At 42.4% G+C, this 57,671-nt stretch carries 63 protein-coding genes and 1 other annotated feature (1 of these 64 running past the window's edge); of the genes, 27 read left to right on the top strand and 36 right to left on the bottom strand.

From position 1 onward, the window contains the following. Positions 1-147 precede the first annotated feature (147 nt). Together BM195_RS08160 and BM195_RS08165 are read left to right on the top strand one after the other, a co-directional pair. Positions 148-1,053: a DMT family transporter gene (locus BM195_RS08160; protein ID WP_090236375.1), complete on the top strand. Its 906-nt coding sequence runs from the start codon at positions 148-150 to the stop codon at positions 1,051-1,053. A 168-nt stretch (positions 1,054-1,221) separates the two neighbouring features. Continuing rightward, the gene (locus tag BM195_RS08165) at positions 1,222-2,076 is read left to right on the top strand and encodes a DegV family protein (protein WP_090236376.1); all 855 of its coding nucleotides are present in this window, start codon (positions 1,222-1,224) and stop codon (positions 2,074-2,076) included. A gap of 14 nt (positions 2,077-2,090) precedes the next feature. Here the strand turns inward: BM195_RS08165 and BM195_RS08170 are convergent, their stop codons facing one another. From BM195_RS08170 to BM195_RS08195, 6 genes are all read right to left on the bottom strand, one after another. Continuing rightward, positions 2,091-2,801 carry an alpha/beta hydrolase gene (locus BM195_RS08170; protein ID WP_090236378.1) on the bottom strand — a complete coding sequence of 237 codons (711 nt, stop codon included), beginning with the start codon at positions 2,799-2,801 and terminating at the stop codon, positions 2,091-2,093. A 98-nt stretch (positions 2,802-2,899) separates the two neighbouring features. Next, positions 2,900-3,247, bottom strand: coding sequence for a YppG family protein (locus tag BM195_RS08175; RefSeq protein WP_090236381.1), 348 nt, complete (start codon positions 3,245-3,247; stop codon positions 2,900-2,902). A 93-nt stretch (positions 3,248-3,340) separates the two neighbouring features. Beyond that, positions 3,341-3,616, bottom strand: coding sequence for a glutaredoxin family protein (locus BM195_RS08180; RefSeq protein WP_090236385.1), 276 nt, complete (start codon positions 3,614-3,616; stop codon positions 3,341-3,343). Between the two features lie 578 nt (positions 3,617-4,194). After that, positions 4,195-4,920 (bottom strand): PepSY domain-containing protein, encoded by a 726-nt coding sequence (locus tag BM195_RS08185; protein ID WP_090236388.1) that lies wholly within the window; start codon positions 4,918-4,920, stop codon positions 4,195-4,197. 93 nt (positions 4,921-5,013) lie between these two features. After that, the gene (locus tag BM195_RS08190) at positions 5,014-6,360 is read right to left on the bottom strand and encodes a HAMP domain-containing sensor histidine kinase (protein WP_090236393.1); all 1,347 of its coding nucleotides are present in this window, start codon (positions 6,358-6,360) and stop codon (positions 5,014-5,016) included. Beyond that, positions 6,357-7,046 (bottom strand): response regulator transcription factor, encoded by a 690-nt coding sequence (locus BM195_RS08195; protein WP_090236397.1) that lies wholly within the window; start codon positions 7,044-7,046, stop codon positions 6,357-6,359. The genes BM195_RS08190 and BM195_RS08195 overlap by 4 nt, the downstream gene beginning before the upstream one ends. 234 nt (positions 7,047-7,280) lie before the next feature. Between BM195_RS08195 and BM195_RS08200 the strand changes: the two genes are divergently transcribed. From BM195_RS08200 to BM195_RS08210, 3 genes are all read left to right on the top strand, one after another. Then, positions 7,281-7,916: a VOC family protein gene (locus tag BM195_RS08200; protein ID WP_090236400.1), complete on the top strand. Its 636-nt coding sequence runs from the start codon at positions 7,281-7,283 to the stop codon at positions 7,914-7,916. Between the two features lie 243 nt (positions 7,917-8,159). Then, entirely contained in the window at positions 8,160-8,528 is a 369-nt protein-coding gene (locus tag BM195_RS08205) for an ArsR/SmtB family transcription factor (protein WP_090236403.1), read from the top strand. Continuing rightward, positions 8,518-10,590 carry a heavy metal translocating P-type ATPase gene (locus BM195_RS08210; RefSeq protein WP_090236406.1) on the top strand — a complete coding sequence of 691 codons (2,073 nt, stop codon included), beginning with the start codon at positions 8,518-8,520 and terminating at the stop codon, positions 10,588-10,590. Before BM195_RS08205 ends, BM195_RS08210 begins: the two co-directional genes overlap by 11 nt. Before the next feature lie 128 nt (positions 10,591-10,718). Here the strand turns inward: BM195_RS08210 and BM195_RS08215 are convergent, their stop codons facing one another. Together BM195_RS08215 and BM195_RS08220 are read right to left on the bottom strand one after the other, a co-directional pair. After that, positions 10,719-11,039, bottom strand: coding sequence for a thioredoxin family protein (locus tag BM195_RS08215; RefSeq protein WP_090236409.1), 321 nt, complete (start codon positions 11,037-11,039; stop codon positions 10,719-10,721). A gap of 69 nt (positions 11,040-11,108) precedes the next feature. Beyond that, entirely contained in the window at positions 11,109-11,924 is an 816-nt protein-coding gene (locus BM195_RS08220; RefSeq protein WP_090236412.1) for a DUF368 domain-containing protein, read from the bottom strand. A 170-nt stretch (positions 11,925-12,094) separates the two neighbouring features. On the opposite strand from BM195_RS08220, the gene BM195_RS08225 reads away from it, so the two are divergent. Both BM195_RS08225 and BM195_RS08230 read left to right on the top strand, forming a co-directional pair. Beyond that, on the top strand, positions 12,095-12,430 hold the full coding sequence (locus tag BM195_RS08225) for a PadR family transcriptional regulator (RefSeq protein ID WP_090236416.1): 336 nt from the start codon (positions 12,095-12,097) through the stop codon (positions 12,428-12,430). Next, positions 12,427-13,119 (top strand): DUF1129 family protein, encoded by a 693-nt coding sequence (locus BM195_RS08230; RefSeq protein ID WP_090236420.1) that lies wholly within the window; start codon positions 12,427-12,429, stop codon positions 13,117-13,119. The genes BM195_RS08225 and BM195_RS08230 overlap by 4 nt, the downstream gene beginning before the upstream one ends. A 54-nt stretch (positions 13,120-13,173) precedes the next feature. On the opposite strand, the gene BM195_RS08235 is transcribed toward BM195_RS08230, so the two are convergent. Further along, on the bottom strand, positions 13,174-14,322 hold the full coding sequence (locus BM195_RS08235; protein WP_090236423.1) for a thiolase family protein: 1,149 nt from the start codon (positions 14,320-14,322) through the stop codon (positions 13,174-13,176). Between the two features lie 255 nt (positions 14,323-14,577). Here BM195_RS08235 and BM195_RS08240 point away from each other — a divergent pair, with 255 nt between their 5' ends. The 6 genes from BM195_RS08240 (at position 14,578) to BM195_RS08265 (ending at position 18,184) form a co-directional block, all read left to right on the top strand. Beyond that, positions 14,578-14,730 (top strand): YfhE family protein, encoded by a 153-nt coding sequence (locus tag BM195_RS08240; RefSeq protein ID WP_090236428.1) that lies wholly within the window; start codon positions 14,578-14,580, stop codon positions 14,728-14,730. A 354-nt stretch (positions 14,731-15,084) separates the two neighbouring features. Continuing rightward, on the top strand, positions 15,085-15,657 hold the full coding sequence (locus BM195_RS08245) for a DUF2975 domain-containing protein (RefSeq protein ID WP_090236430.1): 573 nt from the start codon (positions 15,085-15,087) through the stop codon (positions 15,655-15,657). An 18-nt stretch (positions 15,658-15,675) separates the two neighbouring features. Next, the gene (locus tag BM195_RS08250) at positions 15,676-15,894 is read left to right on the top strand and encodes a helix-turn-helix domain-containing protein (protein ID WP_090236433.1); all 219 of its coding nucleotides are present in this window, start codon (positions 15,676-15,678) and stop codon (positions 15,892-15,894) included. A gap of 167 nt (positions 15,895-16,061) precedes the next feature. After that, positions 16,062-16,982, top strand: a complete 921-nt coding sequence (locus BM195_RS08255) for an ABC transporter ATP-binding protein (protein ID WP_090236435.1) — start codon at positions 16,062-16,064, stop codon at positions 16,980-16,982. After that, positions 16,975-17,925 (top strand): ABC transporter permease, encoded by a 951-nt coding sequence (locus BM195_RS08260; RefSeq protein ID WP_090236437.1) that lies wholly within the window; start codon positions 16,975-16,977, stop codon positions 17,923-17,925. The genes BM195_RS08255 and BM195_RS08260 overlap by 8 nt, the downstream gene beginning before the upstream one ends. Before the next feature lie 79 nt (positions 17,926-18,004). Further along, positions 18,005-18,184 (top strand): hypothetical protein, encoded by a 180-nt coding sequence (locus tag BM195_RS08265; protein WP_090236440.1) that lies wholly within the window; start codon positions 18,005-18,007, stop codon positions 18,182-18,184. A gap of 38 nt (positions 18,185-18,222) precedes the next feature. Here the strand turns inward: BM195_RS08265 and arsC are convergent, their stop codons facing one another. From arsC to BM195_RS08285, 4 genes are all read right to left on the bottom strand, one after another. Further along, positions 18,223-18,642, bottom strand: a complete 420-nt coding sequence (gene arsC / locus BM195_RS08270) for an arsenate reductase (thioredoxin) (RefSeq protein WP_090236444.1) — start codon at positions 18,640-18,642, stop codon at positions 18,223-18,225. A gap of 40 nt (positions 18,643-18,682) precedes the next feature. Next, positions 18,683-19,981, bottom strand: coding sequence for an arsenic transporter (locus BM195_RS08275; RefSeq protein WP_090236447.1), 1,299 nt, complete (start codon positions 19,979-19,981; stop codon positions 18,683-18,685). A gap of 25 nt (positions 19,982-20,006) precedes the next feature. Continuing rightward, entirely contained in the window at positions 20,007-20,348 is a 342-nt protein-coding gene (locus tag BM195_RS08280; RefSeq protein WP_090236451.1) for an ArsR/SmtB family transcription factor, read from the bottom strand. A gap of 68 nt (positions 20,349-20,416) precedes the next feature. Then, on the bottom strand, positions 20,417-20,692 hold the full coding sequence (locus BM195_RS08285; RefSeq protein WP_090236454.1) for a YkvA family protein: 276 nt from the start codon (positions 20,690-20,692) through the stop codon (positions 20,417-20,419). 83 nt (positions 20,693-20,775) lie between these two features. Here BM195_RS08285 and BM195_RS08290 point away from each other — a divergent pair, with 83 nt between their 5' ends. Next, entirely contained in the window at positions 20,776-21,639 is an 864-nt protein-coding gene (locus tag BM195_RS08290) for a manganese catalase (protein WP_090236458.1), read from the top strand. A gap of 93 nt (positions 21,640-21,732) precedes the next feature. On the opposite strand, the gene treR is transcribed toward BM195_RS08290, so the two are convergent. The 7 genes from treR to BM195_RS08330 all read right to left on the bottom strand — a co-directional run bounded on the left by treR (position 21,733) and on the right by BM195_RS08330 (position 32,065). Next, the gene (gene treR / locus BM195_RS08295; RefSeq protein ID WP_090236461.1) at positions 21,733-22,446 is read right to left on the bottom strand and encodes a trehalose operon repressor; all 714 of its coding nucleotides are present in this window, start codon (positions 22,444-22,446) and stop codon (positions 21,733-21,735) included. 12 nt (positions 22,447-22,458) lie between these two features. Beyond that, positions 22,459-24,120, bottom strand: a complete 1,662-nt coding sequence (treC, locus tag BM195_RS08300; RefSeq protein ID WP_090236464.1) for an alpha,alpha-phosphotrehalase — start codon at positions 24,118-24,120, stop codon at positions 22,459-22,461. A 20-nt stretch (positions 24,121-24,140) separates the two neighbouring features. Next, positions 24,141-26,054 (bottom strand): PTS system trehalose-specific EIIBC component, encoded by a 1,914-nt coding sequence (gene treP / locus BM195_RS08305; protein WP_090236467.1) that lies wholly within the window; start codon positions 26,052-26,054, stop codon positions 24,141-24,143. A 369-nt stretch (positions 26,055-26,423) separates the two neighbouring features. After that, on the bottom strand, positions 26,424-27,527 hold the full coding sequence (locus BM195_RS08315) for a PQQ-dependent sugar dehydrogenase (RefSeq protein WP_090236471.1): 1,104 nt from the start codon (positions 27,525-27,527) through the stop codon (positions 26,424-26,426). Between the two features lie 178 nt (positions 27,528-27,705). Further along, positions 27,706-29,535 (bottom strand): translational GTPase TypA, encoded by a 1,830-nt coding sequence (gene typA / locus BM195_RS08320; protein ID WP_090236475.1) that lies wholly within the window; start codon positions 29,533-29,535, stop codon positions 27,706-27,708. Positions 29,536-30,059: 524 nt separating this feature from the next. Further along, positions 30,060-31,379 (bottom strand): sensor histidine kinase, encoded by a 1,320-nt coding sequence (locus tag BM195_RS08325; protein WP_090236478.1) that lies wholly within the window; start codon positions 31,377-31,379, stop codon positions 30,060-30,062. Between the two features lie 2 nt (positions 31,380-31,381). Continuing rightward, on the bottom strand, positions 31,382-32,065 hold the full coding sequence (locus tag BM195_RS08330; RefSeq protein ID WP_090236482.1) for a response regulator transcription factor: 684 nt from the start codon (positions 32,063-32,065) through the stop codon (positions 31,382-31,384). A 171-nt stretch (positions 32,066-32,236) separates the two neighbouring features. Between BM195_RS08330 and BM195_RS08335 the strand changes: the two genes are divergently transcribed. Together BM195_RS08335 and BM195_RS08340 are read left to right on the top strand one after the other, a co-directional pair. Continuing rightward, positions 32,237-33,568: a S1C family serine protease gene (locus BM195_RS08335; protein WP_090236485.1), complete on the top strand. Its 1,332-nt coding sequence runs from the start codon at positions 32,237-32,239 to the stop codon at positions 33,566-33,568. Positions 33,569-33,723: 155 nt separating this feature from the next. Then, entirely contained in the window at positions 33,724-34,500 is a 777-nt protein-coding gene (locus tag BM195_RS08340) for a zinc ribbon domain-containing protein (RefSeq protein WP_090236488.1), read from the top strand. Positions 34,501-34,696: 196 nt separating this feature from the next. On the opposite strand, the gene BM195_RS08345 is transcribed toward BM195_RS08340, so the two are convergent. The 3 genes from BM195_RS08345 to BM195_RS08355 form a co-directional block, all read right to left on the bottom strand. Next, a complete protein-coding gene (locus BM195_RS08345; RefSeq protein WP_090236491.1) occupies positions 34,697-34,906 on the bottom strand; it encodes a zinc ribbon domain-containing protein in 210 nt (69 codons plus the stop codon). Positions 34,907-34,998: 92 nt separating this feature from the next. Next, positions 34,999-35,664 carry a TraR/DksA C4-type zinc finger protein gene (locus BM195_RS08350; protein ID WP_090236496.1) on the bottom strand — a complete coding sequence of 222 codons (666 nt, stop codon included), beginning with the start codon at positions 35,662-35,664 and terminating at the stop codon, positions 34,999-35,001. A gap of 315 nt (positions 35,665-35,979) precedes the next feature. After that, the gene (locus tag BM195_RS08355; RefSeq protein WP_090236499.1) at positions 35,980-36,891 is read right to left on the bottom strand and encodes an endonuclease I family protein; all 912 of its coding nucleotides are present in this window, start codon (positions 36,889-36,891) and stop codon (positions 35,980-35,982) included. A 509-nt stretch (positions 36,892-37,400) separates the two neighbouring features. Between BM195_RS08355 and BM195_RS08360 the strand changes: the two genes are divergently transcribed. After that, on the top strand, positions 37,401-38,687 hold the full coding sequence (locus BM195_RS08360) for a S8 family peptidase (RefSeq protein WP_090236502.1): 1,287 nt from the start codon (positions 37,401-37,403) through the stop codon (positions 38,685-38,687). A gap of 270 nt (positions 38,688-38,957) precedes the next feature. Here BM195_RS08360 and BM195_RS08365 read toward each other — a convergent pair whose 3' ends face one another. The 4 genes from BM195_RS08365 to BM195_RS08380 form a co-directional block, all read right to left on the bottom strand. Beyond that, positions 38,958-39,401, bottom strand: a complete 444-nt coding sequence (locus BM195_RS08365) for a GNAT family N-acetyltransferase (protein ID WP_090236506.1) — start codon at positions 39,399-39,401, stop codon at positions 38,958-38,960. Between the two features lie 91 nt (positions 39,402-39,492). Continuing rightward, positions 39,493-39,801, bottom strand: a complete 309-nt coding sequence (locus BM195_RS08370) for a hypothetical protein (protein ID WP_090236509.1) — start codon at positions 39,799-39,801, stop codon at positions 39,493-39,495. Positions 39,802-39,805: 4 nt separating this feature from the next. Further along, positions 39,806-40,492 carry a class I SAM-dependent methyltransferase gene (locus BM195_RS08375; protein ID WP_090236512.1) on the bottom strand — a complete coding sequence of 229 codons (687 nt, stop codon included), beginning with the start codon at positions 40,490-40,492 and terminating at the stop codon, positions 39,806-39,808. A gap of 122 nt (positions 40,493-40,614) precedes the next feature. Next, complete coding sequence (locus BM195_RS08380; RefSeq protein WP_211772918.1) at positions 40,615-40,815, bottom strand: cold shock domain-containing protein; 201 nt, start codon at positions 40,813-40,815, stop codon at positions 40,615-40,617. Between the two features lie 281 nt (positions 40,816-41,096). On the opposite strand from BM195_RS08380, the gene trhO reads away from it, so the two are divergent. Beyond that, complete coding sequence (gene trhO / locus BM195_RS08385; RefSeq protein ID WP_090236514.1) at positions 41,097-42,071, top strand: oxygen-dependent tRNA uridine(34) hydroxylase TrhO; 975 nt, start codon at positions 41,097-41,099, stop codon at positions 42,069-42,071. A 121-nt stretch (positions 42,072-42,192) separates the two neighbouring features. Continuing rightward, positions 42,193-42,672 (top strand): glutathione peroxidase, encoded by a 480-nt coding sequence (locus tag BM195_RS08390; RefSeq protein WP_090236516.1) that lies wholly within the window; start codon positions 42,193-42,195, stop codon positions 42,670-42,672. A gap of 98 nt (positions 42,673-42,770) precedes the next feature. Here the strand turns inward: BM195_RS08390 and proS are convergent, their stop codons facing one another. From proS to BM195_RS08420, 6 genes are all read right to left on the bottom strand, one after another. Next, the gene (gene proS, locus BM195_RS08395) at positions 42,771-44,168 is read right to left on the bottom strand and encodes a proline--tRNA ligase (RefSeq protein WP_425283906.1); all 1,398 of its coding nucleotides are present in this window, start codon (positions 44,166-44,168) and stop codon (positions 42,771-42,773) included. Between the two features lie 113 nt (positions 44,169-44,281). Then, positions 44,282-44,506, bottom strand: a binding site (T-box leader). A 38-nt stretch (positions 44,507-44,544) separates the two neighbouring features. Beyond that, complete coding sequence (locus BM195_RS08400) at positions 44,545-45,084, bottom strand: GNAT family N-acetyltransferase (RefSeq protein ID WP_170848199.1); 540 nt, start codon at positions 45,082-45,084, stop codon at positions 44,545-44,547. A 100-nt stretch (positions 45,085-45,184) separates the two neighbouring features. Further along, positions 45,185-45,739: a cysteine hydrolase family protein gene (locus tag BM195_RS08405; RefSeq protein ID WP_090236522.1), complete on the bottom strand. Its 555-nt coding sequence runs from the start codon at positions 45,737-45,739 to the stop codon at positions 45,185-45,187. 220 nt (positions 45,740-45,959) lie between these two features. After that, positions 45,960-46,793, bottom strand: a complete 834-nt coding sequence (thiD, locus tag BM195_RS08410; RefSeq protein WP_090236526.1) for a bifunctional hydroxymethylpyrimidine kinase/phosphomethylpyrimidine kinase — start codon at positions 46,791-46,793, stop codon at positions 45,960-45,962. Positions 46,794-46,851: 58 nt separating this feature from the next. After that, positions 46,852-47,337, bottom strand: a complete 486-nt coding sequence (locus BM195_RS08415; protein ID WP_090236530.1) for a DUF456 domain-containing protein — start codon at positions 47,335-47,337, stop codon at positions 46,852-46,854. Positions 47,338-47,358: 21 nt separating this feature from the next. Then, positions 47,359-47,979 (bottom strand): glycerol-3-phosphate acyltransferase, encoded by a 621-nt coding sequence (locus tag BM195_RS08420; RefSeq protein WP_090236532.1) that lies wholly within the window; start codon positions 47,977-47,979, stop codon positions 47,359-47,361. Positions 47,980-48,192: 213 nt separating this feature from the next. On the opposite strand from BM195_RS08420, the gene BM195_RS08425 reads away from it, so the two are divergent. The 6 genes from BM195_RS08425 to ehuA all read left to right on the top strand — a co-directional run bounded on the left by BM195_RS08425 (position 48,193) and on the right by ehuA (position 53,784). Next, positions 48,193-48,765 (top strand): M15 family metallopeptidase, encoded by a 573-nt coding sequence (locus BM195_RS08425; protein ID WP_090236534.1) that lies wholly within the window; start codon positions 48,193-48,195, stop codon positions 48,763-48,765. Positions 48,766-48,871: 106 nt separating this feature from the next. Beyond that, entirely contained in the window at positions 48,872-49,897 is a 1,026-nt protein-coding gene (locus BM195_RS08430) for a ring-cleaving dioxygenase (RefSeq protein ID WP_090236535.1), read from the top strand. A 674-nt stretch (positions 49,898-50,571) separates the two neighbouring features. Further along, positions 50,572-51,486 (top strand): ectoine/hydroxyectoine ABC transporter substrate-binding protein EhuB, encoded by a 915-nt coding sequence (gene ehuB / locus BM195_RS08435; protein ID WP_090236536.1) that lies wholly within the window; start codon positions 50,572-50,574, stop codon positions 51,484-51,486. A gap of 83 nt (positions 51,487-51,569) precedes the next feature. Continuing rightward, a complete protein-coding gene (gene ehuC, locus BM195_RS08440) occupies positions 51,570-52,283 on the top strand; it encodes an ectoine/hydroxyectoine ABC transporter permease subunit EhuC (RefSeq protein ID WP_090236537.1) in 714 nt (237 codons plus the stop codon). After that, positions 52,280-53,011 carry an ectoine/hydroxyectoine ABC transporter permease subunit EhuD gene (gene ehuD, locus BM195_RS08445; protein WP_090236538.1) on the top strand — a complete coding sequence of 244 codons (732 nt, stop codon included), beginning with the start codon at positions 52,280-52,282 and terminating at the stop codon, positions 53,009-53,011. Before ehuC ends, ehuD begins: the two co-directional genes overlap by 4 nt. Then, positions 53,011-53,784: an ectoine/hydroxyectoine ABC transporter ATP-binding protein EhuA gene (gene ehuA, locus BM195_RS08450; protein WP_090236539.1), complete on the top strand. Its 774-nt coding sequence runs from the start codon at positions 53,011-53,013 to the stop codon at positions 53,782-53,784. Before ehuD ends, ehuA begins: the two co-directional genes overlap by 1 nt. Positions 53,785-53,843: 59 nt before the next feature. On the opposite strand, the gene murB is transcribed toward ehuA, so the two are convergent. The 3 genes from murB to BM195_RS08465 all read right to left on the bottom strand — a co-directional run bounded on the left by murB (position 53,844) and on the right by BM195_RS08465 (position 56,008). After that, positions 53,844-54,707 (bottom strand): UDP-N-acetylmuramate dehydrogenase, encoded by an 864-nt coding sequence (murB, locus tag BM195_RS08455; RefSeq protein ID WP_425283907.1) that lies wholly within the window; start codon positions 54,705-54,707, stop codon positions 53,844-53,846. Positions 54,708-54,772: 65 nt separating this feature from the next. Then, the gene (locus tag BM195_RS08460; protein ID WP_090236544.1) at positions 54,773-55,609 is read right to left on the bottom strand and encodes an alpha/beta hydrolase; all 837 of its coding nucleotides are present in this window, start codon (positions 55,607-55,609) and stop codon (positions 54,773-54,775) included. A gap of 18 nt (positions 55,610-55,627) precedes the next feature. After that, positions 55,628-56,008 (bottom strand): YbaN family protein, encoded by a 381-nt coding sequence (locus BM195_RS08465; RefSeq protein WP_090237067.1) that lies wholly within the window; start codon positions 56,006-56,008, stop codon positions 55,628-55,630. 319 nt (positions 56,009-56,327) lie between these two features. Here BM195_RS08465 and hisZ point away from each other — a divergent pair, with 319 nt between their 5' ends. Next, positions 56,328-57,569 (top strand): ATP phosphoribosyltransferase regulatory subunit, encoded by a 1,242-nt coding sequence (gene hisZ / locus BM195_RS08470; protein WP_090236546.1) that lies wholly within the window; start codon positions 56,328-56,330, stop codon positions 57,567-57,569. Beyond that, a protein-coding gene (gene hisG, locus BM195_RS08475; protein WP_090236548.1) for an ATP phosphoribosyltransferase crosses the window boundary here: on the top strand, positions 57,570-57,671 show its 5' end (the start). The gene runs 525 nt beyond the window's last position; only the first 102 of its 627 coding nucleotides appear in the window; the start codon lies at positions 57,570-57,572; its stop codon lies off the right edge, out of view.

Below are 57,671 nucleotides of genomic sequence, written 5' to 3' on the forward strand. Positions count from 1 at the left end.
AGCGGGAGAAACATCCGCTGAATGAAGTTTCACTTTATCATAACACAGCTATTCCTGTAATATCCACTACTTCCTATATGATTTTCACCATTAGCATGATAAAATATACAAGATTCTATAACTGAAGCCGTTAAAAGGAGGCTGATTATGCGAATTCCTCCGTTTAATCCACACTTTGCGGTTGTCATTGGTGTCGTCGCTGTTTCAACATCGGCAATACTGGTTAAACTTGCAGATGAGGCACCAGCAGCTATTATTGCAAATTACCGCCTGCTGCTTGCTGTCATGATTATGGCACCATATGTTTTGTTAAAAAACCGGCATGAATTTCAGCTTATTCAAAAAAAGGATTGGATTTTGTCTGCATTAGCCGGGCTTTTCCTTGCATTCCATTTTATTGTCTGGTTCGAATCGCTGAATTATACATCTGTGGCAAGCTCGGTTGTGCTTGTAACATTACAGCCAATATTTGCTTTTTTGGGAACCTATCTTTTTTTCCAGGAACGATTTTCATACGGCGCCATCATCAGCATGGTCATCGCTCTGCTGGGCAGTGTCATTATCAGCTGGGGAGACTTCCAGATCAGCGGTTTAGCTCTGTTTGGAGACATGCTTGCATTGCTGGGTGCTATTCTGGTAACAGCCTATTTTCTGATGGGACAGCAGGTCAGAAAACGCCTGTCACTGATGACCTATACATTTGTCGTTTATGGCATCAGTTCGCTAACACTCGTTTTGTATAATCTGATTGGGGGCAATGCCTTTTTCGGATACCCTGCTGATCACTGGCTCGTTTTCCTTGCACTGGCAATTTTCCCTACGTTCTTTGGCCACACGTTATTTAACTGGGCCTTAAAGTGGCTCAGCACAGCAACGATCTCAATGGGCACTGTGTTTGAACCAGTTGGAGCATCCATCCTGGCATATTTCATATTGGGTGAGACGATTACATGGTCACAATGGCTCGGCGGAACAATCGTGCTCTTCGGATTATTTTTGTTCATCATGAGCACGGCAAAAAAACGTAAAGTAACGATATCAGAACGGAATTGAGTGCAGACAAAAATACCTTGGCAGCACTGCTGTTTGGTGTGTCTGCAACCTGACGTTTTCGAAATCTGGTCGTTCTTGCTTTACCATTCTTCGTTTTCGTTTAGCATATCAACCAGCATCAAAAAATGTTATACTTAAAAATAATATGAAACTGAATTGGGTGAAATGATGCATATACAATTAATGACCGATGGCGGGGCAGACATCCCGAAGCGTCTGAGCAATGCACTGGATATCAAGGTAGTTCCACTGTATTTGCATTTCCGGGACCAAGAATACAAGGCTGGCGTAACGATCGACCTTGAAACCTTTTATCAAGAAATGGCTCAATCAGATGATTTACCGCGATCCTCAGCGCCAAGTCCTAACGACTTTTATGAGGCATATAAGCAAGTTGACCCAAATACACCGATTATCATGCTCAGCCTGTCGAAAGGCTTGAGTTCCACCTATGAAAATGCTGTGGTTGGCAAAAATATGCTGCTTGAAGAAGAGCCCGGCAGACAAATTGAAGTCATCAATTCTAAAACGGCATCATGTGGCCTGGCATTATTATTGCACGAAGCTAAAACAAAAATAAACGAGAACGATACGTACGAACAGCTTGTTGAACACTTACATGAACGTATCGAACAAACCAGTACATTGTTCGTCCTGAAAACACTGGAAAATCTCATTCTTGGTGGAAGGCTTGACCGTGTGAAAGGGACCATTGCCAAAACATTGAACATTAAACCGCTTATGCGGGCAAGTGATGAAGGAACCATTGAAGTAACCGAGAAAGTGCGCGGAGATAAAAAATCCATCAGGCGATTCGTCGAACAAATCGGTGAATATACGAAAGACTTCGAGGATAAAGTGCTTTCAATGTCCCATTGCAATTCGGAAGGCCGCGCAAAGAAAGTCCTTGAGGAAATCAGAAACAAATACCCATTCAAAGATGCCTATTTAACCGAGATGGGACCTCTGATTGCTACCTATGCAGGTGAAGGTGGTTTGGTCATTTCATTTTTCAAAAACTAAATAGAGAAGAATGCTTACCTGACAGCATTCTTCTCTTTACCGCCCATCAAAAATTCATATACCATCCTGTTCAGCGTCGTGTTGTCATCACCCAGACAGATCAGATGCTTGGATCGTTCGAAAAATACAACCTCTTTCTGCTCTGATGTGATCTCCTTGTCAAGATAATATCCCGTTTTATAGGGCACCATCATATCCTGCTGCCCATGGGCTATCAGTACAGGTGATGTTACCTTGTTTAAGTATTGTCTAGTGAACCTGACCAACTTAAGGAATTCGATATTTGCTTTAAATGGAACCGTTCCCCACTTTCGCTTATAATGCAAGTATAAATTGTTTTGCTTGAGCTTGCCTTTCAATCCATCGGTCACAACACCTTTGAAGTCCCTTGTCAATTGCCGGAATGATAAATATTTTCCGGATGGTGCCAATAATACTAACTTGTTGACATTATGCTTTGATGCCAGATAAGCTGCAATCATCCCGCCCATGGAAAATCCGATCAAATATATGGTGTCTGTCTTTTCCTTTAATTGTTTTAAGGAATTTTCTGCTGCAGACAGCCAATTCTTATGTGAAACATTTTCCAGTGCAAGTTTACTGCCATGTCCAGGCAATGTTGGAACGTCCACATACCAATCTGTATGTTCCCTCAAATAATCTGCCAATGGCCCGACTTCATACGGACTTCCGGTATATCCATGAATGATTAAACATCCAGTCATGCCCATTCTCCTTGTTATTCGATATATCTTCTTTTTCCCTTATCTTCGTCTATTCATTCGCAGGTAAAGAATCCATCATAGCAAATAACATTTACTAATCATCTGAATTGTTTCATGAAATCTCCGACTTGTTTGACCATCGGCGAAATCTGCTGTACCGTATTCGCTACCTGCCCGGCCGTTGACAGCATTTTATCGAGGTCAAGTTCTCCATTATGATCTTGAAAATAATACAGCAAATGATTTGGTAATGGCGGATGAGAGGATATTGCACCAGGCTGAGGATAGCCTTCCCAGTTCATTGGTTGTTTCGGCTTTGAATACACTTCAAACGGTGTCGGAAATTGGGACGGGTAATGGGGATTTGCTGAACTGGATGGATAAGGATAAAAATCGGCTGGATTGCTGCTGTACATTGGCGGGTAAGGATAGGGTCTTCTTACCATCACACACACCTCGGCTTTATTGGTTTTACGTTACAGTACAGTATGCAGAACATCCAAAAATGTGAAAAACGGCTCCTCCTTAGACTTATAAGCTTACCTTTTGTTAAAAGAATTATACGATTGATAATGCTCCGACATGCCTAAATTTTGTTTGATTTTATTGAATTGAGAACCTAATACGACTTTATTATTAACGAATGTTGCAGGTGTACCGAATATTCCCTCTTTCTGAAGTTGATCCAGATATTTCTGATTTTCCGTTACGTTTCTGCACTCATAGTGAATATCGGATTGGTCCAGCTGATCAAGCAGCTGCTCACACTGCAGACTATTCTCACTGATGTATACAATGATATCCCGGCCGTTCATTTTAAGTTCCCCCTTAATACTTGGACAATATTTTACAGACTTTTATATACCCGAAATATAACAATTTAAACACGAATATTACATATCCATTACATCTAGTGAAATGGCGTTGTCACAGGACGTGGCGAACTAAATCTGCCTGGCGGTTAATCCGGTTGTCTACCTTTTACCAGACTCATTTCCATAATCCGCTTCTGCAGCGCGTGAAGACTATACTTTCCAGCCAAAAAAGGAAAAGAAACAAACCCTCTATACAGAAAGGTTTGCTTCTTTAAAAGCGTGTATTCATAGAGCAGAGGCTCCCCCGCCTCTACTCTTATCAAAGGTCAGTTCACCATTTACTGCTATGATTTATATCACATGTCGGCATATTGTTTAATTGTTTGTATATGGTTCAATAAGATATTGCCCATATTCTTCCATCCATATCGACCTGCATTGTCTTCATCGGCAGCTGCCGTCACCGCTAATTCTTGAACATAGGTGAGTTTTGTCAGCTGCTGGGTTTTTTAAGGTTCGTTTATTGACAATAATTCCAGAGATAATGCCAGGACAGTTATTAGAATACCGGCTTTTCGTTAATCGTCGTCGTTGTCATCTTCTTCATGATCAATTTCCATGACAAGGATCTCACCGGTATAAGCGTCAATTTCGATGTCTGCTTCCTTGTTATTGGATTTCATTTCAAATTCATAATATAAACGACCGTCATCTTCATCCAAATCCAGTTCAACTATAGTACCGGAAAACTCATTCTGTGCAATTTCTTCTGCCTCTGCGGTACTAATGACAGCCGTATCGCTATCTTCCTGATTACCATCACTGTTTCCTTTGTGATTTATTTCCACCCGGGCAGTGTTGTCCTGATTGCCATTATTGTTGTTGCCATCATCAACATCATCAGTATCATCACGGGTTTTTTTATCGCTGTTTTGTTTCGTGTTATTTGTACTGTCATCGTCATTGCCGGAATTTCCCGCATTACTTTTAGAACTGTTCTGTCCGTTGTTGTCTTTAGCAGCAAATGTCTTATCTAGTTCCAAAACTTCACCTGTATTGCCATCCAGTTTTATTTCATAGTCTGTTCCATTATCCTGTATTTCTGCTTCATAAACTGCTTGGTTTCCTTTTTCATCCAATTCCAGCTCAGTTATCTTCCCGGGATATTGAGCTGTAATTAAATCCCTGATTTCCTGCTCCGCCAGCTTAGGTGATGCTTCAGACGCACTTGACTGAAACATACCTAGTCCCAAGGCAGAAATACCAAGTATCACAACTAACACAAATCCAATTCTTTTCTTCATTCAACATGCCTCCTCGGTTTATTTCTGACTATATGATATCCACTGCAAATGAAAAGACACTGTGCAGCACATTAGAAATTCATGAGAAAAACATTAATTTTGCTGAGAAACCGGGAGCTTCAGCGTAAATGTGGACCCTTCACCGAATGCACTTGAAACGGTTAGTGTGCCATCATGTGATTCCGTTATAGCTTTGGCAATGGATAAACCAAGTCCGGTCCCGCCTGTTTCCCTGCTTCTTGATTTATCAATCCGGTAAAAACGGTCGAAAATCTTTTCCTGCTCCCTATCAGGAATTCCCTGCCCATTGTCCTGTACATGTATTTCAACACGATGATCACTTCGCCGGACGGACAATTTTACTGAATCCTGACTATATTTGACAGCATTATCCATCAAAATATAGACAACCTGCTGCAGCTGGTCATAACTGCCATTAACATAAATCGTTTCCGTCGTTGAATTGAACAAAATCTCCCTGTCATAGGCACCTTTAAACGTTTCTCCTGTTGACCGGCACAGTTCAACAATATCGAATGGCTCAAACACTTCTTCATCTTTATTTTTGGCCAGCAGCAGCATTTGCTCCACAAGCTTCTGCATCCGGTCTGCCTGTGATTCAATTGTTTCTGCTGATTCCTGTATGAGTTCCGGTTTTTCTGCTCCGCGGCGCTTTATCAGCTGGGAATAACTTTTGACAATCGATATCGGTGTTTTCAGTTCATGGGAAGCGTCAGAAACGAACATCTCCTGCTTCTCGAAATTATCCCTCAAATAATCAATCATTCGGTTAAAGGTTATTTTCATTTCATATAGTTCATCTTTTGATTGATCAGCCGCGCTGATTTTCTTCCAGTTACCATAGGTGGTGTTTTCTTTCATGGCTGCGGTCAGCTCCTGGATGGGTCTTGTAATAAACCGGGATAAAAAAACACCTCCCACAACGGTTGGAATCAGCATAATCAAGGATGCAACAACCAGAACATAAAACAATGTCTCCATTGTTGATATATGGCCCGTCAAACGTTTATAAACTTGCAATGTAACAACATCACCATTTTCCCAGATGATCGGTTTGGCAACGGTTGCAAAGTCAGCTTGATCAGTCATCGAGATAACAGAACTTGTTTCCGACGTTACATAGTTCGCCGGAAGACCGGTATAATCTGCTTTCATTACCTGGACAATATAGGAACCATTTTCGTCAAGGACCCGAATCATGCCTTCTGTCGGTAAAAAGGCATGAAGCATTTCGTTTTTTGAAATATCCGGGTTGGCATTCAGTGTTTCAATTATTTCATTCGTTTGTGCGTTTAAGTCCTCGAGTTCCCTGTCCAGAGATATCGTATGAAACAAATAATAAATGGACGCATTAACCAGCAAAATCAATACGAGCATGAATAAACTGGAAAACAGACGGATTTTTACAGAAAGTTTCATTGAACATGGTCCTTTATCGTATAACCGACACCACGGACGGTCTGAATATAATGCTGATCAAATGGTTTATCGATTTTCTGGCGCAAATAACGGATATACACATCAACCACATTGGTATCCCCGAAATAATCAAAACCCCAAACATGTTCGATCAGCTGATCCCTGGTAAGCACGACATTTTTATTTTTCAGCAGATAAACTAGCAAATCAAATTCCCTTGGCGTAAGCTCGATTGGCTGTGACCCACGCCGAACCTCCCGGGCGTCAACATCAACGACCAAAGCTCCGATCCCCAACTCTTCATGTTGAGCGTTCTTACGCGGCTGTCTCAGATGTACCCTGATCCGAGCCAACAGCTCCTCGATTTGGAATGGCTTCGTTATATAGTCATTGGCACCTTGATCCAGTCCGTTCACCTTGTCATAGACTTCATCCCTGGCCGTCAGCAAGATAATCGGTGTCATCTCATCAAACCTCCTCATCCGGCGCAGCACTTCAAGCCCGCTAAGTTCCGGCAGCATAATATCAAGCAACACAAGGTCCCACTCCTGGTCTGTCAGCAATTCCAAAGCTGTTTTCCCATTATCGGCAACTGTCGTATGATAATTCTCATAATCCAGTTCAAGCTGCAGTACTCTGCTCAGTTTCTGCTCATCCTCGACAATCAATATGTTCGGTTTTTCCATTAAAATCACTCGCTTCAATAACCTTTTTAGCTACTATATCAAATATTGCTGTAAAAGTGGATGGCTTTAAGCATGTAAACCGGATATGATCACATGTGGAATCAAAAAATTGTGAACTTTATCATTCCCATCTTTGACCTCTGCCAAATCACCATTATACAAGTGTAAATGCTTTTCCTGTCAGCGATTTGACAGTATGATGGCGGTAGAAGTCAATTAGGGGGAGGGGATTATATGCTTGCGATTGATCATATTGTCATCGCCGCAAAAAATCCGGAAAAGGCGGCAAACGAATTTGGAAAGGAATATGGCTTAACCATTACAGAAGGGGGGCAGCACGCCAACTGGGGGACATACAATTATCTCGCCTATTTTCACAACGACTGTTATATCGAGTGGATTGGTATTTTTGACGAAACAACCGCAGCCAGGTCAGATAATCCGTTAATTCATTTACTTTTCCGCGAGCTTGCAGAAGGTCATGAAGGCCCGATCCAGTATGCTTTGCGGACAAACCGAATGGATGATTATACCAATAACCTGAAGACACTCAATATTCCGTTCACCGGCCCCATTTCCGGCAACCGAAAGCGACCTGATGGAAGTCTGCTGGAATGGCGGATGCTTTTTCCGAAAGCTGAAGCAGAAGTGCTGCCATTTTTGATTGAATGGGGAGAAGAAAAAAATACACCACAAGACAGCAGCCTCATCAATGATAGAGACATTCACACACTATCGGCATCTATAACGAACCCAGAAAATTTTTCATCTATCTATCAATTGGATTTCAATAGTCAGACTGCTCAGCTGGAAAATGCGGACTTGAAGCTTTCCGATGAATTACGTTTTTCAATTGAATCGAATGTGTAAGGGTTATTGAAATTAAAATACGCCCGTTCGCATAACAACTGCACCAAGTTTCCCAGCGAGCCATAATCATACGTCAGCAGTAAAAATTCGTGCGACCTGACATCTTTTAAAACCGATATACTGCAGCTTCAAAACCCGGCATGTGCCCTCAAAACAAGGCAGATGCCGGCTTTTTATCATTGACATCCAAAAGGATATTTGAATATAATACAATCAAATACTGTTTTGAATGAGGTGTGACCCATGCCAAATGACATTTGTGAAGTCACCTGTATCAACGAAGATAAGGTCAATCACGTTAAACAGAAACTGAATAACCAGCCGATTGATAAAGTCATAAGCTTATACAAACTTCTGGCTGACCGGAACAGACTGCAGATAGCGTATGCGTTGTTAATTGAAAAAGAGTTATGTGTCTGTGACATTGCCAATATTATCGGAGCGACAACCGCCACAACATCCCATCATTTACGAAAACTGTATAAAGCCGGTATTGCGGCATTCCGTAAAGAGGGAAAGCTGGCCTACTATTCATTGTCTGACGATCATATGAAACAAGTGATTACGCAAGGTTTCCTTCATGGAAAGGAGGAGAGTACTGATGTCATCTGAACATTACACATACCGGCTTAACGGGATATCGTGTGCCAATTGCGCACAGACGTTTGAAAACAATGTGAAAGAAATTGATGGCGTTGAAGATGCGAACGTCCACTTTGCTGCCTCGAAAATTGATGTATTCGGTAAAGCATCGATTAACGATATTGAAAAAGCCGGCTCATTCGAGAATATTAAAGTCATCCAAGAACATACCGAACTTGAGAAAGAGCCATTCTGGGTTCGTTATGACAACGTTCTATTAGCAGCACTATTGCTTGTATTTGGCTTTATATCCAACTATACATTCGGAAATGCACATTATTTGCCAAAAGTTCTTTATGGGCTCTCAGCACTGATTGGCGGTCTGACCCTATTTAAAGCTGGGTTCATCAACCTGGCAAAATTCCGTTTCGATATGAAAACGCTCATGACCATTGCGGTTGTCGGTGCCACCGTGATCGGTGAATGGCGGGAAGCAGCTATTGTCGTTATATTATTTGCCATCAGCGAGGCGCTGGAATCGTATTCAATGGACAAAGCACGTTTGTCCATTCGCTCATTAATGAACATATCACCTAACATCGCACGAGTCAGACGAAACGGCAATGAGCAGACAATAGCAGTTGAAGATGTTGTTGTTGGTGACGTAATGCTTGTCAAACCGGGTGAGCGGATCGCAATGGATGGAACTGTCATCGACGGATCCTCTTCCATCAACCAAGCACCGATTACTGGAGAATCAATTCCAGCTGAAAAAACTACCGATGATGATGTTTTTGCCGGTACGATCAACCAGGACGGTTTTCTCGAAATTGTAGTAACCAAAAAAGTGGAAGATACCACCATTGCAAAAATCATCCATATGGTGGAAGAAGCACAGGATGAGCGTGCACCTGCACAGCAATTCATCGATCGGTTTGCCGCTTATTACACACCGGCCATTATCGTCATTGCCCTATTAGTCGCAATCGTCCCATCCCTTTTTGGCGGTGCTTGGGGTACATGGGTCTATCAAGGGCTCGCTGTACTCGTAGTCGGCTGCCCTTGCGCACTCGTTGTATCGACACCGGTTGCGATCGTCACAGCAATAGGCAATGCCGCCCGTAGTGGTGTCCTGATCAAAGGCGGCATTCACCTTGAGCAAATTGGCACCATCCAAAAAATCGCCTTTGATAAAACAGGGACACTGACAAAAGGAACACCCAAGGTCACCGACATACACTTTTTCACGGAAGAACGAAACAAAGCACTCAGCTACTTGAAAGCATTGGAAGCCAAATCAAACCACCCGCTGGCAAAAGCGATCATGGACTATCTGAACCATGAACAATCGGACATTACAGCAGCAGACATACAATCCTTCACAACGATTCATGGTAAAGGTATTCGTGGGGAAATCGACGGTGAGTACGTATATGCGGGTTCAGCGGATATCTTTAAGGACGACGTACCAGACAGTCAAATGAAGTATTACCAGGAAGCAGGAAAAACGGTCATGTTATGCGGTACAGACGATGAATACCTGCTGGCTGTTGCATTGCGCGATGAACCACGTACTGAAAGCAGAGATGTCATCAAAAAATTGCATGACCTTGGTATTCAGAAAACGTTCATGCTGACGGGCGATCATGAACAGACAGCAAAGGCATTAAAAGATGACTTAGCGTTGACTGACGTTAAAGCTAACTTATTACCTGAAGATAAATTGCAATTCATCAAAGCGCAGGAAAACGATAGCATCGCCATGATTGGTGACGGCATCAATGACACCCCTGCCCTTGCAGCATCCAAAGTTGGTATCGCCATGGGTTCTGCCGGGACAGACAGCGCACTGGAAACAGCCGATGTTGCCCTGATGGGAGATGATTTGAATAAACTGCCGTACACCGTGAAGCTGAGCCGCAAAGCACTGGGAATTATCAAACAAAACATTAGCTTGGCAATCAGTATTAAAGTACTCGCACTACTGCTCGTCATTCCCGGGTGGCTGACATTATGGATCGCGATATTCGCTGACATGGGTGCTACACTGCTTGTGACGTTTAACGCATTGCGACTTTTGAAAACAAACTAGAAAAATGAACATGTGATCATGAAAAATCACGCACACCATTGACATGTCCTTTTTGGTGTGCGTTTTACAATTCGCTGATAAAAAGAACTAAACAATCACCCCCGATAATGAGAGTGATTTGTTGATCATTATACCAGCTGCTGATGCAAAAATTCACTGACCGATTCAGGTGTTTTCGTGTCGGCGCTGTGCTGATGGGCGAGTTTTTCTCCATCTTTAAAAATCAAAATGCTCGGAATCCCCATTACTTCATATTTCTGGGCGATGCCTTTTACTTCATCACTGTTAATTTCGTACCAATCAAAGTTATTGAATTCATCCATGACATCCCCGATGAACATATCCATACGTTTGCAATCAGGGCACCAGTCCGCAAAAAATTTCACAATAACCGGCTTGTCCGACTGGATAATTTCATTAAATTGTTCTTCTGTATCAATATGCTTCATTGTGGAACCCCCTTTATTTATTACTGACTCCATTGTAACTTTTTTGCCCGAGTGTGTCTTTTCGTTTGTTCACGTTTCATATTCAACTTTTCCGAGCATATAAGCAGCTGCCAATCCCAGTGCAAACGCGACAATACTGAATAACACGTGTGAGGGATCTGTCGGCCAGCCTGGGAATACGACAAAAATAGAGCCAATTACCATACCGATAATGACGGCAAACGTCCCTGTGTAGTAATTTTTTAAAAAGAAATGAATGATTTTACTCATAACCACGAGGCCAATCACAATCCCCGCTCCTGTTACGATTATGATATCAAGCTGAAAATTGCTTATACCGCTGAAGACAGTTGTGTACACACCGATAATCAAAAGCATAAACGAACCACTGATACCAGGGAGTATCATCGCACTGCTGGCAATAAATCCGGAAAAAAACAGCAGGATGTATGTTGACATGGTTACATTTTCAATGGCGGTACCTTCATTGGTCTGTAAAAATACCATCGATCCAACGATAACGGCACCTACTACAAGCAGCAGAACATGCTTTATTTCAAATGTATTTTTGGCATCTGCCTTACGAGACAAATAAGGCAGCACACCTATTATCAGCCCTAAAAAGAAAAATTGTGTCGGTCCAGGATAATGCCCAAAAAGCCATTCAATCACATGACTCAATAAAAATACAGCCAGAACAATCCCAATCCCGAGCGGAATCAAAAAGCCTAATTGTTTTTTCCAATTTTTGCTTAAAAAGCCATTGACAGCAGCAATCAGCTGGTCATAGATTCCCAGCAGAACCGCAATGGTCCCCCCGCTCACACCAGGAATAACATCGCTCGCTCCCATCAACATGCCCCGATAAATATTTTTCCATTCCATGGTTATCAATCACTCTCCCTTATCAAGCGCTCTGTTAAAATCATAAAATAATGATACCAAATTATGTTTGCAAATCACATTAAAATTGTATATACTTCTATTAAATCTACTTTGCTATGCAAGGTAGTTATTTTTTGAACACTATCTTGCAATACAAGGCAGGTTACAGTATGTCATTAAAAAGTCAATTATTAAAGGGTATTCTTGAAGGTTGCATTTTATCCATTATAAGCCGGGAGCCGACATATGGCTACGAACTTTCCGTAAAGCTGCAGGAATTCGGCCTCGACGATGTCAGCGAAGGATCCATCTATCCGATTTTATTGCGACTGCAAAAGGAAGCGTTAATCCAGGGTGACATGAAAAAGTCCGAATTCGGTCCTAAACGAAAATACTATGACCTGACGAATGAAGGGCAAGAGGCACTGAAGGAATTCATCCACCATTGGCAGGCAATTAAACAGCCGGTTAATACAATTATCGAAAAAGGGGGCAAAAGAGAGTGAACACAAAGGATCTCATTCAGCTTAACAATGAAAAACGCAATCAGTTGACCGAGGAAAACAACAAGTACTATGGCGATATGCTTGTGTATATCCGGACGAATTTCAACAAATCCGAGCGTTATACCGAGGAAGTACTGCTGGAATTATTGGAGCATCTGCTGCAGGCACAAGCAGCGGGCAGAAGTGCCAAAGAAGTGTTTGGGGACGACCCAAAGACATACTGCGATGACATTGTGGGGGAAATTCCATCAGAGAATAAGTCTAATCGTATCACATTTGCTTTATATATCGTACTGAATCTTATAGGCACTGTTGGATTAACGGTCGGCTTTGTGGGATTTATCCTCCATTCATTATTTGAGCTCGGAAACGGGAATATGGCATTCCCTGTTGGGTCTGGCATGCTGATCATTTTTATCGACCTCTTACTGCTAGCACTATTTATTTTTATGATCTTTAAATGGATCAAAGGCTCAACCTTCAACGAGAAACGGCCGAAAAAGTGGATCGAATTTCTGTGGTTATGGGCACTAAGTACATTGTTCATCGGACTGACGATGCTAGTACTACGGATCATGCCTGATATCGGAACTGATTTCCATGTGTCATTTCCAGCCATTATTTTAATCGCCGGCATCGTTTATTTGATTTCATTCATCATGAACAAAAAAATGCGAATCATTAATTAAATAAGTCCACCTCAGCCTACTGTGAGGTGGTCCTAGCTCTAAGAGGTACCAGGTTTATATCCGTTCAATAATGGTTGCGTTAGCCATTCCCATCCCTTCACAAATCGCCAGCAAGCCATATTTGGTTTCTGAGCGTTTTAATTCATTGACCAGCGCAATCAGCAGTTTAGTACCAGTTGCGCCCAGTGGATGACCGAGTGCAATAGCACCTCCGTTCACATTCAACTTTTCAGACGTTGCATTTGTTTCGCTCAGCCAAGCTAACGGTATCGGTGCAAATGCTTCATTTACCTCATATCGGGCAATTTGATCGATTGTCAGGCCGGCTTTTTTCAGAACCTTTCTTGTCGCATCAATTGGCCCTGTCAGCATAAGTGTTGGATCAGAGCCGACTACCGTACGTGCTATGATTTTCGCTTTCGGCTGCAATCCCAACTTCTGAGCTTTTTCCAATGACATCAGTAAAACTGCACTCGCTCCATCACTCATCTGGCTGGCATTTCCGGCCGTTATGCTACCATCTTCCTGAAAGACCGGCTCGAGTTTTGCCAGAGCTCCCGGTGTCGTATCAGCGCGTGGTCCCTCGTCCGTTTTAACTGTCCAGGCGTCACCATTTTGATCCGAAACTTCCACCGGTACGATTTCCTGTTCAAAATACCCCTTTTCTATGGCTGTTAATGCCCACTGATGGCTCTGATATGAAAACGCATCCAATTCTTTGCGCGTAAAAACCCATTTATCCGCAATTTTCTCCGCGGAAATTCCTTGGTTGACAATATCATATTGTGATGTCAGTTTTTCACTCGGCTTTGTTCCCTGCATATTCGAAAACATCGGTGCTCGGCTCATGCTCTCAACGCCCCCAGCGATTACAATATCCATATCCCCTGATGCAATCGCCTGTGACCCAAAATGCACTGCCTGCTGACTGGATCCGCATTGCCGGTCAACCGTGACGCCCGGCACATGGAGCGGGAATCCGCCAATCAACGCCGCTGTCCGGGCAATATTGCCGCCTTGTTCATTCGCCTGCGTAACACAACCCAAAATAACATCTTCAACCATTTCCTTTTCCACAGTTGTACGCCTGACTAATTCATTCAATACAACAGCCGCCAGTTCATCTGCCCGGTATTCCGCGAATACTCCTTTTCTCCGGCCGACCGCTGTTCTACAGCCATCCACAATCACAACTTCCCGCATTTCAGACACACCCCATTTTGTTTAGTGCTGACCCCATTATATGTCATTTTTCCAAAAATAAAAATGCTGACTTTGTATTAATCTGGTAGCCAAATGGTTTTAGTGGACACTTGAATGGTATCTGTTTCGGCCTGGATACGGTCATGATAAAGGACTATGCAGGGAATCCAACTTCAGTTGTTCAAAAGTGAACGTTTACGACTTTCCACATCGGGAACAGCATAGCAGACTCTATTAATAGAAAGGAAGTTTCCGATGAGAAAAATACAGTATCAGCCAACAAAAGACAAACAGATGACAGATGCCCAGGAAGTACATTTTGCAAAAGCCTTTAAACAGGCGGATATTGCTGGCGGATATCGAGGATCAAGCGTAAGAGAAGCTGAACGGGCTATCAGAACTGAATAATAGACTCAACTCAACCCCCGTTCAAGAAATTACACGGGGGTTAAACAATACGAATGACTCCCTCTTCTCATGCACCATTTACGAAAGTCTTTCTTCCATCATTTTTACGTGCGTGACCGCTTTTCCAGATTATCACAAAAATCAACTCAACCATCCAAAAAATCACCTTTCGTAAAATGTATACTTTTAACCACACTAACATAGCAAATGATAACACCTTTTATCGATATTATTTTATCGAAAAACAACAAATAAATATTGCTAAATATAAAATGTTTGTGGTAGCATGGTAGTTGGCTTGCACAGTCGCATGCATGTGGACTCTTTTATACTACCTTACAAGGAGATTGACCAATGACATCCAATTTCATATTCAGAATTTCATCAATGCTCAGTTTAATTTTATTCTATCTTGTTCTTCTCATAGGATTATTTACATTAATAGCAAATGGTTCATATATCTGGTGGCCTCACAGTGCCTTCACAAACTCTTTGGGAGAATTTGAACCATTATATGGCTATATGACACTTAACTTTTCCCAGCAGCCGGATCTTTACACGGATAAATCTTTTATGGTGTTATCATTTATTTCCAATCTTATCTTGTTTCTGTTTATGCTCTCGTTTTTGTGGCTCCTGTACAGATTTTTAAAAAACATCTATACAGACGGTCTTTTTATGTATGAAAACGTCTCAATTCTTTTCAGGATGGGAATCGCTTTTGCTGTACTGGGATCTGCTGCCACTTATATGGATGGCCTGTTACTTTCAAAGGCGATGACTGCTTTGGAGATTTCTAATGCGTCTATTGGTTTTTCAAATATCGCCTATGCTGATTTCATCATTGCCGGGATAGTGATTATGTTAATCGCTTCAGCCCTTAAAACCGCTGCCAATGCGGTTGAGGAAAATGAGAAAACGATATGAAAAACAAGGGGAACTCAAATGATTAGAATAAAACTTGATGTCATGATGGCTGAACGTAAAATGTCGCTTAATAAACTCTCTGAATTGGTTGATATTACACCTGCCAATCTGTCCATTCTAAAAAATGAGAAAGGTAAGGCGGTCCGCTTCACAACACTTGATGCATTGTGTAAAGCATTGAATTGCCAGCCCGGGGATTTAATGGAATATGTAGATGAGGAAGAGGATAGTGAATAGGAAGCATTTTTAAAGGAAGCATTTTTGATTTTAACGCAATTATAATCGAACAACGGACCACACCTAATATATCGAAGTTTGATAACATTCAAGCAACTATATACTGGTGAAACTTTTCAGTCGTTATTCCGTAATGATTGACAGATACATGAAATGGGGGATTTATCATGCCAGAAACGGCCATGGAATTAATCAACGTAAAAAAGACAATGAGCAATAAAGAAATCATTAAGGGATTATCATTCTCCATCCATAAGGGAGAAGTATTCGGGTTTATCGGTCCCAATGGTGCCGGCAAGACGACAACTATACGAATGATGGTCGGACTGATGGGACTGTCAGGCGGTGATGTGCGGATATTAGGCAGCAGCATCAAGTCAGATTACAAAGAGGCGGTCCGGGAAGTTGGAGCAATTGTCGAAAACCCTGAAATGTACCCGTTCATGACCGGTCATCAAAACTTAATGCATTATGCCCGGATGATACCTGACGTTACAAAAGATCGCATTCAGGAAGTCATCAAGCTCGTAGGGATGGAAAAACCGATCAACGAAAAAGCGGGAAAGTATTCATTAGGAATGCGTCAGCGGCTGGGGATTGCCCAGGCGTTACTGCACAAGCCTTCTGTCCTTATCCTGGACGAGCCTACGAACGGACTGGACCCCGCAGGCATTCGGGAAATCCGTCAATACATAAGAAAATTGGCCAAGGAAGAGAATGTAGCAGTTATCATTTCCAGTCACTTACTGTCTGAAGTTGAGCAAATGTGTGACCGCATCGGCCTCATTAAAAACGGCGAAATGATCGCCATACAAGATGTCAATGCAGCAGCCGAACAGACAACCGGTGTCGAGATACAGCTGGAAGTGGCACCACTGAAACAGGCAGCTGAAATCTTAAAAAGCGATTTTGACATCCATCCAGTTACAGCCGATCATACATTAAACATTAAGGCTGAGCGGGAAACAATACCAACTATCATTCAAACATTTGCAAGTCATGATATTCAGATATATCAAGTAATGATCACGAAATCAACACTGGAGGATAAATTTTTTGATTTGATTGGGGAGAATACGATTGAGTAATTTTTTACAGTTATTGATGAATGAACAGATTAAATTATACTTGCGCAAATCAACCTGGATCATGTATATTCTTATATCCGTTCTTGTCGTAGGGCTGGCTTTTCTTTCTAACTACGGTGCTGAACAAATGGAAACTTACCAGGATGAAAACTGGCGGCAGACACTTCAGGACGAAAATGCGGAATTGCAAAAAGAAATGGAACAGGACGACATGACGCAGGGATGGAATACGCAGCAGATTGAAGAAAATAATTACTACCTCGATCATGACATTCAGCCACGCAGTTATGATGCATGGCAATTTGTCATGGAAAATAAATTCCTGCTTTCATTGGTCAGTCTTCTTACGATCATTGTTGCAGCAGGGATTATTGCCAATGAATTCAAATGGGGAACGATTAAGTTATTATTGATTCGGCCGATAACACGTACTAAAATTTTGGCTTCCAAATACGTTTCGGTACTATTGTTTGCATTGTTCACGCTTTTATATGTACTGATCTTTTCATGGTTTGTCGGTGCGCTATTTTTCGGTATAAATGGTATGGATCCTCATATCGTTTTGAGTCAGGATGAAGGCTTTGTATATGTATCTGTTATACAGCAAATTATTGAAGGCTATGGATTGCAGCTGATTACCCTTGTCATGATGGCAACATTCGCATTCATGATATCGGCCATTTTCCGGCAAAGCTCGCTGGCTATCGGAATCGCTATTTTTCTGATGCTGTCAGGTAATGCCATTGTATCCTTTTTTGCCGAATACAGCTGGGCAAAATATATCTTATTTGCCAATACAAATATGGACCAGTACGTCAACGGATCTCCAATGTTTGAAGGTATGAGTTTAGGATTTTCCTTAACGGTGTTAGCTGTTTACTATGTAATTTTCCTTGCCATATCATGGGTGTTTTTCACGAAAAGAGATGTAGCAGGACACTGAATAATTTCACCGGCATACAATTGAAACATATATTATACTTGTATAAAACCGTATACCTAAATATTCGGGATGTGAAATCATGAAACGTTATTTAACTGGCATTTTTATTAGTATTAGTGGCATCGTGTTGGTTATTGGACTGGGAGTGGATCTTTATTGGAGCGGAATCGCCTCATGGGGGATAGCTGTTATTTGTTTAATTTTTGCCGCGTATTTCACAAAATATATACCAAATGATAAAGACGACAAAAGGCAGTAAAGAAGAGCGGGATGCAGCATCATGCACCCCGCTCTTCTTCAGCCTTCTTCCTTAAAACGGATAATTCGCTGCTCGATTTCATCACGAACACGCTGAAACACGTTCCATCTTTCTGTTTCGGTACCTTCAGCTTTTGCCGGGTCATCAAAACCCCAATGCTCTTTTCTTACGTCTGGTGGCGTCATTGGACAATTATCCCGCGCGTCGCCGCATAATGTCACGACCAGATCGGCATTATGGAGGACTTCGAGGTCAATTGTGCTTGACTCCTGGTCTGAAATATCAACTCCGGCTTCTCCCATCGCTTTAACAGCAAACGGGTTTAAGCCATGTGCTTCGATTCCGGCACTCCTTACATCCCATTTGTCACTGAGATGTTTTTTCCCGAACCCTTCTGCCATCTGACTACGGCAGGAATTACCTGTACAAAGAAAATACAACATCGGTTTTACGGACATATCGCATACTCCTTTTCAACATAATTTTGGTCGTAGCCCGCTATAACAGCAACAGTGTCAAATACAGTCCGGCCAGTGTGATAAATAGCGTGGGAACGGTCAGGACAATGCCTACTTTGAAGTAATATCCCCATGAGATGTTGACCCCCTTTGTTTTCAAGACATGCAGCCATAACAATGTAGCCAATGAGCCGATTGGTGTGATTTTTGGCCCCAGGTCACTGCCGATCACGTTGGCATAGATCAATCCCTCTTTTAATACACCTGTTGCATTTGTATCTGCAATCGCCAGTGCATCGATCATTACAGTCGGCATATTATTCATGATCGACGACAGAACAGCGGCAATGAAACCCATCGCCATTGTTGCAGCGAACAGCCCCTGATCAGCTGCCGCATTCAGCACACTTGCCAGCAGATCTGTCAGCCCGACATTACGCAGCCCGTATACGACTACATACATACCGAGTGAGAAAAAGACGATATCCCACGGTGCGCCTTTAACAACTTTTCCTGTTTCCACTGCTTTACTCTGACGTCCCAGCAGCAGAAAGATCATCGCAATTGTTCCGGCGATCATCGAAACCGGAATTCCAAAAAATTCGCTTGAAAAATAGGCAATGAGCAGAATACCCAGAACCACCCATGACATTCGAAACATTTTTTCATCTTTAATCGCATCGCGAGGGGACTTTAAATCTTTGAGGTCATAACTTCCAGGTATATCTTTCCTGAAAAAGATATACAGTACCAGAATACTGGCAATCAATGAAAATATATTCGGGATAATCATGCGTGTTGCGTATTCCAAAAAGCCGATGCCAAAGAAATCTGCTGAAACAATATTCACCAAGTTACTGACGACAAACGGCAATGATGTTGTATCAGCGATAAACCCGCTTGCCATGATGAACGGCAATATGAATGTATCCCGGAAATTGAGGGCACGTACCATTGCCAGTACGATTGGTGTTAAAATTAATGCCGCCCCGTCATTAGCAAATAATGCCGTCACAACTGCTCCTAAAATGGAAATATAAATGAACATTTTCACACCGTTGCCGCCTGCAATCCGTGCCATGTGCAATGCTGCCCATTCGAAAAAGCCTATCTCATCCAGCACCAGCGAAATCATGATAATGGCGACAAAGGCAAGCGTGGCATTCCACACAATATCGGTCACGGCAATAATATCATCAAACGTGACAACACCGGCAAGCAGTGCAATCAAGGCAGCAAAACAGGCGGTATATCCGATCCCCAGGTTTTTAGGCTGCCAAATAATCAGAATGAGTGTTGTTATAAAAATTATAATGGCCAGGATCGTCTGTAAATCCAATGCTGTTCCCCCCCTCTATGCTGCTTTAACATTGATTCAAATTTTTGGCAGTATTCATTTTCCCGACCAAACGTTCCTCAATAGGGATTCGATCAAGTATATCTTCAACCAGCGGATATAAAGCTGTTTCACGGTTCAAGCTATAATAAATCCACTGTCCGCGCCGATCCTCCGCTACTATTTTCGCATCACGCAATTTGCGGAGATGCTGACTGATCGATGGCTGCGACATGTTCAATACATCAACCATTTCACAAACACAGCACTGCCTTTGATGCAGCATAAGAGCAATGTATAAACGCGTACGATCACCAAGCAATTTCAGAACTGGAACAGCCTCTTCCACAGATAAATCAGTTTTCTCCATAAGATCCCTCACTCAATTATATAATCAATTAATTATATAAGCATATATTATTTAACGATCACATGCAATCATTTTAAGTGATGCTTTTCTTTTAATGATTCCGGTGCGACCTTCACCATTCGCTGCAAAAGGAAAGCTGCAACTGTTATGTCATCAACTATTCCGAACACATAGAGAAAATCCGGAATGATGTCAAACGGAAAGACTATATAGCCGATTATCAGCAATACATAAACAAATTTCGTCGTCCCTTCTAACTGAGCTGAACGAAAAAAATCGATAAAAAATGGGAAAGATTTATGAAATTTGAATAAGAAACCTATACGTTTTAGAAGTCTTCGCATCTGCTGACTCCTTCCTCCATTGTATACTTGCGGAATCCTGAGACAGACTACAATAAAAGCATAACACAAAAGGAGGAAATGCTGTGTTTCATCATATTAAAGAACTTCAGTATAACGCAAAACCAACGAAGCCAGATCCGGTATACGCCAAAAAGCTGCAGGAAGTACTGGGTGGGCAATACGGCGAAATTACCGTTATGATGCAATATTTGTTTCAAGGGTGGAATTGCCGCGGTGATCAAAAATACCGGGACATGCTACTCGACATTGGTACGGAGGAAATAGCTCATGTTGAAATGCTTGCCAATATGATTGCTCAATTATTGGACGGCGCTCCTGCAAAAGAACAGGATGCAGCTGCACAAGATCCAGTCATTGAATCCGTTCTTGGCGGCATGAATCCGCAGCACATGATCGTATCAGGACTTGGTGCAAAACCAGATGACAGTGCAGGATATCCCTGGAATGCCCGCTATACGATCGGGAGTGGAAATTTGCTTGCCGATTTTCGTGCCAACTTGAACGCCGAGTCACAAGGCCGCCTGCAGGTTGTCCGGCTGTATGAATCAACCACTGACCCCGGTGTCCGGGATATGCTTTCATTTTTGATTGCCAGAGACACCATGCATCAAAATCAATGGATGGCGGCCATTGAGGAACTCGAGCAAACTCAAAAGGCTCTTGTTCCAAGCACATTCCCGCAAGAAAACGAAAAGCAGGAAGTCTCTTATTCGTTTATGAATTTTTCCAAAGGGGAAGAAAGTGCTCAAGGCAGATGGGCAAACGGACCTTCCTATGATGGACAGGGAACTTTCGAGTATGTAGCAACCCCAGAAGCAATGGGACAGGTACCGATTTTAAACCCTGCACCAGCCTACATCCACGGTACACCTGTGAACGGCAGTATCCCGCCTGACACCGGTACATCCGCATTTGATAAAAGCTGAGCAAATCATCTAAGGCTTCCCGCTTAAACTACATGGGAAGCCTTAAAACGCATACTGTATGTGAAAATGGATATATAGCCACTCAGGCAGCTCTTAATTTTTCACCCTTCTGGCAAAATCAACAAACTTGAATTTATCCGGACGATGCCGCGACTCCGTATATTGGAACAGGCTTGTGTCGTCCAAATAGACCATACTCTTAATGACAACGACATTTGAATAGCCTTCAAGATCCAACAAAGTCCGGTCTTCTTCAGTCGGGTCTTCGATTACAATTTCTTTTTTGGCAAAGCTGATATCCAGCTCCAATTCATTTTCAAGATAGCTGTAGACAGAGTCCTCACATATCTCCTTTGTTAATGCCGGCACAACATCCTTATTAAAAAAGTCTTTATCCAAAATCACTTTTTCCCCGGCAATGTTTCTTACCCGCAAAACCTTCCACACTGGTTCACGAAGACTAACATTTAACTTTGATTTTAAATCCTGGCCAGCCTCAACGATTGTCAATTCATGTACGATCGTTGAAGCTGGCAAATTTAACTTTTTAGCCAATTCCTTAAAACTGACAATTCCAGAAACAGGGAAGTCAAATTTATTGGCATCAATAATAACAGATCCTTTGCCACGGACTTTTTGAATGTAGCCATCCTGTGCCAGTAAATTTAATGCTTTCCGAATGGTTTCACGGGAAGTTGTATACATTTTGACAAGGTCATTTTCCGATGGCAGCATGGATGATTCATCCCAGTGATTTGCCTCAATTTTTTTTACAAGATCATGATAAATGGTTAGGTACTTCTGCATTGCTAAACCCCATTATGTTAATTGATAGACAACTGATTCATATGGTCTTAAAACAAGTTGATCAAACGTTTGATCAGTATCCGGATAATTGGAAACGAGTACATGCACATCTCTTGTTTGATCGATATCAAACGATGCTGTTGCTTCTTCTGCATAAAAGTTGCTGACAACGAGCAAGGTTTCATTATTCCAGTTTCGGATATAAGCAAAAATCTTTTGATCATCCTCAAGCAATAGCTGGTAATCCCCATACGTCATAATATCATATTCTTTACGTAAGGACACAAGCTTTTGATAATGAGCCAGAATGGAACCATGATCATTCAACGCCTTTTCCGCATTAATGGTTTGATAATTTTCTGCCACAGGTATCCAAGGTTCCACAGCAGAAAATCCGGCATGCTTTTCTGCTGACCATTGCATCGGTGTTCTGGCATTATCACGGGATTTCTGCTTCAGAATCGCCATAATCTCATCCTCGGTTTTCCCTTTTTCGCACAGCTTTTCATATGCGTTGTGTGATTCAACATCACGATAATTGTCTATGCTGTCAAAGTTCGGGTTCGTCATCCCGATTTCTTCACCCTGATAAATGTATGGGGTACCCTTCATCATGTGCAGGGTGGTAGCCAGCATCTTAGCCGATTCTTTATGGTATTTCCCATCATCACCAAAGCGAGAGACTGCCCTTGGCTGATCGTGATTGCACCAGAACAGCGCATTCCAGCCCCCGCCTTCATGCATCCTGACCTGCCACTTGGACAATATCTGTTTTAATTCCAGAAAATCAAAGGGTGCCTTCGTCCATTTCTCGCCTGCCGGATAATCCACTTTCAGATGATGAAACTGAAATGTCATATCAAGTTCCTGCCGTTCGGGTCTTGTGTACAGGATACAATTTTCCAGCGTTGTCGAGGACATTTCACCGACCGTCATCATGTCATACCCTGAGAAAACTTCCTTGTTCATTTCATGCAAATATTCATGAATGCGCGGCCCATCCGTATAATATTTTCGGCCGTCCCCGGAATCATCATCCGGGAATTGCTGATCTTTAGATATGAGATTGATCACATCAAGGCGAAAACCGTCAACCCCTTTTTCCGCCCAAAACCGCATCATATCATATAATTTTTCCCGTAGCCGCTTATTTTCCCAATTCAAATCTGCCTGCGTTGTGTCAAACAGATGCAAATAATATTGACCGGTTTTGTCATCATATTGCCATGCCGGTCCTCCGAATTTAGACTGCCAATTATTCGGTGGTCCGCCACTATCAGCCGGATCTTTCCAAATATATAAATCACGATAAGGATTATTTTTTGATGCTGAAGCCTGCCTGAACCATTCGTGTTCCGTTGACGTATGATTCATCACGAGATCCATAATCAGTTTCATACCACGCTTATGCGTTTCTTCTAGCAGCCTTTCAAAATCCGCCATCTTCCCGTACGCCGATTCAATGGAATAATAATCGCTGATATCATAACCATTATCGTTTTGCGGAGACTGATAAACAGGTGTCAGCCAAATAACATCAACACCTATTGTTTGAATATAATCAAGCTTTTGCATGATTCCCCGCAAATCACCCATGCCATTGCCTGTCGAATCATAAAAGCTTTTTGGATATATCTGATATACGACAGCTTTTTGCCACCAAGCTTCATGCATTGCGAACACCTCTTGTTGTATTATTTATCAAGTCTGCGAAATGCCATTAAATAAGTGAGAACAAATGGGACAACAATGACGATTGCCATACCGATGCCGAATGCCAGCCATCCGTCTGGAACGATTGACAGGATTCCGGGTATGCCGCCAACGCCGACTGATGATGCCAGAACATGCTGCATCGTAATGAATGCGCCAGCAATTGCTGATCCGATCACCGCCGCAATAAATGGGAATTTAAATCGCAAATTAACACCGAACATGGCTGGTTCTGTAATGCCTAAATATGCTGATAAACCTGAAGTTCCGGAAAGCCCTTTAAGCTTTTCATCTTTGGCAGCCAGCATCATCGCAAACGCTGCTGACCCTTGAGCAATATTGGACAATGCAAGAATCGGCCACAAGAATGTTGTTCCCGTACTTCCAATCAGCTGCAAATCGACAGCAAGGAACGTATGATGCATGCCTGTTATAACAAGGGGGGCATAAACCGCTCCATAAACCAGTCCGCCTAGTATTGCAAATTGATCAAACAAAGAAACAAGTCCGTCTGTAATCCAGTTACCAATTGCAAATGTAACCGGCCCGATAATGACAAATGTCAAAAAGCCGACAACCAAAAGTGCAACTGGCGCTACAACCAATAACTGCAAGGAATCCATCACACGCTTTTTTAGGAAGAGCTCAATTTTTGCCAGTATCCATGATGCGAATAATACCGGAAGCACTTGTCCCTGGTAGCCGATCTTATCAATTTCCCACCCAAACAGGTTCCAAGTTGGAATGTTCCCTTCTTCAAGGGCATCCCCGTATGACCACGCATTTAGTAAATCCGGATGAACCATTATTAATCCTAGTACAACCCCAAGCAACTCATTACCGCCGAACCGTTTGACAGCAGACCAGCCAATCAAAGCCGGCAAAAATGTAAATGCAGTATTAGCGATAATATTAATCAAATCCGCAAGGCCGGCCCACTCCTGATGCACGTCAATAATTGATTGGTCATCGTAGACAATGCCCGGATTCGCCAAAATATTATTAATACCCATTAGGAGACCTGCTGTAACGATTGCTGGCAAAATGGGGATAAAAATATCTGCCAGCACCTTGATGCCACGCTGCAGCAGATTCTGCTTCTCACCGGTAGCTGCTTTGACATCTTCTTTTGTTGCTTCGCCTATATTGGTTTCATTAATCATTGCAGCATACACTTTATCAACAGTTCCCTGCCCGATCACAACCTGGAATTGACCATTGGCAAGAAACGATCCTTTAACAATATCAAGATTTTCCAATGTTGTCTTATCAACTTTATCGTCATCATCTAAAGCAAATCGAAGTCTTGTGACACAATGTGTTGCCGCGTTTATATTTTCTTCACCGCCAAGTGCAGCTACAATCTCTGTGACTTCTTTACTATATTCACCGCCAGATGCAACCGGCGTTTCCCCCTCGGAATCATTATTTATCTCTGCCTTTAAAAGTACAGACGTACTGGCTTCAACTGCTGCATCATTTGTTTTTTCCAGTCCATCAATGGCATCACCATTTGTAATGATCACCGGTGTAATGACGCCTTTTGCCTTTTTGCTGACCAGATCCATATCAAATGCAATGAGCAGATCACCGGATTTTACATAGTCCCCCTGACCAACATATGCTTCAAACCCTTCCCCGTCCATATTAACAGTATCGAGTCCGATATGAATTAAAACCTCAAGCCCAGAATCGCTGCGAATACCTATTGCATGGTTCGTAGGAAAAATCTGTATAACTTCTCCGTTCAATGGCGCTACAACGTTTCCGTCATTCGGCTCAATTGCCAGTCCGTCACCCATCATTTTTTGAGAAAATGTCGGATCCGGAACCTCTTCAAGTTGTTTTACCTGGCCACTGACCGGTGCGACAACCACTTCTTGTCTATTCGCCACAGGATTTACCTCCTTATTTTTCATATAACATGTATATACATATTTCGATTAAATTATATCTTGTATATACATGTTTTGCAAGGGCTTTCATAATGAAAATAATGGTAATTCATGAAACTCCATTCAGCGGGGTATTTTTCGACATACAGAATGTGATAGCGCGGGCGTTGCGACAGGACATCGCGAATTCAGCCTGCCTGACACACTGGACATCTAGTGCCGATTATGCGACAGGCAAGAAAAGCTTCGACAGAGATCCTTCCGGACGAAAGAAGTGTTTTGAGGATGTCACGTTTGATCAACCTCAGCGTTACATTACCACAAAAAATAACACCACTCTGCTTAGTTTTTGCAGAGTGGTTTATTTCATCATTCCAATCGGCTATTTGGTATGAATAGCAGCCTGTCATCATCTTCGGCAGGATTACCTCGTCCATCGGTATTATTAGTCAAATAATAAATACCTTCTTCAGTGGAAAATGCATCACGAACACGCCCTTCTTCCGAGATGACAACTTCCTCCGCCTCACGATTTGGGTCAAATCGGCGTAAAGCCTCCCCGGCCAGGGAAGCAAAATAGAAATAACCATCATGATACGTCATCCCTGATGGTGCCCACGTATTCTCACCGGAATGGATCACTGGCGGATTCATATCCTCAGCGGTTTCATCCCCTTGAATAACAGGCCACCCATAGTTCCTTCCTTTTGTTATCCGGTTTATCTCATCATGTGCATTTGAACCATGTTCAGTTGCATACAGTTCATGTTCATCATTCCAGGCAAGCCCCTGTGAATTGCGATGCCCGTAAGAATATATATAGGAATTTTCAAATGGATTGTCATCCGGAATCGCCCCATCCTGTTTCATCCGCAGTATCTTTCCTGCTAAACTATCCATATCCTGTGATAATTCAGGATTGGTTGCATCCCCAGTTGTAATATACAGCTTGCTATCCGGTCCTATTTCAAGACGTCCCCCATGGTGAACCTGCCCTCCCGGAATTTCATCCAGCAGTACTGACGTTTCTTGCCATTGATTATCTAATTCTTCAATTTTTACAACCCGCTGATAATACGTATTATTTTCCTGATACGAATAATAGGCAATCGCTTCATTTGTTGTCGCAAAATCATCAGGAAATGCAAGCCCCAGCAGTCCCGCTTCCGACTGATTGGAAAGATCCTTCTCTAATTGCACAGGCTTTCGGGTTTGCCAATCATTTGCAACCGTAACGATGGAGCCGGTTCGTTCACTTATATAAAATCGCCCTTCCTGCATAGCGATCTCCCATGGTTCTTCGAGGTTTTCCGCAACTATTTCGACCTCATCTGAATGTTCTGGAACTGTCAATTCAGATTCAGATGATTGCGTGTTATCGGACGGACTCTGTTCATCATCGGATGGTGAAGTGTCATCATAAGAGCATGCACTGACCAAAATGATTAATAGAACAAAATATCGAATCTTCATCACCTCGCTACTGGACTTTTACCCATTTTACCCCATTGAAAACGAAAGAGATACTGCAGCGCTTAATTCCTGCTGATATTCTTTCTCTTCTGTCGATACTTCCTCTTATTCTGTTGATACCCCTAACCAACATAAAAAACCGGCAATAGCATTCACTGCCATTACCGGTACCATCAATTTAACCTAATTTCGATTTTTTCGCTGCTTTTTCACGTTCATTTTTATTCAATAGCTTTTTACGCAGGCGGATTGATTCAGGTGTTACTTCACAATATTCATCGTCATCCAAATATTCAATCGCTTCTTCCAGTGACATGTCACGTGTTTTCTTAATAGTAGCCGTCTGATCTTTCGTCGCTGAGCGAACATTCGTTAAATGTTTTTCTTTTGTAATGTTGACTGTCAGATCATTTTCACGATTGTGCTCACCAACAATCATTCCTGCATAAATCTCGGTTCCCGGTTCAACAAAAATGACACCGCGATCCTCGAGCTGCATAATGCCATATGTTGACGCTTTGCCGTTTTCCAATGAAACAAGTACACCCTCGCGGCGACCGCCAACCTGACCTTTTGTCACCGGTTCATAAGCTTCAAAAGTATGATTTAAAATACCATAACCGCGTGTCAGCGACATAAACTCTGTCGCATACCCGATCAGACCGCGTGAAGGTACTTTAAATTCAATACGTACCTGACCATTTCCCTGGTTCACCATATCGAGCATTTCACCTTTCCGTTCACCAAGGGATTCCATCACCGGACCGGTATAATCTTCCGGAACATCGACCTGGACACGTTCAACCGGTTCACACTTGACTCCATCCATTTCTTTAATAATGACCTGAGGTTTTGACAATTGTAATTCATAACCTTCACGCCGCATATTTTCAATCAGAATGGAAAGGTGCAGCTCACCACGGCCTGAGACAGTCCATGCATCAGGCGTATCAGTTGGATCAACACGAAGACTGACATCTGTTTCCAGCTGCTTCATTAAGCGTTCTTTAATTTGGCGTGCGGTAATATACTGGCCTTCACGCCCAGCAAATGGACTGTTATTTGTAACAAATGTCATCTGCAGTGTCGGCTCATCAATACGCAGCCAGGGCAATCCTTCCAAGTGATCAGGCGGACAGATGGTTTCACCGATATTGATGTCATCCATGCCGGCTATCGCCACAATGTCCCCGGCAGTTGCCTCTTTTATTTCCATCCGCTTCAGCCCGATGAAACCGAATAACTTGCTGATACGGAATGGCTTTTCTGTGCCGTCTTTTTTCAGTACAACAACCTGCTGGCCGACACTGATTTTTCCACGAACAACACGACCGATTCCAATCCGGCCCACATAATCATTGTAATCAAGCAAGGTGACCTGGAATTGGAGCGGATCGTCCTGTGTATCGGGTGGGGCAGGAATATGATCCAAAATTGTCGTAAAGACCGGATCCATGGTTTCCGTCTGTTCATCCGGCTCCTCACCTGAAGTTCCATTTAATGCAGATGCATAGATAACAGGAAATTCAAGCTGTTCATCATCTGCTCCAAGTTCAATAAATAAATCCAATACTTCGTCAATCACTTCATTCGGACGGGCATTCGGGCGGTCGATTTTATTCAGCACGACAATCGGTGTCAGTTTTTGTTCCAATGCCTTTTTTAAAACAAAACGTGTCTGCGGCATACAGCCTTCATAAGCATCAACAACCAACAGAACACCATCCACCATTTTCATGATACGTTCCACTTCACCGCCAAAATCAGCGTGACCGGGTGTATCAAGTATATTAATCGTTGTATCTTCATATTTGATAGCCGTATTTTTGGACAAAATCGTAATACCGCGTTCACGTTCAATATCGTTCGTGTCCATGGCCCGTTCATCCACTTGTTCATTTTCACGAAATGTTCCCGAATATTTCAGCATCTGATCAACAAGTGTCGTCTTGCCATGGTCAACATGGGCGATAATAGCAATGTTGCGGATATCTTCTCTTAATTGCATAAACGTAAGCTCCTCTATTCATTTCAGGCTATTTCAAAACTATCCAATTATATCACAATGTGAAACTTCTGTCATTAGGTGGGTTGCGCAAGGCTCGTCCATTGCAGACATTGACTAGTGTCTCCCGCTTTCTTAGTTCGGATCCTTTCTATTCCATGTTCCCGAGGCAGGCATCTTACCGGAAGCTTGCACCAGCTAAAGTGAAACTTCAATTAATGGAGGGTGGACCTAAAGGATGCAGGTTACACAGACGCTGCCACAAAACGTAGTGGTTTTAGTCTGTGTTCCCCCTATCCCCACTGATCAAAAACAAACAAAGGCTAAGTACCATCGTGTTGCAACGCCTTTGTGACCTGCATCGTGCAGGCCCGAGTGAATTCGAACCATGCATAGACGCGCCTGTGCCGGCAATGCGACAGGACAAGGGAGACTTCGGCAGTGTTACATCGCACGAAGAAAAATATGCTTTCCTTTTTCAAAGACGTCGCTTTTTATCGGCCTCCCAGTTACATGCAGGAAAAAGCTTACTCAGGAAAAACAATGACAAATTTTGCTCCGCCAAGATCCGAATCCCGAACCATAATTTTCCCGCCGGACTGTTCCACAATGGCACGTGCAATCGCCAGTCCAAGCCCGGTCTCTCCAGTTTTACCTTTCACGAACCGGTGAAAAATATGCGGAATAAGATCCTTCGATATCCCTTCCCCGTCATCTTCAATCACAATCGTCGCACCCTCAACCGTTATGTCCACGCGGGAATGGGCGTGCCGGATGGCGTTAAACGTGACATTTAACAGTGCACGCAGCAATTTTTCCTGATCAGCGAAAATAACGCTTTCTTGGTCGATGGAATGATTTAGCCTCACTTCTTTTTCACCGACTAAAGGCAGTGTCCGGTCCAGTACTTGATTGATCAATTCCGATACATTTATTTGAACCGGCTGGTATTCCGTTTGTTCGCTGTCCAGTTTTGCGAGCAGTATCATTTCATTAATGATGGTCTTCAGCCGGTTGACTTCAGTTACCATCATTTCCAGTCCCTTTTCCTTGTCTTTTTCATCAAAAACGTTGTCACGGATACCTTCCGCATAGCCCTGTATCGTCATAAGCGGTGTTTTCAATTCGTGGCTGGCATTCTGAAAAAACGTCCGCTGTGACTTCATGAACCGCTCCAGCTCTTTTGCCATATCATAGACACTTTGTTCCACTTCTTTAATTTCACCTGTTGCTTTCACTCGCTCGACCTCATCAAATTTCCGGTTTTCGATTTTTTTCAGCTGTTTTTTCAACTTTGTTAGTGGTGTCACTAATTTATTGGTTAACAGGTAACTGAGCAGAACAGTGGCCATAGCTCCGACAATAAACACGATAATCAGACGTCTGAAAAAATCTTGCTGTACTGTCTGCAAATCGGTTAAAGGGGTCAGTAAAATCAATTCCAGACCGGTTTGCTCCGGATAAAGCAGAATGCGTGACGTAACAAATTTACTGTTCCCTGCTTCCCATAATTCTTCCTGGTTATCCGCAAAATAATCATTGACTGAAAATCCCCTGACAAATTGCTCTGGCATCGTAGACATTAACACCTGGTTTTGAACACGGTCATACAGAAACAATTGTAGCTCCTGATCCTCCAGAAAATCACTAAAATCCTCAATACTTCCCTGTGCCCGATATTGTTCATTGATCACCTGAACAAGCAATTCACCCTTTTGCTTTAATTCTGTTTTTTCATTGTCTATCAGCATCCCCATTATCATGGAATAAATGACATAACCTGTTACTGTGAGGATGACGAGCAGCAGAGCAGTAAACGCTAAATTTAATTGGGATTGAAGTTTCATCGTTATTCCTCTTCGTCTCGCAGCCGATACCCATATCCCCATACCGTCTCCAATGGAATATCGGGCAATTTTTTCCGGATTCGTTTAACCAGATCATCTACAGCACGATCACTGCCAAAGTAGTCTTCTCCCCAAATTTTGATCAGCAATTCCTCCCGGGAAAAAGCCCTATTGGTATTTTTCGCAAGTAACAGCAGCATATCAAATTCTTTTGTCGTCACATCCCGCTCGGTTCCGTCCCAAAAAATCCTGCGATCATTCTCATGGATTAAAAAATTATCTACTTTTATTCTGTCATGTTCATGCTGATTATCCGGTAAATGGACCGTACGCTTGAACACACGCTTAACGCGTGCAAGTAATTCCCGTGGGCTGAACGGTTTCGTCAAATAATCGTCTCCACCGAGTTCAAGACCCAGAATTTTGTCAACTTCGTCATCTTTTGCCGAAATGATAATAATCGGAACATCGCTTTCCTGACGAATTTTTTTACAAAATTCATAGCCATCCATACCTGGAAGCATGATATCAAGGATCCACATGTCCGGTCGCATGGTTTCCCATAGTTCCCATGCCTCTTCAGCAGATTCCATAACAGTTACATGAAAGCCTTCCTTTTTTAAATATGCGGAAACGATATTTTGGATGTTTGCATCATCTTCCACTACGCCAATATGATCATTCATAGAAGGATTCCTCCATCATTTGATTTGTTATGATTATTTTCACTTAAAAACGGGAATGTCAATATTAAAATATCTTTTACACACTTTTGCCATATTTGCACCAAAATACTACCAACTGTTACGGGTATCATGATAACTGTAATCATCATAACGTAAAGAGGTGAACGATTCATGGATAACAATCATTATCAACATGATAACGAACATACAGATGATACGCATCAGGCGTATCCGGAAAGCGAACCAGTCAAAAAAGCGGATTCGAATCCAAATGGTGGTATTGCACAAACAGCAAGGCAGAACGCCCAAGCGAATCAGACTGAAAAACCGAAGCGAAACAGGTCCGGACATTTGTTCAGCGGATTGATCGGCGGTCTTGTTTCCGCCATTGTTGTCGTTCTATTGTTCAATACCAACATTATATCAGACAATGACGGCAATAATAGTTCAGATGCTGCATCGACAGAAAACGGTCAAGGATCAGGGGCTCCTGAAGTAACCGAAACCATGGCATCAGACGATGCTAATGTCGCTTCAAACTTGGATGAAGCGTCTAAGGCAGTCGTGGGCGTGACCCGAATGGAGCAGACAAATGTTTGGGAACCTAGCCAGGAATCCGGAACAGGATCAGGGATTATTTATAAAAAAGAAGACGGCAATGCTTATGTCGTTACGAACCAGCATGTTGTCGCAGATGCCCAGGAGGTAGAAGTGGCCCTGAATAATGATGAACGGATTGAAGCTGAAGTCCTTGGTTCGGATGAACTCAGTGACTTGGCCGTACTGAAAATAGACGGCTCACAAATCGATACTGTTGCAAATCTTGGCTCATCAAGTGATGTTGAGGTTGGCGAAACAGCCGTAGCAATCGGCAACCCGCTTGGAATGGAATTTGCCAATACGCTGACACGAGGAATCATCAGTGGTTTGGATCGTTCCGTGAATATGGATACTAACGGTGATAGTCAGCCTGATTGGGTAACTGAAGTTATTCAGACAGATGCTGCGATTAATCCGGGGAATAGCGGCGGTGCACTTGTGAACGCCGATGGTAAGGTGATCGGGATTAACTCAATGAAGATAGCACAAACTGCCGTTGAGGGCATTGGCTTTGCCATACCGATTGACACAGCTATGCCGATCATTGAACAACTTGAAACAGACGGTAAGATTTCCCGGCCTTATATTGGCATCAGTACTGCATCCATTAATCAGGTTCCGCCACAGTACCGCAACCAGATTCAGCTTCCGGAAGATGTCGAGGAAGGGATCGTCATTGCACAGGTTGAAACCGGATCACCCGCAGATGATGCAAACCTGCAGCAATTTGATGTAGTCACGAAAATCAATGGCAATAACGTAACCTCATTAGTTGATTTACGCCAATATCTGTACAATGAGGCAGAAATCGGGGGAACAATCGAACTCGAAGTCTACCGCAATGGTGAGGCACAAACCGTAACACTGGATCTGGCTGAACGCGGACAAGAACAACAGCAATAACCCCTCCTTAAAAGCCTACAGCTGAATTAGCTGCAGGCTTTTTATATAGAGGAAGGATTTTCTGGGATGATGCCGAAATAGTTATTAAATGAAAAATATGACACCAACGATTATACTTTTAATAAACCTCTATGTTTCAGAAAGGAAGTGGTAAGATGCAATGTCCTTCATGTGGTCAACAAACAGCAGAGGGAAAATTCTGCACCAATTGTGGAGCGCAATTGGTTCCTGAACAGCTTAATGAGGAGGAAATCGAGCAGTCAAATAATGGCGCTTCTGTACAGGATCACGATGGTTCCGTAAAAGGAAGCGAAGTAATGGAAAAACTGAAATCTATCGGAATTGACTTCGGACATTTCTTTGTCACACTTGTGAAAAAACCAAGCGAAGCCAAAAAAGCAAACCACTCAGATATGGTTTCCGGAATGATAATGATTGTTTTATTTGCGTTCATATTAGCGCTAAGCTATCATTTTGTAATTAATGCGATCCCAGCAGGATTCTTTAGAAATGTTTCGTTTATTGACAGTTTTATGCTTCCATTCATAACCTTTATCCTATTGGAGTTTCTGATTGCGGGACTGGCTTTTGCCGGTGTAAAGCTAGGCGCTCAGGCTGCCACATTTCCGGATGTTATAGCCAAGTTTGGTGCCTATTTAATCCCATTTTTTCTTTTATATGCAGTAGGACTTATTTTAACATTAATCGGCATTTCGGCACTATCCGGCATACTTATATTAATCAGCATTCTTGGATTAGTGCTGTTCACACCAACCTTTATCCTATTGGAACAGCCAACAGAAGGTTTTGACCGGATTTACGTATTGCTGGGGTTATACATCATCGCCATACTCGCATTCGGCTTTTTTGCACAGTCTTTTTTAACTTCAATCCTAGGAAATATGATGGATACGATGTTTCAAGGGTTTTAGAGACTTTTGACAAAAATGGACTATCGTCAACCCACTATAACAAGACCATATTATTTAAAAGAGCAAAATTTATTCGCTCTGAAGTTAAAAAAGCTCCTGACCGGGAGCTTTTTTAATTCTAACTTGGCATTTTGGCATTCATCAAGCCTTAGATGAATGCCTAATATACACGTATACAGCTAACCGTTATACTTTCTTAGCTGCCAAAGAAAAAGTCGAAAATATTACTTCCAGCTGAACTTTTCTTATTGTAGAACTCCGAATACCCGCAGTTTTGACAGGAAACAACGATAAACTGATTGTTTTGCACATCGAACATTTTGGATAGGCCTGTCCCGGTCATGGCTACTTCATTCTGCTCGGCATCTGTGCTGCCGCATTTGATGCACCCGCGATTTTCTTGCATTTTCATCATCTCCTTATCATACATTACGGATATCATGCGTAAATCGTTTCACCCTTCACCATTATTTACTGCGGCAGCTATTTTGCATAAGCTTATTCTTCATATTTTTCATGATTTGGTGTTACGCCCGTGAAACGTCCGTCCTGATCGGCCGCCAAAAAACTTTCTTCATCGGTAACACTTCCGACATGCTCATCACTGTTAGGATACATTTCATTATAATGATCACGATCACCGTAAAAATCCGATGGTGTTTCTGAAGTACCGTATCGGCTCACTTCCTGCCACGCATCTTCCGCATCATATCCCGTTTGTTCTTCAGCAGATACCTCATCCGGATTGATATTCGGACTGAAAACGCCTTCTTCAACTGGCCGGTCATCCTTAGCATGATTATCCATATCCTCAGCATGCGCATAACAACGGTCTGCTGTCGGAACGGCCTCCAGCCGCTCGAATGGAATATCGGCACCACATTCACTGCAGATTCCATATGTGCCATCCGCTATGGCGTGAAGGGCTGCATTGATATCTTTCAGTTCTTTTTCTGCATGTTCATTAAGGGCGATATCCTTCTCACGCTCAAACATCTCCGTTCCCATATCTCCTGGATGGTTATCATAATTAGATAATTCATCCATTGATTGTTTGGTTAATTCAAGCGAAGTACCAAAATGACCCTGAACCTGACTGATTAACTCATTCTGTCGATCCAGCAGTGCGTTTTTGCATTGTTTAAGCTGATCATTTGTCAACATAGCTGTCAGCCTCCATTCATTAGAAAACCTAGATTTATAATCAAAATCGCGGTGTAGATTTTTTACTTAAAAATGAATCGCTAACCATACTATGTGTTAATACAAATGATTGATACTTTATTTTCGTTCCCAATTCATGTCAATTTGACACGCAATTTTTCCGGAATTGACTGAGGTTATTTTGTGCAACCTATTAGCGCCTTATTGTTACGTGTGATTTAAAGATGAAAAAAACCCCTCAATTGAGAGGTTTTATTCATCCAGCATTGGTTTGTCTTTAAAATCTTGAGAACTGTCATGTGTTATTTAGCATCATTAGCTATCGTTAAAAAGTTGAATCATCTCGTCAGGATAATCAATAAACGGATTACGATTTCCCTGAATTTCATAAATAGCTTGGTTACGGTGTCTTTCATAAAGATCTGGCGGGAACTGTTGATGCCATTTCAGCAGCAATTCCCTATCAATCGTCTCTTTATGTGACTGCTCAATTTTATCCGGATATCTTATCAAAAAATACAACATGGCCCGAGCCGCAGTACCTTTCCCATATTCCGGCTCAAACAGCCCATCTTCCGCCTTGCCACATGCATCTTCCACCTGTTTGCTTCCAATCGTTTGCGGATTATAGCCAGCGAAATCATGATAAGGATAATTGCTTCTAAATGAATTGCAATCAGGATTACAAGTAAATAAATGATGAATATCTCCACGCATCGGCACCCGCTCATTGAACCACGATTGAGGAACGACATGCTCACAGTTATATGGAAAATCATCCGCAATCCTTACAAGTTGATCCCATCCCCCATTCGGTGTCAGCTTGTCGATCATCTCTTTTCTTTTTAAAGAAGCTTCAAAATCTGCTTTAATCACATCCTCCGCCTGCCGGTTCGCCCCAGAATAAATGCTTTTGAGGCTCCCGTTTGGACGAAGATCAACCCACGGGTAAACATATTCAACAGGTTCATATGGCACTTGATCGGTATGTGTCTCCTTCAGAAGCTCCTCAAGTGACTGAATGACCTCATCGCCATTACCGTCAAAATGAATACTGCGATAGTATTGCTCACGTACCTGCGTATCTTTTTCCTCATCGTAATATTCCTTTTCGTCCTTCTTCATTCTCTCCTTGATCTCGTAGTGCCTGTCAAGAATCGACTGAAGGCGATCATGATTGACTGGTACGGGAAAAAGACTTTCCTTTTGACTTGGGGTTAAAGCCATGGCATTATTCCTCCTTGGAAATAGTTGTATGAACTTTTCAAATTAGGAATCCTTTATATACCATACGACTATTGTATCAAGTATGGTGGGGCTATAACCAAAATATCTTGGATTACAGCCTTTATCAGTTTTATCAATCCACTACGCTATTCATTGTCTATTACCTTCATCTGAGTTTCCCACAGTATCTGAGGATTCTTTTCCAGATAAACATCCACGTCGTTGACCCCCGTTTTGATTTAGTAACGAGGAGATCTGCAAAAGCCTGGACAAATGTAAATGGAAGGCGGGATGCTCCCTGAGAAATTATGGGCAAAGTATATTAAATATCTATGAAAGAATGATTAATTCTAGCATCGAAATCTAGAAAGAACCTTTGAAAAAACTTTTAGTGATATCAAAGTATAGTATGGTTTCAAGCCTCTTTTGCCAATTTCTAAACAACCTGTCTATCCTCTTTTCTAAGTATTTACGTAGTATAACGTAAATTCCGGAAAGGAGAATAACACATGTTAAACTTTTCCATGATTGAATTAATTCGACGAAAAGGGCGAAAGGTAGACAAAGAACTAAAACGGCAATTCATCCACTTTTACCGGCCGTTTCGCTCCGTTCCATGCTTCTTGCATCGGCCGCTGGATAATATCAGGAAAAACATGAAGCGGTTGCCTATCATCATTGAGTTTGAGGATGACCGTTATACTCCTGGTTTAAATGATGTAAAGAAAACAAAATGTCGCAAGTTACGTGAATTCCCTTCTATTTCATGTTGTTCCGCTAATCTTTCAGTAAAAAATATCGAAAAATTGGCTGATACTTGTAACCACATCAAAAAAATCCACTATGATAGAGAAGTCACTACTTTACTTGATACTGCCACACCTTCGATAAATTCCGATCAATTACAAGAAAATGGTTTAACAGGGCAGGACGTAACGATCGCAGTTATTGATACTGGAATACACCCACATGAAGATTTGGAAGGACGGATTACAGCATTTGAGGATTTCGTAGGTAATCAAACAGAACCATACGATGATAATGGGCATGGTACCCATTGTGCTGGTGATGCAGCTGGTAACGGCGCTGCATCAGATGGGCAATATAAAGGGCCGGCACCTGAGGCTAACTTAGTTGGTGTGAAAGTGTTGAACAAAATGGGTTCTGGTTCCCTATCTACGGTAATTGATGGTATTGAATGGTGTATCCAAAATCAAACCGAGTATGATATAGATATTTTATCGCTTTCACTTGGATCAGAAGCAACAGAATCCGCAGAAGACGATCCGGTCGTAAAAGCCGTTAATGCCGCCTGGGATCAAGGCATGGTAGTTTGCGTTGCAGCCGGTAATTCAGGTCCTGAGGCACAGACAATTGGGAGTCCCGGCACTAGTCCAAAAATTATTACTGTTGGTGCAGCAGATGATCTTCATAATACGGATCGTTCAGACGATACTGTGGCTGACTTTTCCAGCCGCGGACCAACAATTGACGGACTGACGAAACCGGATTTATTAACACCAGGAGTAGAGATTGTTTCTCTAAGAGCACCGAATTCATTTCTTGATAAGACCAATAAATCAGCACGCGTCGATTCAAACTATGTTTCTTTATCAGGAACTTCAATGGCCACCCCGATTTGTGCCGGAGTGGCTGCACAGTTGCTCCAGGGTGATCCGAACCTTACCCCTGATCAGGTAAAAGCGCAACTGATGAATGCAAGTGAAGATTTGGGACAACCATCCAATGCACAAGGAAGCGGCTATCTCAACGCTGCTCATTTAATAGACAGCTAATATATGCAGAGAGAATCTTCTGCTTCAGTGTATCCTCCAGCGCAAAATGAAACTGAGGCGATACTCAATATATGAAAAAAAGACTCTTTGAAGAGAGGTAATCCAGACTTTGGGATTAGGTAGTATTTTATAAAATCAATGGATTTCGATGCCGAGCTCTCCCTGTTGCGCGAATGGTATATTTTATGTTATAACTTTCGCCATAGTCCTTCTCAAAAAACATATGTCCCCCCTTTTATTGGTGAAGGGGGACATATCAAAAGTTACGGATTATTTATCGAACAACATGTCCATGTGCGGAATGCCATCATCCAAATAAGGATCGGATATTTGGATGAACCCGAGATCAGAATAAAACTGTTTCAAATATTCCTGTGCCTGAATTTTAATTTGCTGTTCATCAAGTACAGTGGTTGTATAGTCAATCGCTTTTCGCATCATTTCCTTACCAAGTCCACTGCCGCGGAACTTCTCGGCCACGGCCACCCGGCCAATAGATGCTTCATTGAATTTTGAGCCCGCCGGCAATATCCGGACATTTGCAGCCATTTCGTCAGCAATCTTCAAAAAATAATGTATGGCCCACTGATCATAATTGTCAAGTTCCGGATACGGACATTCCTGCTCAACGACAAATATATCCACACGCAATTTCAAGAGTGCATATAAGTCATCATTCGTTAATTCCTGAAATGTTTTAAGAGACCATTCCATCTAAGATTCGCTCCTTTGAAAGTATTTTGCTGGTATCAGCACATTGGCCGATATATCAAGGCTTTGTACATGAATCAGCAGAATAGGCTTTTCAATCAGGTTTTTTAAATTTATCAGCGATTTTGCTCTGGACTACAAACGCCAGATCATCATTCCCGAACAGCTGAAGAATGTTCAGCACGGTCTGATCCGGTATCTCCTCTGATTCTTGTTTCGAAACAGTCAATTCCAATGCTTCCCTTAAAGCCTCGTTCTTCATCTGATTGGGGTAAGCTTCTTCGTACAATGCCTTTGGGTCAAGATCATGATTAATACACCATTGCGCATATACGAGAATCATCATTTTTTCATCGTGCTGATAGCTTTCAATCACCTTTTGTTCAACTTCTTTTTTCTCCATAACATCAGCCTGCCTTTCGTAGCAAAAATACCCACATGAATGTCAAAGCCTGCTGAAGATCCAGCGGCAAATGTTCGTAATGTTTCCCGTTGACTTCTTTTTTAAAAACGCCAAGTCCATCCATATATTCAAAATGAAGTTCAGAAGCAAGCTGCTGAAATTCCCATGGCATCATCGTGTTGCAAATTGCTTTTTCTCCATGGAGCCTTGGATAACTATTCATGCGTGGCCCTGCTGTCGGTCCCAAAATTCCCGCAAAAAGCAATCCATCTTTTTTCAGAACACGACCAAGCTCCTTTAAGACATCTACTGGTGACGCTGTCCACTCGATAACATTGATCGCCATCATACTGTCTTGACTAGCATCACACATCGGCAAACTTGTAATATCCCCTTGTAAAAAGGCAATGTCTTCCTGGTACAGTCGTTTTTTGGCAAGTTTGATCATTTCACCGGATATATCTACGCCCGTCACATTATATCCGGACTTGTGCAGTTTATAGGAACCATAACCATCGCCACAGCCTACATCAACTATACTGCTTCCTTTCTCTAAATGCTTTTCAATAAATGGAACGATTTGTTTCCGGCTGCCCCTGTCCCACATTTCCTTGCTTCGCTCGTTCCAGAATTCTGCACGGTTATCCCATTGCACTTCCGCTTCCTTATGCCAATTAAATGATTGCGACATCAAACCCCTCCATTTAACATGATACAACTTGGACATTTGATTACCGACATAAATGACTTTCTGACGTTACAAAAAAGGTTTACCTCACGAATGAGATAAACCTTTATTTGAATCGTCATCTATTATAGACGCGTTACGTTCGCTGCTTGCGGACCACGGTTGCCTTCAACGATTTCGAATTCAACGTCTTGACCATCTTCAAGTGTTTTGAAGCCTTCTGCATTAATAGCTGAGAAGTGAACAAATACATCGTCGCCCTCTTCACGCTCAATGAAACCGAAGCCTTTTTCAGCATTAAACCATTTTACTTTTCCAGTCATCAAAATAAACGACCTCCTTATGCAAATATGTGCAAAGTAATTGAATGATAAATACTTTTACACCACTTGTTAAAGAGATCGTAAAGTATTACTGATTTCAATTTCTTTTGCTATACCCCACTTTACTCCTTTATGGAATAAAAAGCAAGTATTTTCGTGAATAAATTTATCCTGAACGAATTCTGGCAAAAACAATAAAAACATGATAAAATACTTTTCTGCAAGATTATAATAGTTATCCACTGCATTTGTATCTTGCAAATATAAATGATAGGTGGGATAAAATGGAAAATAACCAGGACTATCAGGTATTACTTTATTACAAATTTGTACCTGTGGAAGATCCGGAAACATTTGCCGACGAACATTTGGCGTTTTGTCAGGATCTTGGACTCAAAGGGCGTATTTTAGTCGCATACGAAGGTATTAATGGAACTGTATCCGGTCCAAAAGAACAGACCGAAAAATATATGGAGGAAATGCACCGTGACCCCCGTTTTGCGGACATGATGTTCAAAATTGATAAGCATGACGGACACGCATTTAAAAAAATGCATGTACGGCCGCGGCCTGAGATCGTATCGCTAAAACTGGATGATGCGGTCAGTCCTCTTGAAAAAACGGCCAACTTTCTTTCTCCTAAAGAATTTAATGAAGCGATGAAAAATGAGAACACTGTCATTCTGGATGCTCGCAATGATTATGAATACGACCTCGGACACTTTCGGGGAGCTATTCGCCCGGATATTGAGACATTTCGTGAATTGCCTGAATGGGTTCGCGAAAATAAAGATAAACTGAAAGATAAAAAAGTTCTGACTTACTGCACTGGCGGAATTCGCTGTGAAAAATTCTCCGGCTGGCTGATGGATGAAGGAATTGAGGATGTAAATCAGCTCGACGGCGGAATTGTCACATACGGCAAGGATCCGGAAGTGCAAGGCGAACTTTGGGACGGAAAATGTTATGTATTTGATGAAAGAATCTCTGTTCCGATTAACCAAAATGAACATGTCGTTGTCGGCAAAGATTATTTCGATGGAATGCCATGTGAACGCTATGTCAACTGCGCAAATCCGGACTGCAATAAACAAATTATCTGCTCAGAAGAAAATGAGCATAAATATATGCGCGGCTGTACACATGAATGCCGTGTAAGCCGTGATAACCTGTATGTGAGGGAACACAACTTATCACAAGATGAAATCCAGAGAAGATTGGATATCATCGCAGAAGAAAACCACAAACAAGAAGCCTAAAGCATATACGGAAAAAGAATCGGCACCATAAGCCGGTTCTTTTTTCTTTGCTAAACATTGATTCAATTTTTTGACAATATTTCGCGGAATTGTTACGGTTTATAAAAAGGGGGCAGTTTCCATGAGTGTTTATGACTTTTCCGCTAAAACCATCGATGGGGAAGAAAAGTTGCTGGCCGATTATGAAGAAAATGTCCTTTTGATTGTCAATACTGCCAGCGAATGCGGGTTCACGCCACAATTTGAAGGTCTGCAAAAGCTTTACGATACATATAAAGATGAAGGATTCATGATACTTGGCTTTCCGTGTAATCAGTTTAATAGTCAGGATCCGGGTTCAGATGAGGACATTTCCATATTTTGCCACAAAAACTATGGTGTTACTTTTCCGATGTTCAGTAAAATTGATGTCAAAGGCGACCATGCGCATCCCTTATTTGTATACTTGACACAACAGGCAAAAGGTGTCATGACCAGGCAGATTAAATGGAACTTTACGAAATTCCTGGTTAACAGACATGGTGACGTCGTTAAACGCTACGCACCGCAAACAAAACCCGAAAGCATTCAGCAGGATATTGAAAACGCGCTGAAGGCATAACAATGCTGGCTATCCGGAACAAAATTCAGGATAGCCTTTATTTTTTGGTCCGGCTGAAAAATCGGGCAACTGTCATCAGTGCCCGATTTTTTCGTCATTTAATATGCTCTTGCCCAATAAACCATTTCTTTTGCCTCTCTGCCGCAGCAAACACAGGAATCTGACACATTTTCCTGTTCAAACGGAATGCAGCGTGATGTGGCAGATGTTTCTTCCTTAATTTTGTCCTCACATTCGCCATCGCCGCACCACATGGCTTTGATAAATCCTGGGGTTTCATCCAATGCCTGCTTAAATTCATCCATATTTACTGCAGTTGTGGTCGTTTCGTTAAGATGTGCCAGGGCCTGATCATACAGGTTCTGTTGCACTTCCTCCAAGAGAGCCGGCAGCCTCTCTTCCAATTCGTTTAATGGTACAAATTCCTTATTACCGGTGTCACGGCGGACCAGTACGACCTGATCATTTTCAATATCTTTCGGTCCCATTTCAATACGGACAGGGACCCCCTTCATTTCATACTCATTGAATTTCCAGCCTGGCTTTTTATCACTGCCATCAATATCAGCACGGACAAGATTTTGCAGCTGATCACGCAAATCGTATGCCTTGTCCAGTACACCTTCCTTATGCTGGGCAACCGGCACAATCATCGCCTGTGTCGGGGCAATGCGTGGCGGGATCACCAAACCGCGGTTATCACCATGCACCATGATCAATGCACCCATAATCCGGGTGGACATGCCCCATGATGTCTGATGGACCGGTTTTTGCTCACCGTTCTCGTCCAGATAAAAAATATCAAACGCTTCGGCAAAACCTGTTCCCAAATAATGCGACGTGCCGGATTGCAGAGCCTTTCCGTCATGCATCAAGCTTTCAATGGTTAATGTATAATTGGCGCCGGCGAATTTTTCACTTTCGGTCTTTTTTCCGCGAAGTACCGGAATGCCCAGATAATGTTCACAAACGTTTGCATAAATTTCCAGCATACGTGCCGTTTCTGCTTCAGCATCTTTCTGTGTCGCATGGGATGTGTGCCCTTCCTGCCACAAAAATTCCAAGGAGCGCAGAAACGGACGGGTTGTTTTTTCCCAGCGGACAACGTTGCTCCACTGGTTATACAATTTTGGCAGATCGCGATAAGAATGAATATTCTTGGCATAATATTCACCGAACAGCACTTCGGATGTCGGACGGACACAAATCCGCTCCGCCAGTTCTTCCTCGCCGCCGTGTGTGACCCAGGCAACTTCAGGCGCAAAACCTTCAATATGATCTTTTTCCTTTTGCAGCATACTTTCCGGAATAAATAATGGGAAGTAAACATTGGAATGACCAGTTTCCTTGAATTTGCGATCCAGTTCATCACGGATATTTTCCCAAATGGCGAACCCGTATGGCCTGATGATCATGGTTCCGCGGACAGTACCATAATCAACCAGCTCCGCCTGTTTGACAACATCTGTATACCACTGGGCGAAATCGTCTTCCATGGCGGTAATTTTCTCAACATATTGTTTATTTTTACCCAATTAAGACACTCCCTCTATAAAATTAAAATCCTTCCAAAGAAGCCTTAAAAATATTAAAAAATCCTCCGTCCTGAAAAAGGGACCGAGGCATGGTGGTACCACCCTTGTTTACAGCCGTCAAAAGCGTACTGTACACTTCATATCATAACGGTTTAAAACCGCGCAAGTCTTACGGCAATAAGCCTTTCCGACAGCGAACTCAGAGGCAGGTTCCCATTTTGTGTCTTTGGAAATTTCCAGCAGCCATTTCCTTTCTGTGAAAGACAGCAAATGATACTAATCCTCATCAGCGTTTCATCTATTGTATGTTTAAATATATAAGGATACCTGTCCAAAGTCAAGCATTTAAGCGCTTTTCATATCTGGAAAACTGAATTTTCTTTGCATGGATGTGACCGGAAAACGTGAACCCTGCATCCGCATAAAACTGATTCAGTGATAGGTTATCCGCAACACAATCCAGACGAAGTACACCACGGTCGAGATGGCTATTGACATGAATCCACTCCAAAAGCCTTCTTCCAATCTGCTTGTGACGACAGTCCTTATCAACTGCCAGCCTATGCAGATAAAGCGCCTCATCATCCCGAGCGCCCCATATACTGATATCAAGCTCGCTTTGTTCCATGGAAAGATTGAATGTCGCTATGGCCTGATTGTCCCTATCTTCCACAATATAAGTTGTGCCGGCTTTAATGGCCTGATTTATTTCTGCAGCGGCGTCATCACTCAAGTAGTAGTCCCATTGATGAATTCCCTTATTAATAAGCCATTGGGCCGCATCGCGCAATATTCTGGTGACGGTATCGGCATCTTTCACAGACGCTTGTCTGATTGTATAATGTTCAAATGTATCTGTTTTAAAAATACTCCCCATACAGCCCCCCCAATAACAGCATGCCAATTCATTTAAACGAAAAGGACGAAAGCCTGAGCAGTTGTTCTCTTTATGAACCGCAAATCGCCTGGTTTTTCTTTCAAGATTCCACTTTTGCACCGAGTGTTTCTTTAAAATGACCGAGCGCCCATTCATGCCCTGCCGCGTTAAAGCTTGCGACAGCGTCTTTGTGAACGACAATATTAAATCCTTTATTATACGCATCAACAGCGGTATGCAGCACACATATATCTGTGCAGACACCAACCAGATGAAGCTCATCAATCCCGCGTTCACGAAGTCTTAGCTCTAAGTCTGTTCCGGCAAAAGCACTATAACGCGTTTTGTCAAAGTAATAGACATTGCTCTTATCCTTATGTTTTGCATAAACCGAAGCTAATGTACCATACAGTTCCCGTCCTTCAGTTCCGATAATATTGTGCGACGGGAAAAGTGCTGTTTCCGGATGCAGAGTGTCCCCTTTCTCATGTGCATCAATCGCAAACACGACGTAATCCTCTGCAGCAACAAATTCTTTTGTAATTGAAACAATCTTCTCCTCGATAGCTTGTCCAGGTTTGCCGCACGTTAATTTCCCGTCATCCGCCACAAAATCAACCGTATAATCCACATTAATTAATGCGCGCTTCCCCATTCATACCACTCCCTCTTTAATTTTTTTACCACCGTTTAGTATTTTTCTGTCACATCTATGCACTTCTCTCGCTCGAACCAGTACTACTCATAACTCTCGCTCGAGTTTGAACAGTTCTCGCACATTTGAGCCCCACCGTCGCACACATTGCTTCTGACCTCGCACGTTTAGCACTTACTCGTACGAGCTAATGCTATCCCTCACACCAGCCTGCAAACATTCAATCAAAACTTCTCCACTTTACTCCATGCGCTTCCCCTTTCATACGCTTTGCGGCATGATACGTCGGGCCGACCATATCGGTATAGGAAAACCCATATTCAATAGCCGTTGTGACAAAACTTTTCGCGAGACGAATTGCTTCCGGAACCGGATACCCCTTCGCTATATAGGAAGTAATAGCAGCTGAGTACGAACAGCCTGCCCCGCTTGTATTTTCCGTATCGATCCGGGTGGCTTCGAATGCGGTCAACGTCTCGCCGTCATACAGCACATCGACTGCTTCGCCTTTCAATCTCCCGCCTTTAACCAGAACATACTGCGGTCCAAGTTCATGCAGATCAATCGCGGCCTGCTTCATATCGTCGACTGTTGTCAACGATCGCCCATCCAAAAGATACGACGCTTCTGGTACATTTGGGGTAATGACATCCGCCATTGGCAAGAGGCTTTCCCTTAAAACATCGATGGCATCATTCGCAAGCAGCTTGGAATCAAGTTTGCCGACCATTACCGGATCAACCACTACCGTTTGGACATTTGATCCGGTAATCAGATCTGCCGTCTTCTCAATAATCTCTTTGGAAAACAACATGCCGGCTTTGAGCGCATCAACACCAACTTGCCTGACAGCTGTTGCAAATTGTGCCTCGATTGCTTCAATTGTTTGCAAGTGTACGTTTTTATTTGTTTCCGGGTGCCTGGCAACAATGGCTGTTACAACACTCATACCATATACATCAAGCTCCTGAAATGTCTTCAAGTCTGCCTGAATGCCGGCGCTTCCTCCGGCAGCAGACCCCGCGATTGTCATCACACGTGACGGTAACTTCATGATGAAAAACCCCTTCCGCTTCTAAATGTTCTTCTAAACATTTTGGATTGTTAGACGGCTATAGTATAATTACGACAAAGAACCATACAATCATCACGAATTGAATAATCACTTTGGCTGCGGCACCGCCCAGAAACCCGATTAAGGAACCGATAGACGCCCGCATTGCCTCTTCAAATGTTTTTGCCTGCGTCAACTCAATGACCAGCACGGCCACAAATGGGATGATTAAAATGCCAAATGGCGGTATAATGAATGAACCGACAATAACGGCGATGGCAGCACCGCGTTCTCCCCATTTGCTGCCGCCGTATTTTTTGACAAAATAACTGTTGGCGATGACATCCGCAACAATCAAAATAACGGTCAACGCAGCCATCGCCACCCAGAACCAAACCGTCAGCTCATTGGCATTGATGACAAAATGATACAGCAGAAAACCAACCCAAAGTACTAACGGGGATGGAATAATCGGAAAAATAACACCCGCAAAGCTTGCTATAAATAGTGTAACGATAACAATCCAAACAATAATATCCAGCATTGACTGCAACTGCCTCCACTTCTATGTCTGTTTGCGAAACATACTTGATAGTTTCGTTTCTTCCTTATTGACGATACGTTTATAATTCTCCATATGTTTCATAATACTCATAACCGATATTAGCACAACAACCATCGCAGGTTCGATTCCAAAGAACAGATAAGTCGTGATCAAAAATGATACATACATAAATAAAACGCCAATAACCAAATAATCCGTTACCAATGTAAATAAAAGCAAAATCGCGATTCCAATAACCGCTATCTGCCAATCAACTGCAAGCAATATACCGACTAATGATGCAGTTCCTTTTCCACCGCTGAATTTCATAGTGACTGGATGATTGTGGCCGATAATAATAAACAATGCGTTGATATACACCAATAGTGTTTGCTCCGATCCGATAATACCCTGGCCTTCCAAAATATATAACACCAATAAAACCGATAATGTCGCTTTAAAAATATCAATAAATGCGACCAGAATACCATATTTCCATCCTAACAAAATCGTTGTATTGGAAGCTCCGGAATTTTTGACCCCTTTGTTCTTAATATCCAATTTCTTGTATTTGGCAACAACCTGTGAACCATGAATGCAGCCAAACAAGTACCCGATCAGACTGACAATCAGCATGTACACAATAGCTCTCCCCCCTTCATCATATCTTATATTCAGAACCACCATACTACAAGACTATTATTTTCAAAAATCATGCCCCTTTTTGCTGATTCCTTTCGATTATATATAGAAAGCAAATCACTTTTTCAGGCAAAGTCATGACGTTTTAGAATCATGCTGATCATACATGTTATAATTTCAATTGAAATCTTTTCTCAAGGAGACCTCCCGAATTTGAAACATTATCGCAAAGACATCATAGCATGGATCATCATCATTCTATTTCTTGTAATGCTTTTCTTTCTATATAACCAATTAAAAACCGACCGTTATATCGATCAAGGGGGAGATCTGCCCCTCCCGGAAAATCTCGACCCGATCGTTGCCGCAGAAACAGAGGAACTGGTTGAACAAGCTGCCGAAAGAAATATCGAAGTTGTGATTACAGAAACTGTGCGCACCATTCAGGAGCAGAATAACCTATATGAACAAGGGCGCTCAGAAGATGGCAGTATTGTCACCTATGCAAAAGGCGGCGAATCCTACCATAACTATGGCATGGCGGTTGATTATGCCTTGCGCAATCATAATGGTGACATCATTTGGGATACAAGCTATGACGGGAACAACAACGGTGAGTCAGACTGGTTTGAAGTTGCTGATATGGCAAAGGAACTGGGGTTTGAATGGGGTGGTGACTGGAATCATTTCAAGGATTACCCGCATTTGCAAATGGACTTCGGGCTAAGCATAGAACAGCTGAAACAGGGCCTGCGTCCAAAACATGATGAAGAATCTGATGAGTAAAGCAATATACTATACACACCATTCAAAGCGTTTTATACTCTATTTAGTTTGAATAAAATTAGCTTAAATTCAAACTAAATTACCGATTCATAAGGAGACATGCTCTATGGAACTGAAAGGCATCCACCACGTATCTGCTATCACCGCAAACGCAGCGAATAATTATCATTTCTATACAGAAGTTTTAGGTATGCGCTTGGTCAAAAAAACCATCAATCAGGACGATCCATCTGTTTACCATTTGTTTTATGCGGATGAAGTTGGCAACCCGGGTTCTGACCTAACCTTTTTTGAAATACCGCAGGCAGGCAGAACCTATCCGGGCATCAGCAGCATATCCGGCACCTCCCTGCGCGTTCCAAATGACCGCGCATTGCAATACTGGGAAAAACGGCTGACCGAACATAACGTTGACCATGATGGCATGACGAAGCAGGGATCGCGTCACGTCATCCATTTCCGAGATTCGGAAAACCAGCGTTTGACACTTATCTCGGATGAAACGAACACGGGCGTAAAAGGTGGCAAAGTATGGGAACATAGCAATACCCCCGCCGACAAAGGCATAATCGGCCTCGGACCCGTCACGTTAACCGTTGAGGATCCCGCTCCAACAATCAAGGTACTAACCGAGATCTTAACATTCCGGGAAGTCGGCGGCTATTCATCACTCGATAACGACCAGGACGACATACGTGTTTTTGCTACCGGGGAAGGTGGCACTGGTGCAGAGGTTCATCTGGAAGTACGCAATGACCTGTCGAAGGAACGTCCTGGCCGGGGAAGCGTCCATCATGTGGCATTTCGTGTTGATAACGAAGATGAATTGGCAAAATGGAAGAACCGGATTAAGAAAGAGGGCATCCCGAATTCCGGGCTGATAGACCGCTTTTATTTTAAATCCCTATATTTTCGGGAGCCGAACGGCATCCTGTTTGAATTGGCAACAGACGGTCCGGGATTTGCGACGGATGAGGACGTGGATAATCTGGGTGAATCACTGGCGCTGCCGCCATTATTTGAAGATCGGCGAGAAGAGATTGAGGCAAACCTAAAACCGTTGGATACAATAAGACCACACCATTCAGTGTGGTCTTGTTGTATCCAACGTTGTTCAAACTGGTTTCGCTAACATATTCTCCCTAGTCTTCTCCACCTGAAACCTGCATTCTATAAAGATGGAACTTCAATCAATGAGACTTTAGACGCACAGGGACGTGCTAATGGTGTTAGTACGACAGAACGGTGAACGCCTTCGCAGAAGCAAAAATATATCCTTTTTTGTCGCCTGAAGATCACCTGACCGTTATATATAGGACAAAATATAACTCATTCATATGACATATTTCCTGGTATCGCTCATATATTATGCTATTCGTTATTTATCTCATGAGTGGCCGAAATTTTGATTGAATTTTCTGTAATAATTGCAAATATTGAGCATATACAAGTTATACAAGTTATTTCAAAGTATACTATGATATATCCAAGTTTTATAGAGCTTACAAATAATCACAAGGGTATATTCCAAATTATCAAAAAATATACTATTTGAACCGATGAATAAATCCCGATATTATTATAATATGACCGGTTGAAGAATTTTCCTCACTGTTCTGCTGTTCAATAACTAGTAAAAAAGTTGTGTATACATCAGTATTTTTTATACCGGATATTGAACACATCTATTACTTAATGCTCCACCTAGGGAAGCATCTGAGAAAGAGAAACAGATAAATGGGATTAGCATCACGGTGAATGTTAACCCGATTTCACTCAAAAAAATTATGGGAGGTCATTTAGGAGATGAAAAAATTATTAGTAGCATCAATCTTCACCATCTTCATTCTTGTACTGGCCGCTTGCGGAGGCGGTTCTGATGAAACCAGCGGTGATAACGGAGATGGCGGAAGTGAAGGTGAATCCGGCGAAGATTCAAGGCTTGCTGAAATTCAGGAATCGGGAACAGTTACAATTGGATTCGCTAACGAAGAACCATATGGCTATGAGGAAGACGGGGAATTGAAAGGTGCTGCAGTTGATATTGCCACCGCAGTATTTGAAAATCTGGGTGTCGATAATATTGAAAGCCAGCTGCTGGACTTCGGTCAGTTAATCCCGGGGCTGAATGCAGGAAATTTTGATGTTATAACGGCAGGTATGGCGATTAACCCGGATCGCTGTGAAAATGCAGACTTTGGCGAGCCGGAGATGGTGTATGGGGAAGGACTTATTGTTCAAGCAGATAACCCGATGGATCTGCACAGTTATGAAGACATCGCTGAATCAGATGCCACCGTATCCATCATGTCCGGAGCAACAGAAATTGATTACGTGCAAAGAGAAGGCGTAAGTGAAGGTCAAATACAGGAAGCTTCCGATATTCCTGCAACGTTCTCTGCTGTTGAATCCGGTCGCGCTGATGCAACGACCGGTACAGAAATGACGGTCAAAATGGCATTGGAATCTGCGAATAATGGTGATCTTGAATTTGTGGAAGACTTTGAGCAGCCGGACATAGAAGGTGTTCCAAGCTATGGAGCTGCTGCATTCCATCCGGATAATGACGAATTGCGTGAAGCATATAACGAGGAACTGCAAAAATTAATTGATGACGGTACAGTTGCCGAGTTATTAGAACAAAATGGTTTCCATCCTGAGAATAACGCACCGCCTGAAGATATCACAACTGAAGAAATCTGCAGTGGTGAAAAATATTAATCTCAGTATGAGACTATGAAAATATCCCTGCGATGACTCCATAGGGTCCGGCTCCCTTACCCAGGGAGTCTGACCCTATTCTTATGAGGAATAAATTTAAGATTAAACATGGTGTTCAAAAAGGAGTGATTATCATTAGCGCAATCAGTGATATATTCCCTGTCCTGATGCAAGGTTTGGGAATAACGATTCAAGTATTGATTGGTTCTATCATTCTCGGCTATTTAATGGCATTTATTGCCGGCTTCTGTCGATTATCCAAAAATCCGATTGTTAGGTATTTAACCACATTTTATGTTGAAGTTTTCCGCGGTACATCATTAATTGTACAGCTATTCTGGCTTTTTTATGCATTGCCGATATTATTTGGAATTGATTTGGGAAGTGATTACCTCGCTGGTGTACTTGCAATTGCATTAAACTATGGTGCATACATGTCGGAAATTGTACGTGGCTCCATACTATCTGTTGCGAAAGGACAGACCGAAGCTGCTACCGCACTCAACATGTCAAGTTTCCAGCGTATGCGTCTGGTCATTTTTCCACAAGCGGTTCGCATGATGCTCCCGGAATTTGGTAACTACCTCATTCAAATGCTCAAAGCGACGTCACTTGTCTCATTAATCGGTATGACCGACATTCTATATTATGGTGATATTTTACGCAGCAGTAATCTATCACAGGCACCGACTGTCTATTTCTTAGTGCTTGTATTCTATTTCATCATGGCCTTGCCGTTAATATGGCTGACCAGAAAAATGGAAGGAGCATCAAAGAAAGGGGTGGCTAGTCAATGAATAATGGCAACTGGCAATGGGATACATTCTTTGATGCCTTCCCGATTGTATTAGAAGGACTTGGCATTACATTAGGACTGACTATTGCAACGTATTTATTTGCACTAATATTTGGCTTTATTTGGACCTTACTGGGGGCAATCCGGGTCAAACCTTTAAAGTGGCTGTTCAGATGGATCATGGAATTTATCCGCTCGACACCACCACTTGTACAGCTATTTTTCATTTTCTATGCATGGCCTATGGTACCGGTTGTCGGGTTTGCACTGGACCCATTCACAAGTGCTATTCTCGGTTTGGGTATTCATTTCAGCACGTATATCGGTGAAGTTTATCGTTCCGGAATCGAAGCAGTTGATAAAGGGCAATGGGAAGCAGCCCGGGCTCTTAATTTTTCAACCGGACATAAATGGACCAGAATTATTTTACCGCAAGCTATTCCGCCGACCATACCAATGCTTGGGAATTATTTGATTATTATGTTCAAGGAAATTCCATTAGCTTCAACGATCGGGGTTGCAGGAATATTGAATATAGCAAACTCTTATGGTTCAGCAAACTTCAGATATCTGGAGCCCTTAACGATTGTGGCTATCCTATTCCTTGTGCTAAGTTATCCATCCGCCATATTGATCAATAAACTTGAACGTAAAATGAACCGGCGTTTTGATAAAAAGGAACCAAGCGGCAGTAAGCCAACTAAAGAAAAGGAAGGAGCTGTATCGTAATGACCGAAGCAATTGTAAGTTATCAGGATGTGCATAAATCTTTTGGAGATACAGAAGTGCTGACAGGTATTGATCTTGATATTAAACCGGCAGAAAAGGTGGCTGTCATTGGGCCAAGCGGATCCGGAAAAACAACCATCATCCGCATGCTGATGACACTCGAGCAGCCGACATCGGGAAGTATTATTGTCGATGGCAAGAATTTATGGCATATGGAGAAAAACGGTGAGCTTGTACCTGCCAATGAAAAACATTTAAGGCAGGTACGCGGGGATATCGGAATGGTTTTCCAGCACTTTAATCTTTTCCCGCACATGACAATTCTCGAGAACTGTATGTCAGCACCGGTTCACGTGCAAAAAGTGGATAAAAAAGAGGCAAAGCAGCTTTCCATTGAAATGTTGGAGAAAGTAGGGCTTGGTGATAAACTGGATAATTACCCGAGTCAGCTATCTGGCGGGCAGAAGCAGCGTGTTGCCATGGCTCGTGCACTGGTGATGCGACCGAAAGTCATGTTATTTGATGAGGTAACATCAGCACTTGACCCTGAACTGGTCGGAGAAGTACTGGAAGTTATCCGTGACATTGCAAAAGAAGGTGAAATGGCAATGGTCCTAGTTACCCACGAGATGGAATTTGCCCGCGATATCGCCGATCGTGTTCTCTTTCTTGATGACGGTGTTATCGCTGAAGAAGGACCGCCATCTGATGTATTGGAAAACCCGACAAATGAGCGGCTGCAAAGTTTCCTGCACCGTTTCAGGTCATCATAAACATCAAAAAGCTGACCGTCGTATAAGTGGTGGTCAGCTTTTTAATGAAAACTTTCTTTTTATTTTATTGGATCTTCCCCAATAATTTTCACTTCGCGTTCGAGGGTGACCCCGAATTTTTCCTTGACAGTATCCTGGACAAAATGAATCAAATGAATGTACTCCGTCGCTGATGCACCATCCAGATTAATAATAAAACCGGCATGCTTTAAAGATACCTGTGCGCCGCCAATTTGTTTCCCCTGCAATTTACTATCCTGAATCAGTTTTCCGGCAAAGTAGCCAGGCGGACGTTTGAATACACTTCCGCATGACGGGTATTCAAGCGGCTGCTTGGATTCACGTTTGAACGTCAAGTCGTCCATCACTGCTTTAATATCCTCATATTTGCCATCTTCCATCGAAAACGTTGCTTCCAGTACAATATATCCTTTTTCCGGAATATTACTGGAGCGATATTCCAGATCAAGATCATCAGCGGATAATTTAAGCAGATTACCTTCCGCATCAACGACAACCGCACTTTCCAGAACATCCTTAATCTCACCGCCATATGCACCGGCATTCATGAACAGCGCCCCGCCAACTGAGCCGGGAATCCCACATGCAAATTCAAGTCCTGTTAATGAATGAGACAAGGCATATTGGGATGCATCAATAATCCGTGCGCCGCTTTGTGCTACAATTTGCATACCCTCCCGGTGAATGCTCGCCAAACGCCCCAGGTTCAACACAATGCCACGGATACCGCCATCTTTCACGATCAGATTGGACCCATTGCCGAGTAAGGTAAATGGAATATGTTCTCTTATTGAAAGCTCAACGATAGCCTGCACTTGTTCATACGTTTCCGGTGTCACATAAAAATCTGCTTTTCCACCCAAACGTGTATACGTATGATTTTGCAAATATTCATCAACCATTACATTCTCAGAAGGTGTTATGTCTATCAGTTGTTCATACGTATGGTGATCTTGTACCACATACATCAATCCTTTGCTGTTCTTTCTGCTTTCCACTGAAGAAAGGAATAAATCATTTTATCAACCCGGGCATCTTCATGTAACTCACTATGTCCGAGTGTACCGTCGTCTATCATTTTATAGGTTAATTGTGTTTCATCTACAATCTTTCGTATCATCTCGACGCTTTCCGGCATTGCAACAGAATCCCCTGTACTGCCGATGCTTAAAACATCCAATTGTTCCGGTACAGCATCTTTATTCAGGCGGAGCGTCTTCAGTGCAAGTGACGAAGGCTTCAGGTTCTCCGCTGCGGGGTCATGGTGAATCTGGAAATAGGGCTCACTATATATACCGTCAAATGGACTGCCAATTGCCACCAATTTATTGACGCTTGGGTAGACCGTATAATCCTGGTGATTTTCAATATAATTCATGGATACCAGTCCACCCATAGAATGGCCTACTAAATTAACTGTATTGATTTGATATGTTTTCTTCATATGTGCCAGTAAGTTTGCCAGCCACCCGGATGTATCCCGAACGCTTGCACGATTATTTTCAAATATAACCTGAACAAACATCGTCTCCGTAAAATGTCCATTATTCAATTGATAGACATTCAATTTACCTGCCGGCGAAACCTTATAAATTAAGGCTGTCTGACCCCATCCATATATATTCTCGAACCGGTCCAGCATATTCCCAAACGAGTGGTGTGTTCCTTTATAACCATGAACAAATACGGTCGGATTTTTAATGTTTTTTTCTGATTTTATCCTTTCCGGCGTATAAAACCAATTAATAATAGCGATTGTGAACATACATAACAGCATTGTACTGATAATATGTTTCTTTTGCATAAATCTACCCCACTGACTCTATTGTTCTTTTGGCAATGTTTTTTGTTTCAGAATAAACCATGTAAAATAAGCGCCGACCGCAGCCAGCAGTATTTTTACAACCGGAAAAGGAACGATAAAAAGAATGGTATAACTCATGGCCAGACATAATACGGATACACCCATCACTTTAGCCTTTAACGGTATTCCCTTCCCATCCCGGTAATTTTGAATATAAGAACCAAAATATTTATTCGTAATCAGCCAGTGGTATAATTTTTCCGAACTTCTGACATAGCAGGCCGCTGCCAGCAATAATAGAGGTGTTGTAGGCAGAAGCGGCAGAATGATTCCCAATATACCCACCCCTAATGAGATGGACCCTGCTAAAATTAATAAAATCTTTTTAATCTGTTGCATCGTCAACACCAGCTGTGAAGGTTTCATTAAAAAATGCTATCATGATTTATTATATCACCTAACAGCGAATTATGCCTTATGGTTTATGGAATTTATATGACATTTTCGCCGTTTGTTCAAAAAATTAAAGATAGAATCTCTAATCATCAAAGTGGTCCTACTCCGCTATTTGTCAAATGAGCTGATCCGGACATTTATTTGCGGGTTAAATTTTCTCATCTATTGTTGACTTTTCATTCATGTCTTATTAGAATATTAATTAACTTTAATTAGATAAAGCAATAAAGTAATAAAGTGTTTTAGTGAATGGGGTTTTGACATGCAACCGTTTTTTCACGTTATCGGAAATGACCTGAGCCAATTCGATTTCCAGCTGCAAAACAGTCTGACTGCAACTATCAAAAATCGCTTTTACACCTATGGATACCAGGAAACAAAAACAAGCACATTCCAGGATTATGACTTGTACTCCTCCATCATCGGGACAGTTCATAAACAGGATATGATCAAAACCATCGATCCTTCAGGTGATGTAATCGTGCTGCGCCCCGATGTGACGATCCCGATTACACGGAAGATGGTATCCGAAGAAGAAAGCTGCCGCAGACTTTTTTATGTGCAGGAGGTTTTCCGACAGCCCGGTGATGAAAATCATCATAAAGAATTTACCCAGGCTGGCGTCGAGTGTTTTGGTGAAGATACACCAGAAAATGATGCAGAAATGATCGCCATGGCGGTTCATATATTGAAAGATTTGAAGTTCAGCCAATTTAAGATCGAAGTCAGTCATGCAGGTTTTTTCAAGGAGCTGATCGATGAATTGCCCCTATCAGGCGAGGAATCGGAACAACTGCAAAAACTGATCAAGTCGAAAAACCTGACGGAGATTGAACCTTTTCTCCAAAATCTTTCTGTGGAAAAGCCTGTTGTCAAGGCGGTCAAATCGCTGCCAATGTTATATGGCAGTCCACAGGATGTCATCGAAAATGCTGCTTCAATCGCTTTGAACGAAAAAATGCAGCAAACAATCGAATATTTGAAGCAAGTTTATAAAGTTCTGACAGCCTATGGCGTGGAAAATGCGATTGTTTTTGATCTCGGGCTAATCAATCATATGAACTACTATTCAGGCGTTATTTTTCAAGGGTATGTAGCCAGTTACAGCAAACCTGTATTGATGGGCGGAAGATACAATGACCTTGCAACGCAATTCGGACAGTCATTGCCAGCGATTGGTTTTGGCTGTGTGATTGATTATTTGCTGGATGCCGGAATTGCAGCCGGCCATCTGACACAAACGGATACACTTGCTGAACTGGTCATGTATTACGAACAAAGCCAAATTAACAGTGCCCTATCAGCCGCAAACAGACTTCGGGACGCAGGGTATCAGGTGATGACACTGAATTTTGAAGATAGCAGAAACAATAGTATTCCAAGTATATTCACCGTTCATTTTGAAAAGGAACGTTCACTGCTCTTCCATCAGCAACAGCAAATGGAATTTCAGGACATCGATGAACTGGAAAATCTGCTGAAAACGGAAATGAGGGACAATTGAATGGAATTTATTACGTTAGCACTGGCAAAAGGCCGGACAGCTAAGGAATCTATCAATCTATTGGCAAAAACAGGGATTTATTTTGCCGATGTCAGCAATGAT

The organism is Lentibacillus halodurans, assembly GCF_900112045.1.
GTDB classification, from domain to species: domain Bacteria; phylum Bacillota; class Bacilli; order Bacillales; family Amphibacillaceae; genus Lentibacillus; species Lentibacillus halodurans.

Bases quoted from the DNA above. Each gene is read 5' to 3' on its own strand.
- BM195_RS08375 (WP_090236512.1), bottom strand. From the start codon at position 40,492: ATGTCGCAATCATTTAATTGGCATAAGGAAGCGGAAGTGCAATGGGAT.
- ehuB (WP_090236536.1), top strand. From the start codon at position 50,572: ATGAAAAAATTATTAGTAGCATCAATCTTCACCATCTTCATTCTTGTA.
- BM195_RS08255 (WP_090236435.1), top strand. From the start codon at position 16,062: ATGCCAGAAACGGCCATGGAATTAATCAACGTAAAAAAGACAATGAGC.
- BM195_RS08430 (WP_090236535.1), top strand. From the start codon at position 48,872: ATGGAACTGAAAGGCATCCACCACGTATCTGCTATCACCGCAAACGCA.
- BM195_RS08280 (WP_090236451.1), bottom strand. From the start codon at position 20,348: ATGGAGAAAACTGATTTATCTGTGGAAGAGGCTGTTCCAGTTCTGAAA.
- BM195_RS08400 (WP_170848199.1), bottom strand. From the start codon at position 45,084: ATGGGGAGTATTTTTAAAACAGATACATTTGAACATTATACAATCAGA.
- BM195_RS08215 (WP_090236409.1), bottom strand. From the start codon at position 11,039: ATGAAGCATATTGATACAGAAGAACAATTTAATGAAATTATCCAGTCG.
- BM195_RS08355 (WP_090236499.1), bottom strand. From the start codon at position 36,891: ATGGCTTTAACCCCAAGTCAAAAGGAAAGTCTTTTTCCCGTACCAGTC.
- BM195_RS08175 (WP_090236381.1), bottom strand. From the start codon at position 3,247: ATGGTAAGAAGACCCTATCCTTACCCGCCAATGTACAGCAGCAATCCA.
- BM195_RS08235 (WP_090236423.1), bottom strand. From the start codon at position 14,322: ATGCGGGAAGTTGTGATTGTGGATGGCTGTAGAACAGCGGTCGGCCGG.
- treR (WP_090236461.1), bottom strand. From the start codon at position 22,446: ATGCAGAAGTACCTAACCATTTATCATGATCTTGTAAAAAAAATTGAG.
- BM195_RS08250 (WP_090236433.1), top strand. From the start codon at position 15,676: ATGATTAGAATAAAACTTGATGTCATGATGGCTGAACGTAAAATGTCG.
- typA (WP_090236475.1), bottom strand. From the start codon at position 29,535: ATGCAATTAAGAGAAGATATCCGCAACATTGCTATTATCGCCCATGTT.
- BM195_RS08195 (WP_090236397.1), bottom strand. From the start codon at position 7,046: ATGGAAAAACCGAACATATTGATTGTCGAGGATGAGCAGAAACTGAGC.
- murB (WP_425283907.1), bottom strand. From the start codon at position 54,707: ATGGTTGATGAATATTTGCAAAATCATACGTATACACGTTTGGGTGGA.
- hisZ (WP_090236546.1), top strand. From the start codon at position 56,328: ATGCAACCGTTTTTTCACGTTATCGGAAATGACCTGAGCCAATTCGAT.
- BM195_RS08240 (WP_090236428.1), top strand. From the start codon at position 14,578: ATGAGAAAAATACAGTATCAGCCAACAAAAGACAAACAGATGACAGAT.
- BM195_RS08370 (WP_090236509.1), bottom strand. From the start codon at position 39,801: ATGGAGAAAAAAGAAGTTGAACAAAAGGTGATTGAAAGCTATCAGCAC.
- BM195_RS08345 (WP_090236491.1), bottom strand. From the start codon at position 34,906: ATGCAAGAAAATCGCGGGTGCATCAAATGCGGCAGCACAGATGCCGAG.
- ehuA (WP_090236539.1), top strand. From the start codon at position 53,011: ATGACCGAAGCAATTGTAAGTTATCAGGATGTGCATAAATCTTTTGGA.
- ehuD (WP_090236538.1), top strand. From the start codon at position 52,280: ATGAATAATGGCAACTGGCAATGGGATACATTCTTTGATGCCTTCCCG.
- BM195_RS08180 (WP_090236385.1), bottom strand. From the start codon at position 3,616: ATGAACGGCCGGGATATCATTGTATACATCAGTGAGAATAGTCTGCAG.
- BM195_RS08335 (WP_090236485.1), top strand. From the start codon at position 32,237: ATGGATAACAATCATTATCAACATGATAACGAACATACAGATGATACG.
- BM195_RS08205 (WP_090236403.1), top strand. From the start codon at position 8,160: ATGCCAAATGACATTTGTGAAGTCACCTGTATCAACGAAGATAAGGTC.
- trhO (WP_090236514.1), top strand. From the start codon at position 41,097: ATGGAAAATAACCAGGACTATCAGGTATTACTTTATTACAAATTTGTA.
- BM195_RS08185 (WP_090236388.1), bottom strand. From the start codon at position 4,920: ATGAAGAAAAGAATTGGATTTGTGTTAGTTGTGATACTTGGTATTTCT.
- BM195_RS08360 (WP_090236502.1), top strand. From the start codon at position 37,401: ATGTTAAACTTTTCCATGATTGAATTAATTCGACGAAAAGGGCGAAAG.
- BM195_RS08200 (WP_090236400.1), top strand. From the start codon at position 7,281: ATGCTTGCGATTGATCATATTGTCATCGCCGCAAAAAATCCGGAAAAG.
- BM195_RS08170 (WP_090236378.1), bottom strand. From the start codon at position 2,801: ATGACTGGATGTTTAATCATTCATGGATATACCGGAAGTCCGTATGAA.
- BM195_RS08225 (WP_090236416.1), top strand. From the start codon at position 12,095: ATGTCATTAAAAAGTCAATTATTAAAGGGTATTCTTGAAGGTTGCATT.
- BM195_RS08330 (WP_090236482.1), bottom strand. From the start codon at position 32,065: ATGAATGATCATATTGGCGTAGTGGAAGATGATGCAAACATCCAAAAT.
- BM195_RS08190 (WP_090236393.1), bottom strand. From the start codon at position 6,360: ATGAAACTTTCTGTAAAAATCCGTCTGTTTTCCAGTTTATTCATGCTC.
- treC (WP_090236464.1), bottom strand. From the start codon at position 24,120: ATGCATGAAGCTTGGTGGCAAAAAGCTGTCGTATATCAGATATATCCA.
- BM195_RS08415 (WP_090236530.1), bottom strand. From the start codon at position 47,337: ATGCTGGATATTATTGTTTGGATTGTTATCGTTACACTATTTATAGCA.
- BM195_RS08460 (WP_090236544.1), bottom strand. From the start codon at position 55,609: ATGCAAAAGAAACATATTATCAGTACAATGCTGTTATGTATGTTCACA.
- BM195_RS08465 (WP_090237067.1), bottom strand. From the start codon at position 56,008: ATGCAACAGATTAAAAAGATTTTATTAATTTTAGCAGGGTCCATCTCA.
- BM195_RS08285 (WP_090236454.1), bottom strand. From the start codon at position 20,692: ATGCGAAGACTTCTAAAACGTATAGGTTTCTTATTCAAATTTCATAAA.
- BM195_RS08160 (WP_090236375.1), top strand. From the start codon at position 148: ATGCGAATTCCTCCGTTTAATCCACACTTTGCGGTTGTCATTGGTGTC.
- thiD (WP_090236526.1), bottom strand. From the start codon at position 46,793: ATGAAGTTACCGTCACGTGTGATGACAATCGCGGGGTCTGCTGCCGGA.
- ehuC (WP_090236537.1), top strand. From the start codon at position 51,570: ATGAGGAATAAATTTAAGATTAAACATGGTGTTCAAAAAGGAGTGATT.
- BM195_RS08210 (WP_090236406.1), top strand. From the start codon at position 8,518: ATGTCATCTGAACATTACACATACCGGCTTAACGGGATATCGTGTGCC.
- proS (WP_425283906.1), bottom strand. From the start codon at position 44,168: ATGGAAGACGATTTCGCCCAGTGGTATACAGATGTTGTCAAACAGGCG.
- BM195_RS08340 (WP_090236488.1), top strand. From the start codon at position 33,724: ATGCAATGTCCTTCATGTGGTCAACAAACAGCAGAGGGAAAATTCTGC.
- BM195_RS08265 (WP_090236440.1), top strand. From the start codon at position 18,005: ATGAAACGTTATTTAACTGGCATTTTTATTAGTATTAGTGGCATCGTG.
- BM195_RS08325 (WP_090236478.1), bottom strand. From the start codon at position 31,379: ATGAAACTTCAATCCCAATTAAATTTAGCGTTTACTGCTCTGCTGCTC.
- BM195_RS08165 (WP_090236376.1), top strand. From the start codon at position 1,222: ATGCATATACAATTAATGACCGATGGCGGGGCAGACATCCCGAAGCGT.
- arsC (WP_090236444.1), bottom strand. From the start codon at position 18,642: ATGTCCGTAAAACCGATGTTGTATTTTCTTTGTACAGGTAATTCCTGC.
- BM195_RS08220 (WP_090236412.1), bottom strand. From the start codon at position 11,924: ATGGAATGGAAAAATATTTATCGGGGCATGTTGATGGGAGCGAGCGAT.
- BM195_RS08315 (WP_090236471.1), bottom strand. From the start codon at position 27,527: ATGAAGATTCGATATTTTGTTCTATTAATCATTTTGGTCAGTGCATGC.
- BM195_RS08365 (WP_090236506.1), bottom strand. From the start codon at position 39,401: ATGGAATGGTCTCTTAAAACATTTCAGGAATTAACGAATGATGACTTA.
- BM195_RS08245 (WP_090236430.1), top strand. From the start codon at position 15,085: ATGACATCCAATTTCATATTCAGAATTTCATCAATGCTCAGTTTAATT.
- BM195_RS08350 (WP_090236496.1), bottom strand. From the start codon at position 35,664: ATGTTGACAAATGATCAGCTTAAACAATGCAAAAACGCACTGCTGGAT.
- BM195_RS08390 (WP_090236516.1), top strand. From the start codon at position 42,193: ATGAGTGTTTATGACTTTTCCGCTAAAACCATCGATGGGGAAGAAAAG.
- BM195_RS08405 (WP_090236522.1), bottom strand. From the start codon at position 45,739: ATGGGGAAGCGCGCATTAATTAATGTGGATTATACGGTTGATTTTGTG.